Source organism: Saccharothrix sp., from assembly GCF_031180885.1.
Taxonomy (GTDB): domain Bacteria; phylum Actinomycetota; class Actinomycetes; order Mycobacteriales; family Pseudonocardiaceae; genus Actinosynnema.
On the sequence record NZ_JAPSLK010000043.1, the window covers coordinates 1 to 57,671 of the forward strand.

At 71.4% G+C, this 57,671-nt stretch carries 44 protein-coding genes and 1 pseudogene (1 of these 45 running past the window's edge); 26 read left to right on the plus strand and 19 right to left on the minus strand.

What is annotated here, in order from left to right; all coding sequences use genetic code 11:
- Nucleotides 1-502 precede the first annotated feature (502 nt).
- The 3 genes from RIN75_RS32590 to RIN75_RS32600 form a co-directional block, all read right to left on the minus strand.
- Nucleotides 503-1,405: a pseudouridine synthase gene (locus RIN75_RS32590; protein WP_309115905.1), complete on the minus strand. Its 903-nt coding sequence runs from the start codon at nucleotides 1,403-1,405 to the stop codon at nucleotides 503-505.
- A gap of 19 nt (nucleotides 1,406-1,424) precedes the next feature.
- Nucleotides 1,425-2,027, minus strand: a complete 603-nt coding sequence (locus RIN75_RS32595; RefSeq protein WP_309115906.1) for a DUF4230 domain-containing protein — start codon at nucleotides 2,025-2,027, stop codon at nucleotides 1,425-1,427.
- A gap of 190 nt (nucleotides 2,028-2,217) precedes the next feature.
- Entirely contained in the window at nucleotides 2,218-2,898 is a 681-nt protein-coding gene (locus RIN75_RS32600) for an SDR family oxidoreductase (protein WP_309115907.1), read from the minus strand.
- A 76-nt stretch (nucleotides 2,899-2,974) separates the two neighbouring features.
- Here RIN75_RS32600 and RIN75_RS32605 point away from each other — a divergent pair, with 76 nt between their 5' ends.
- Both RIN75_RS32605 and RIN75_RS32610 read left to right on the plus strand, forming a co-directional pair.
- Nucleotides 2,975-3,469, plus strand: coding sequence for an HAD domain-containing protein (locus tag RIN75_RS32605; protein WP_309115908.1), 495 nt, complete (start codon nucleotides 2,975-2,977; stop codon nucleotides 3,467-3,469).
- A 119-nt stretch (nucleotides 3,470-3,588) separates the two neighbouring features.
- Complete coding sequence (locus tag RIN75_RS32610; RefSeq protein WP_309115909.1) at nucleotides 3,589-4,797, plus strand: lipase family protein; 1,209 nt, start codon at nucleotides 3,589-3,591, stop codon at nucleotides 4,795-4,797.
- A gap of 71 nt (nucleotides 4,798-4,868) precedes the next feature.
- On the opposite strand, the gene RIN75_RS32615 is transcribed toward RIN75_RS32610, so the two are convergent.
- Entirely contained in the window at nucleotides 4,869-6,149 is a 1,281-nt protein-coding gene (locus tag RIN75_RS32615) for a helix-turn-helix domain-containing protein (protein ID WP_309115910.1), read from the minus strand.
- A gap of 232 nt (nucleotides 6,150-6,381) precedes the next feature.
- On the opposite strand from RIN75_RS32615, the gene RIN75_RS32620 reads away from it, so the two are divergent.
- Nucleotides 6,382-7,581, plus strand: a complete 1,200-nt coding sequence (locus RIN75_RS32620; protein ID WP_309115911.1) for a lipase family protein — start codon at nucleotides 6,382-6,384, stop codon at nucleotides 7,579-7,581.
- 135 nt (nucleotides 7,582-7,716) lie between these two features.
- On the opposite strand, the gene RIN75_RS32625 is transcribed toward RIN75_RS32620, so the two are convergent.
- Nucleotides 7,717-8,922 carry a DUF6801 domain-containing protein gene (locus RIN75_RS32625; protein WP_309115912.1) on the minus strand — a complete coding sequence of 402 codons (1,206 nt, stop codon included), beginning with the start codon at nucleotides 8,920-8,922 and terminating at the stop codon, nucleotides 7,717-7,719.
- Nucleotides 8,923-9,197: 275 nt separating this feature from the next.
- Between RIN75_RS32625 and RIN75_RS32630 the strand changes: the two genes are divergently transcribed.
- Genes RIN75_RS32630 through RIN75_RS32655 form a run of 6 tightly spaced genes read left to right on the plus strand, consistent with a single transcriptional unit; the run spans nucleotide 9,198 to nucleotide 20,853 of the window.
- Nucleotides 9,198-9,986, plus strand: coding sequence for an SDR family NAD(P)-dependent oxidoreductase (locus tag RIN75_RS32630; RefSeq protein WP_309115913.1), 789 nt, complete (start codon nucleotides 9,198-9,200; stop codon nucleotides 9,984-9,986).
- Nucleotides 9,987-10,014: 28 nt separating this feature from the next.
- Entirely contained in the window at nucleotides 10,015-16,362 is a 6,348-nt protein-coding gene (locus RIN75_RS32635) for an SDR family oxidoreductase (protein WP_309115914.1), read from the plus strand.
- On the plus strand, nucleotides 16,359-18,644 hold the full coding sequence (locus RIN75_RS32640) for an acyltransferase domain-containing protein (RefSeq protein ID WP_309115915.1): 2,286 nt from the start codon (nucleotides 16,359-16,361) through the stop codon (nucleotides 18,642-18,644). Before RIN75_RS32635 ends, RIN75_RS32640 begins: the two co-directional genes overlap by 4 nt.
- The gene (locus RIN75_RS32645) at nucleotides 18,641-18,916 is read left to right on the plus strand and encodes a phosphopantetheine-binding protein (protein ID WP_309115916.1); all 276 of its coding nucleotides are present in this window, start codon (nucleotides 18,641-18,643) and stop codon (nucleotides 18,914-18,916) included. The genes RIN75_RS32640 and RIN75_RS32645 overlap by 4 nt, the downstream gene beginning before the upstream one ends.
- Entirely contained in the window at nucleotides 18,917-19,720 is an 804-nt protein-coding gene (locus tag RIN75_RS32650; protein WP_309115917.1) for an alpha/beta hydrolase, read from the plus strand.
- The gene (locus RIN75_RS32655; protein WP_309115918.1) at nucleotides 19,717-20,853 is read left to right on the plus strand and encodes a nucleotide disphospho-sugar-binding domain-containing protein; all 1,137 of its coding nucleotides are present in this window, start codon (nucleotides 19,717-19,719) and stop codon (nucleotides 20,851-20,853) included. Before RIN75_RS32650 ends, RIN75_RS32655 begins: the two co-directional genes overlap by 4 nt.
- On the opposite strand, the gene RIN75_RS32660 is transcribed toward RIN75_RS32655, so the two are convergent.
- Entirely contained in the window at nucleotides 20,836-21,606 is a 771-nt protein-coding gene (locus RIN75_RS32660) for an ABC transporter permease (RefSeq protein ID WP_309115919.1), read from the minus strand. The genes RIN75_RS32655 and RIN75_RS32660 overlap by 18 nt on opposite strands.
- A gap of 218 nt (nucleotides 21,607-21,824) precedes the next feature.
- Here RIN75_RS32660 and RIN75_RS32665 point away from each other — a divergent pair, with 218 nt between their 5' ends.
- Together RIN75_RS32665 and RIN75_RS32670 are read left to right on the plus strand one after the other, a co-directional pair.
- A complete protein-coding gene (locus RIN75_RS32665) occupies nucleotides 21,825-22,220 on the plus strand; it encodes an SDR family NAD(P)-dependent oxidoreductase (RefSeq protein ID WP_309115920.1) in 396 nt (131 codons plus the stop codon).
- A 439-nt stretch (nucleotides 22,221-22,659) separates the two neighbouring features.
- Nucleotides 22,660-25,725 carry a S8 family serine peptidase gene (locus RIN75_RS32670; RefSeq protein WP_309115921.1) on the plus strand — a complete coding sequence of 1,022 codons (3,066 nt, stop codon included), beginning with the start codon at nucleotides 22,660-22,662 and terminating at the stop codon, nucleotides 25,723-25,725.
- A 19-nt stretch (nucleotides 25,726-25,744) separates the two neighbouring features.
- On the opposite strand, the gene RIN75_RS32675 is transcribed toward RIN75_RS32670, so the two are convergent.
- On the minus strand, nucleotides 25,745-26,350 hold the full coding sequence (locus RIN75_RS32675; RefSeq protein ID WP_309115922.1) for a hypothetical protein: 606 nt from the start codon (nucleotides 26,348-26,350) through the stop codon (nucleotides 25,745-25,747).
- A gap of 151 nt (nucleotides 26,351-26,501) precedes the next feature.
- On the opposite strand from RIN75_RS32675, the gene RIN75_RS32680 reads away from it, so the two are divergent.
- Together RIN75_RS32680 and RIN75_RS32685 are read left to right on the plus strand one after the other, a co-directional pair.
- Nucleotides 26,502-27,098, plus strand: coding sequence for a hypothetical protein (locus tag RIN75_RS32680; RefSeq protein WP_309115923.1), 597 nt, complete (start codon nucleotides 26,502-26,504; stop codon nucleotides 27,096-27,098).
- A complete protein-coding gene (locus tag RIN75_RS32685) occupies nucleotides 27,095-27,763 on the plus strand; it encodes a fibronectin type III domain-containing protein (protein ID WP_375296052.1) in 669 nt (222 codons plus the stop codon). The genes RIN75_RS32680 and RIN75_RS32685 overlap by 4 nt, the downstream gene beginning before the upstream one ends.
- Here RIN75_RS32685 and RIN75_RS32690 read toward each other — a convergent pair.
- A complete protein-coding gene (locus RIN75_RS32690) occupies nucleotides 27,760-28,440 on the minus strand; it encodes an aspartate/glutamate racemase family protein (protein ID WP_309115925.1) in 681 nt (226 codons plus the stop codon). The genes RIN75_RS32685 and RIN75_RS32690 overlap by 4 nt on opposite strands.
- Nucleotides 28,441-28,561: 121 nt before the next feature.
- Between RIN75_RS32690 and RIN75_RS32695 the strand changes: the two genes are divergently transcribed.
- The 8 genes from RIN75_RS32695 (at nucleotide 28,562) to RIN75_RS32730 (ending at nucleotide 37,830) form a co-directional block, all read left to right on the plus strand.
- Complete coding sequence (locus tag RIN75_RS32695; RefSeq protein WP_309115926.1) at nucleotides 28,562-29,833, plus strand: MFS transporter; 1,272 nt, start codon at nucleotides 28,562-28,564, stop codon at nucleotides 29,831-29,833.
- 194 nt (nucleotides 29,834-30,027) lie between these two features.
- On the plus strand, nucleotides 30,028-31,179 hold the full coding sequence (locus RIN75_RS32700) for a GAF domain-containing protein (RefSeq protein WP_309115927.1): 1,152 nt from the start codon (nucleotides 30,028-30,030) through the stop codon (nucleotides 31,177-31,179).
- Nucleotides 31,180-31,198: 19 nt separating this feature from the next.
- Nucleotides 31,199-32,821 carry an AMP-binding protein gene (locus RIN75_RS32705; RefSeq protein ID WP_309115928.1) on the plus strand — a complete coding sequence of 541 codons (1,623 nt, stop codon included), beginning with the start codon at nucleotides 31,199-31,201 and terminating at the stop codon, nucleotides 32,819-32,821.
- Nucleotides 32,818-33,435, plus strand: coding sequence for a response regulator transcription factor (locus tag RIN75_RS32710; RefSeq protein WP_309115929.1), 618 nt, complete (start codon nucleotides 32,818-32,820; stop codon nucleotides 33,433-33,435). The genes RIN75_RS32705 and RIN75_RS32710 overlap by 4 nt, the downstream gene beginning before the upstream one ends.
- A 21-nt stretch (nucleotides 33,436-33,456) precedes the next feature.
- Nucleotides 33,457-35,145, plus strand: a complete 1,689-nt coding sequence (locus RIN75_RS32715; protein ID WP_309115930.1) for a hypothetical protein — start codon at nucleotides 33,457-33,459, stop codon at nucleotides 35,143-35,145.
- Between the two features lie 9 nt (nucleotides 35,146-35,154).
- The gene (locus RIN75_RS32720; RefSeq protein ID WP_309115931.1) at nucleotides 35,155-36,159 is read left to right on the plus strand and encodes a transcriptional regulator TrmB; all 1,005 of its coding nucleotides are present in this window, start codon (nucleotides 35,155-35,157) and stop codon (nucleotides 36,157-36,159) included.
- 9 nt (nucleotides 36,160-36,168) lie between these two features.
- The gene (locus RIN75_RS32725; RefSeq protein ID WP_309115932.1) at nucleotides 36,169-37,257 is read left to right on the plus strand and encodes a M20 family metallopeptidase; all 1,089 of its coding nucleotides are present in this window, start codon (nucleotides 36,169-36,171) and stop codon (nucleotides 37,255-37,257) included.
- A gap of 45 nt (nucleotides 37,258-37,302) precedes the next feature.
- Nucleotides 37,303-37,830: an SRPBCC family protein gene (locus RIN75_RS32730; protein ID WP_309115933.1), complete on the plus strand. Its 528-nt coding sequence runs from the start codon at nucleotides 37,303-37,305 to the stop codon at nucleotides 37,828-37,830.
- Here RIN75_RS32730 and RIN75_RS32735 read toward each other — a convergent pair.
- From RIN75_RS32735 to RIN75_RS32745, 3 genes and pseudogenes are all read right to left on the minus strand, one after another.
- Nucleotides 37,800-39,674 (minus strand): ABC transporter ATP-binding protein, encoded by a 1,875-nt coding sequence (locus RIN75_RS32735; RefSeq protein WP_375296053.1) that lies wholly within the window; start codon nucleotides 39,672-39,674, stop codon nucleotides 37,800-37,802. The two genes, RIN75_RS32730 and RIN75_RS32735, sit on opposite strands and share 31 nt — an antisense overlap.
- A 34-nt stretch (nucleotides 39,675-39,708) precedes the next feature.
- Nucleotides 39,709-40,026 carry a hypothetical protein gene (locus RIN75_RS32740; RefSeq protein WP_375296054.1) on the minus strand — a complete coding sequence of 106 codons (318 nt, stop codon included), beginning with the start codon at nucleotides 40,024-40,026 and terminating at the stop codon, nucleotides 39,709-39,711.
- Nucleotides 40,027-40,274: 248 nt separating this feature from the next.
- A pseudogene (locus tag RIN75_RS32745) lies at nucleotides 40,275-40,430 on the minus strand (FAD-dependent oxidoreductase); the annotation flags it as partial.
- Between the two features lie 60 nt (nucleotides 40,431-40,490).
- Here RIN75_RS32745 and RIN75_RS32750 point away from each other — a divergent pair.
- Complete coding sequence (locus RIN75_RS32750; protein WP_309115934.1) at nucleotides 40,491-41,387, plus strand: TetR/AcrR family transcriptional regulator C-terminal domain-containing protein; 897 nt, start codon at nucleotides 40,491-40,493, stop codon at nucleotides 41,385-41,387.
- Nucleotides 41,388-41,418: 31 nt separating this feature from the next.
- Nucleotides 41,419-42,318, plus strand: a complete 900-nt coding sequence (locus tag RIN75_RS32755; RefSeq protein WP_309115935.1) for a PAC2 family protein — start codon at nucleotides 41,419-41,421, stop codon at nucleotides 42,316-42,318.
- Nucleotides 42,319-43,325: 1,007 nt separating this feature from the next.
- Here the strand turns inward: RIN75_RS32755 and RIN75_RS32760 are convergent.
- Entirely contained in the window at nucleotides 43,326-44,303 is a 978-nt protein-coding gene (locus RIN75_RS32760; RefSeq protein ID WP_309115936.1) for an LLM class flavin-dependent oxidoreductase, read from the minus strand.
- 123 nt (nucleotides 44,304-44,426) lie between these two features.
- A complete protein-coding gene (locus RIN75_RS32765) occupies nucleotides 44,427-45,662 on the minus strand; it encodes a family 16 glycosylhydrolase (protein ID WP_309115937.1) in 1,236 nt (411 codons plus the stop codon).
- Nucleotides 45,663-45,819: 157 nt separating this feature from the next.
- Between RIN75_RS32765 and paaZ the strand changes: the two genes are divergently transcribed.
- The gene (paaZ, locus tag RIN75_RS32770; RefSeq protein ID WP_309115938.1) at nucleotides 45,820-47,847 is read left to right on the plus strand and encodes a phenylacetic acid degradation bifunctional protein PaaZ; all 2,028 of its coding nucleotides are present in this window, start codon (nucleotides 45,820-45,822) and stop codon (nucleotides 47,845-47,847) included.
- 53 nt (nucleotides 47,848-47,900) lie between these two features.
- On the opposite strand, the gene RIN75_RS32775 is transcribed toward paaZ, so the two are convergent.
- The gene (locus tag RIN75_RS32775; RefSeq protein WP_309115939.1) at nucleotides 47,901-48,902 is read right to left on the minus strand and encodes a Ca2+-dependent phosphoinositide-specific phospholipase C; all 1,002 of its coding nucleotides are present in this window, start codon (nucleotides 48,900-48,902) and stop codon (nucleotides 47,901-47,903) included.
- Between the two features lie 191 nt (nucleotides 48,903-49,093).
- Here RIN75_RS32775 and RIN75_RS32780 point away from each other — a divergent pair, with 191 nt between their 5' ends.
- Complete coding sequence (locus RIN75_RS32780; RefSeq protein ID WP_309115940.1) at nucleotides 49,094-49,933, plus strand: aldo/keto reductase; 840 nt, start codon at nucleotides 49,094-49,096, stop codon at nucleotides 49,931-49,933.
- Between the two features lie 794 nt (nucleotides 49,934-50,727).
- On the opposite strand, the gene RIN75_RS32785 is transcribed toward RIN75_RS32780, so the two are convergent.
- Nucleotides 50,728-51,378 (minus strand): MOSC domain-containing protein, encoded by a 651-nt coding sequence (locus tag RIN75_RS32785; RefSeq protein ID WP_309115941.1) that lies wholly within the window; start codon nucleotides 51,376-51,378, stop codon nucleotides 50,728-50,730.
- Between the two features lie 121 nt (nucleotides 51,379-51,499).
- On the opposite strand from RIN75_RS32785, the gene RIN75_RS32790 reads away from it, so the two are divergent.
- Nucleotides 51,500-52,222, plus strand: a complete 723-nt coding sequence (locus tag RIN75_RS32790) for a hypothetical protein (RefSeq protein ID WP_309115942.1) — start codon at nucleotides 51,500-51,502, stop codon at nucleotides 52,220-52,222.
- Here RIN75_RS32790 and RIN75_RS32795 read toward each other — a convergent pair.
- The 4 genes from RIN75_RS32795 to RIN75_RS32810 form a co-directional block, all read right to left on the minus strand.
- Nucleotides 52,219-52,932 (minus strand): peptidylprolyl isomerase, encoded by a 714-nt coding sequence (locus RIN75_RS32795; RefSeq protein ID WP_375296055.1) that lies wholly within the window; start codon nucleotides 52,930-52,932, stop codon nucleotides 52,219-52,221. The two genes, RIN75_RS32790 and RIN75_RS32795, sit on opposite strands and share 4 nt — an antisense overlap.
- 34 nt (nucleotides 52,933-52,966) lie before the next feature.
- Nucleotides 52,967-55,879 (minus strand): AAA family ATPase, encoded by a 2,913-nt coding sequence (locus RIN75_RS32800; protein ID WP_309115943.1) that lies wholly within the window; start codon nucleotides 55,877-55,879, stop codon nucleotides 52,967-52,969.
- 92 nt (nucleotides 55,880-55,971) lie between these two features.
- On the minus strand, nucleotides 55,972-56,181 hold the full coding sequence (locus RIN75_RS32805; protein WP_309115944.1) for a hypothetical protein: 210 nt from the start codon (nucleotides 56,179-56,181) through the stop codon (nucleotides 55,972-55,974).
- On the minus strand, nucleotides 56,178-57,671 hold the 3' portion of the coding sequence (locus RIN75_RS32810; RefSeq protein ID WP_309115945.1) for a type 2 lanthipeptide synthetase LanM family protein. Its footprint extends 1,335 nt past the window's final position; the window shows 1,494 of its 2,829 coding nt (coding positions 1,336-2,829); its start codon lies off the right edge, out of view — the gene reads right to left on this strand; the stop codon is at nucleotides 56,178-56,180. Before RIN75_RS32810 ends, RIN75_RS32805 begins: the two co-directional genes overlap by 4 nt.

A 57,671-nucleotide genomic window follows, 5' to 3' on the forward strand; every position in this document is an offset into this window, starting at 1 on the left:
AGAGGCAACCACAGATTTCCGGGGTGTGCAATAAAACTTTTGCTCGTACCTCGCAAAACTTTTATTGCACACCCCGGAAATCTGTGGTTGGGCTGCGCCCAGGCCGTACGGGGGGAACACGAGGCCCGACCTTTGGCTGATAGCCCAAGGCCAGCGCCTTCGGCGCCACGCACTGCACCGCTGGTCCTCCGCGCGTAGCGCGGCTTGCGGTTTTGGCCTGGGCTGCCAAGCCAGAGGAAGGGCTTCGGTCTGCCCCCGTACGGCCTGGGCGCAGCCCAACCGCGCTTCGCCTTTCTTGGCAACCAGCTTTTCCGGTTGCCAAGAAAGGCGAAGCGTGGTTGCCTCCGGCAGGCCGTGCGGGGGCAGACCGATGCTCTTCCTCCCCCGGGGGCCTCCAGGCCCGCTTTTGATCTTGAGAGCGCGCCAGCGCGTCCTGCTTGAGAGCGCGCAGCGCGTCCGTCCTGAGAGCGCGCAGCGCGTAAGAAGGAGCGAACGCGACCCCTCAGTAAGAAAGAGAAAGCTGGCTCTCGAAACGGTGTCGAAGGCCGGAGACAGGGTCGGTGAAAGCCAAGACCTTGGCCAAGAGCTGCAAAGGGTTGGTGAAGTCGTCCAAAGGCTTCTCCCGCAACACCGGGTAGAAGTCGTCGTTCCGGATCGGCACCCCCAGCGACGCCATGTGCAGCCGCAGCTGGTGCGTGCGCCCGGTGGCCGGCAGCAGCCGGTACCGGCCCCACTCGCCGCGCACGTCGACCAGTTCCACCCGCGTCTCCGCGTTCACCGGCCCGGGAACCTCCTGCGCGGTGATCACACCCTTCACCTTCACGATCCGGCTGCGCACCGTCGTCGGCAGCTCAAGATCCGCCCGGTGCGGCGCGATCGCCTCGTATTCCTTGTGCACCAAGCGATCCTTGAACAGACCCTGGTACCGCCCCCTCATCGCCGGGTCCACCACGAACAGCACCAACCCCGCCGTCACCCGGTCCAACCGGTGCGCGGGCGACAGGTGCGGCAACCCGAGTTCGGTCCGCAGTCGCACCAGGGCCGTCTGCACGATGTGCTTCCCACGCGGGATCGTCGCGAGGAAGTGGGGCTTGTCCACCACCAAGATCGAGTCGTCCTGGTACACCACACGGATGTCGAAGGGGACCGGCACCTCCTCCGGCAGATCCCGGTGGAACCACACCGACGTCCCCGGCGCGAACGCCGCATCGGGCGCGACCGGGCCGTTCAGGTCGTAGATGCGCCCTTCCGCCAGCATGAGGTCGATGCGCTCCGGCGCGACCCGGGGCAGCCGCTCGACCAGGTGGTCGCGGAGGGTCGTCCACGGCCCGTCTACGGGCAGTCGCAGACGGGCGGGGTCGAGGCCGTGGCGTTGGGGCAACGGCGGCCGGGTTTTGCGTCTCATCGGACGCCCAGGATAGACACTAGTCGGCGGGCCGGAAGGTGACGGAGTAGCCCAACGCCTGGAGCATCCCGGTGAGCATCTTGCGGGTGTTGTCCTCGGCACGGTCGGTCAACCCGGACTCCCGGGCCGCGTCGGCGATCTTCTGCTCGGCCGCCACGTAGAAGGGCTGCTGGTCGCGGGTTTCCACGAGCGCCGCCAGCCGGTCGACCAAGCCGCGCTCCTGGGCGAACACGTAACACCGCTCCTGGTGCAGGTTCGGCTTGTCCAGCACGGGCGCGGGCAGTGTCAGTTCGACCGACTTGTTCTCCGGGGACACCTTCATCGCGTCCTCGGCCAACGACCCGAACTCGACGTACGCGTTGACCGTGCCCGCCGCCACGAACAACGTCCGCTGCCCGGCCAGCACCGCCGGCACGTACCGCACGTCCTGCTCGATGTCGAGGACCACCTGGTACTCGCCCGTCGCCGCGTGGAACTGGCTCAGGTCCCGCAACGCCTGCAACACCGCGGGGCCGCTCCGGTCGACGGTGTCCGTGCCGAACTTCGGCACCACGACGAACACCCCGACCAGCGCCACGACCGCCACCACCACCGCACCGATCACCGCGCCGCGCCACTTCATGCCGGGGGACTACCCCGCCACGACCACGCCAGAACCCCGAACCCGCGAACCCCGAACCCGCGAACCCCGAACCCGCGAACCCCGAACCCGCGAACCCCGAACCCGCGAACCCCGAACCCGCGAACCCAGAACCCGCGAACCCCAAACCGGGAGCCCCGAACCCGCAGCGGCGTCCACCCGGCGGAATCCGTTACCAGGGAACCCGTTTGCCGTCCCGGAAGAACCCGCCGGCAGGCCCGTCGTCCGGCAAAGTCGCCCCCCACACCACGCTCGCCGCCCCGTCCGCGACCGGCCGCCCACCCGGCCCACCCATGTCCGTGGCCACCCACCCCGGGCAGATCGCGTTCACCAGCACCCCGTCCCGCCGCAACTCCGCCGCCAACATCACCGTCAACGCGTTCAAAGCCGCCTTGGACGTCCCGTACGCCGGCGTCCCCCCACCCATGCTCGCGAACGACGCCGCCTCGCTCGACACGTTGACGATCCGCCCGCCCCCGCGCCGCAGCAACGGCAACAACGCCAGCACCGTCCGCCAAGGCCCGTAGAAGTTGGTCTCCATCGCCTCCCGCACCACGGAAAGATCCGCACCGGACGCCCGCTGCCACGAGTCGTAGTGCACCGCCGCGTTGTTGACCAGCACGTCCAGCCGCCCGTACCGCTCCTCCAGGAACACGGCCAACTCACGCACCGACTCGTCCGAAGTCACGTCCAACCGGCAGTGATCCACACCAAGGCGATCCGCGGCTTCAGCCGCCTTCGCACCGTCCCGCGCCGTCAGCACGACGTCGTACCCCAGGTCGTGCAACTGCCGGCACACCTCCCGCCCGATCCCGCGGTTCCCACCCGTCACCACCGCGACCGCACCGGCCATGGACAACCACCTCCGGTGACCCATCTTCCCCCGAACCACCCCCACCGCCCCCGACCCGCCTGGTACTACGTGAACCGTGCTCCTCCTGCTGGACGTCGACGGCCCGCTCAACCCGTGGGCCGCCCGCACCCCGCCACCCGGCTACGTCCGGCACGAGTGGCGTCTGTCCAGATGGCGGCGAACCACCCGGCACGCCTGGCTCAACCCGGCCCACGGCCCCGCCCTCCTCGCCCTGGCCGAACGCACACAAGCGGAACTCGTCTGGGCCACCTCGTGGGAAGACCTGGCCAACCGCACCATCGGACCCGCCCTCGGCCTGCCCCAGCTCCGCGTGATCGGCCTGCGCGCCTACGAAGGATCACCGGAGTGGAAGTACGGCGCGGTCGGGAGGTTCGCCGCCGGCCAACCGCTGGCCTGGCTCGACGACGACTTCAGCCTGTTCGCCTCCGCCCGCGACGCCTTCCTCCACCGCCGCCGCGAAATTACGGCCCTCATCCCGGTCGACCCGGCCGCCGGCCTCACCGACGCCCACCTCGCCACCGCCGAACAAGCGTTGATATCACCGGCGTAAAGGTCCCCATCAGCGAATTTGCGCGCTGGTGACAAGAAATCCGCAGCTCCTTGACCCCCGCTTCGCGCGCGCGGAAAGGTTCGACGCGTTGTCGATTTCCCGCTCGACGAGGAGCACCCATGCGATTCCTCGCGCGCCGCTGGACCACCGCGGCGACGGCCGCCCTGCTGGCCACGGGGCTCGTGGCACCCGGTCCCGCCCACGCCCAGGCGTCCTTCTACGACGTCCCCGCCGAACTGCCGGAGCGCAACGGCGACGTCATCCGCAGCGAACCCGCCGACTTCTTCCTCGACCCCCTCAAACTGCTGCGCGCACCCGCCACCGTGCGCCGGATCCTCTACCGCAGCACGAACACCCACGGCACGCCCATCGCCGTCTCGGGCACCGTCCTGACCCCGCACGCCCCTTGGACCGGCCCCGGCCAGCGGCCGATCGTGGCCCACGCGCCGGGCACCCAGGGCGTGGGCGACGAGTGCGCGCCCTCCCGGCAGATGGCGATGGGCAGCGAGTACGAAGGCCCGTTCCTGTCCGGGCTGCTCCTGCGCGGCTACGGCGTGGTCGTCACCGACTACGAAGGCCTCGGCACGCCCGGGATGCACACCTACGTCAACCGCGCGGCCGAGGCGCACGCCGTCCTCGACTCGATCCGCGCCGCCCAGCGGCTGCCCGCGGCGGACCTGCCCGACGACGGTCCGGTGGCGATCTCGGGCTACTCGCAAGGTGGCGGGGCCAGCGCGGCGGCCGTCGAGCTGTACAAGACCTACGCGCCGGAACTGGACCTCAAGGGCGCGTACGCGGGCGCTCCGCCGGCCGACCTGGGCGCGGTGGCCAAGAACCTCGACGGCCACTACGCCGCCGGGTTCCTCGGGTACGCCCTGCTCAGCCTCAACGCGGCCTACCCCGAGCTGAACATCCCGGCCGTCCTCAACGACCGGGGCAAGCAGCTCATGGCGCAGGTCGAGCACCAGTGCACGATCGAGGCGGTGGCCGCCCACGCGTTCCGCCAGTCCAAGGACCTGACCAAGGACGGCCGGCCGCTGGAGGCCTTCCTCGGTGAGGAGCCCTACGCCTCGCGCGTGGAGGAGCAGCGGATCGGGGTGCGCAAGCCCGGTGCTCCGGTGCTGGTCGTGCACAGCGTGCTGGACGACATCGTCCCGTACGGGCAGGCCGCGGAGATGGTGCGGAAGTGGTGTGCGCAGGGGGCGAACGTGAAGCTGAGCCCGAACTTGGCGCCGACGCACGTGGGTGGCGCGATCGCGGCCTACCCGGAAGCGTTCGCCTGGCTGGAGAAGAGGTTCGCGGGCGTCCCGGCCCACGGCAACTGCTAGGGCATCGAAATCCAGAGGACTCGCGAAGGGCGCGGCGGGGCGGAGGCGCCGCGCCCGGAGCGGGAACGCCGTCAGGCGGGGCGTTTCGCCGGGGTGTTCGCCCTTGCGAGGAGGCGGCGGGCCCGGAGGGCGATCTCCAGGGTCAGCCGCTCGTCCGGGTCGGTGAGCCGGTCGCCGAGCAGTTCTTCGAGCTGGTGCATCCGGTAGCGGACGGTCTGCGGGTGCACGTCGAGCCGGTTGGCGATCTCGCCGATGCCGCCGCGGGTCTCCAGCCACGCCAGCAACGTCGTCTCCAGGCGCTCCCGCTGCTTCACGGTCAGCCCGTCGAAGGCCACCAGCGCCCGGGAGGTCAGCTGGCCCACCAGGAACTCGTCGGACAGCAGCGCCAGCGTGGCCAGGTGGTCGTCGCACCACGTGATCGGCGCGGCGGGCAGCAGGCCCCGGCGCACGAACGCCAGCGCGCGGCGGGCGCACGCGAGGGACTGCCGGGCCTCGGCCAGCGGGACGGTCGGCCCGACGGCCGCGCGCCGCCCGCGCAGGTCCAGGTGCGGCCGGCCCTTGGGGTTGGCCACCACCAGGCACGGCGTGGAACTCTCCAGGTCCACCAGGACGTCCCGGCCCAGCTGGACCGACGGCAGCTGGTGCTGGTCCTCCCGGTACTCCAGGGCCACCACGGCGACCCGCTCGGGCAACGTCCAGTCCGTTGTGCCGGCGAGGTCCGCGACGGACCGCGCCGACGCGGGCTGCTCGGCCAGCACCAGCTTGAGCAACTGCCGACGACGGCGCTCCAGCGCCCCGTTGGCGTTGCTCTGCGCCTCGGTGTAGCCCTCGACCGCCGCGCGGCACAGCTCGTCGACCCACGCGAAGATCGCGTCGGCCACCACGAACAGGGTGTCGTTGGAGACCCCCATCTCCTTGCCGTGCTGGCTCAGGTGCCGCCACACGACGCGCGCGCCGACCCGCACGGCGGTCTGCAGCGAGTCCATCGTCCGGCCCTCGAGGAATTCCATCCGCCCGCTGTAGCGCAGCACGGCCTGCCAATCGGCCTGCGGCGCGTCCGGGTCGCAGATGTTCTCGAAGCACTTGACGATGGCCATCTCGACCGCGCCGACGAGGACTTCGCGGAACTTGCCCTCCAACGGCTGCGCGTACGCGGGCACCGCGCGCCGGATCTCCCGGACCACGTCGCGGACCAGGACGCCGGCCAGGGGCCGCACCTTCTCCGCGAGTTCCACCGGGATGGTTCCCCAGAGCTGTCTCGCGGCGCTGTACTCCGCAGTGGTCGGGGGAACTGTCGTGGGTCGTGGGATCGTTCGCTGCCGCACCAACCCGCCGTTCAGTGAGATCGTCATTGGCCGCCTCCGCAGGCGAAGCACCGCCCTGGGGCTTCGCCCGGTTGACGATAAATTCACACCCAAGGTGTGTCAAACAGTCTTTCTGCAGCCTTGGCGGTTCACTCATTCGGGTGACAAGAGGTTCTTGTCCGGATCTCACAACTTCGGTTTTCGGAACCCGTGCGCGGGTGACAAGTCATTACCCCGTCCTGGACTGCGCGCGCGCCGGTAATGCAGTGTGCATTGTCCGATGCCCATTTCGGGAGGTACCGGTTTGCGAAAGATCTTCTCATTATCGCTCGCGGCGGCCGTCCTGGCCACCGCGGTGGCGGCCCAGGCCCCCGCCGCCGCGGAGTCGGTCGACGACGCCTTCTTCACCCCGCCGAACCCGCTGCCCGCGGGCGCGCCGGGGGACGTCGTGCGGGTCCGCACCTCGGAGGCGGGCGCCATCACCTCCACGGTGCGCGCCTGGCAGGTGATGTACCACTCGACCAACGTTCTCGGGCAGCCGAACGTGGTCACCGGGATGATTCTCGTCCCCCGTTCGGTCGATCCCTCCACTGCGCCGATCGTCTCCTTCGCCTCCGGAACGTACGGGCCCGCGTTCCGCTGCGCGCCCTCGGAGATGGAGCGCATCGGCGCTTCCTACGAACAACCCGCCATCAACGACATGCTGCGCGCGGGCTACGCCGTCGTCATGACCGACTACGAGGGCTACCACCCCGACCCGAAGACCACCTACATCACGGGCCGGTCCGAGGGTCACGCGGTCATCGACATCGTCCGGGCCGCTCAACGGATGCCCGAGACCGGCCTGTCCAAGAACGCCAAAGTGGTGTTCCGGGGCTATTCGCAGGGCGGCGGCGCCTCGCTGTGGGCCGCGCAGCTCCAGCCCGAGTACGCGCCGGAGCTGAACCTGGTCGGCGCGGTGGGCGGCGGCGTGCCCGCGGACCTGGTGCAGGTGTCGTTGCAGCTCGACGGCAAGCTCGGCTTCGGGTTCCTGGCCTACTCGCTGATCGGCCTGGACAACGCCTACGCCGAGCTGGACCTGGGGAAGTACCTCAACGACGCGGGCCGCACCGAGTTCGCCCGCATGCAGCGCGAGGCGTGCACCCTCGAACTGCTGCTGGACTACCGCGGCAAGCGGCTGTCCGAGTACACCACCTCCAGCCCCGTGCTCACGCCCCCGTGGCTGGCCCGGGTGCAGGAGAACAAGCTGGGCGGCACGGCCATCCGCGTGCCGGTGCACGAGTACCACGGGACCCGTGACGACATAGTGGACTTCGCGCAGCACAAGGCACTGCGTGACACCTACTGCAAGGCCGGTGTGACCGTGGACTGGAAGACCTACGACACCGACCACATCACGGGCGTCTACCTGGGCAACGCGGGCGCGGCGGCGTTCATCGCCGACCGGTTCGCGGGCCGCCCGGCCACCTCCAACTGCTGACCCGCCTTGGACGAAGCACTCACTGCGCCCAAGGCAGTACGGCACGCTCCGCGTGCTTCCCTGCCCGACGTGGCGGAGACAAAAGGAGACCGCCGCGGTCGGACGCGGCGGTCTCCAGTGCTGTCGGAGCGGTTTTTACGCGGTCTTGGCGGTCAGGTTCATGTCGATGGTGTTGCCGGTGCCGGCGGTGAAGGCGCTGATGAAGTCGTTGAACGCGCCACAGCCCTTCAGCGCGGAGATCGCGTACTCACCGGTCAGCTTGCCGCCCTTGAGCGGGTCGAAGCCGGGCGCGGAGGCCAGGTTGATGTCCGACGGGGTGACCGTCTGGCAGGTGGCCTCGGCGCTGATCGGGATGCCGTAGACGGTGATCTGCGGCAGCTTGATGGTGACCTTGGAATTGGACTCGATGGCACCGGACACCAGCGTGCCGGTGGTCTTGCCCTCGCTCACGAACTCGATCTTCGACTCCACCGGCACCATCCCGAAGAGGGTGAACTTGCCCGAGGTCGGGTTGAGCGCCAGGTCCGCGGTGAACTTGCCGGAGGCCAGCTCCAGGTCGGCGTTCAGGTTGCCGCCCAGCGCCACCGTGCCGCCCAGGTTCTTGATCGTGGACGAGCCGGCCAGCGCGTACGAGTACTTGATCCCGCCGGGCGGCGGGGTCGTCGTGGTCGTGGTCGGCTTGGTGGTGGTGGTCGTCGTCGTCGTGGTCGTGCTGGTCGTCGTGGTGGTGGTCGGGCCGCCGCCGCCCACGTCGAACCGCACCAGCTCGGCGTTCTGGCCCGGGTCCAGGGTGCAGTTCGAGGTGAACGTGCCCAGGCCGGTCTCGCTGCCGTCGGCCTTGCGCGGGGTCAGCGTGGTGGAGTAGTTCCCCACGGTCACCGTGGTCGTGCCCGCCTTCGGGATCACCGCGGTGGGCACCGGGCCGCTCGCGACCACGTCGAACGAGCCCTCGGCCGGGACGTTCGTCTTCGGCACGGTCAGGCCGGGGATCTTGATGTCGAGCTTGCTGCCGGCGTTGTCCAGCGTCACGCCCGCCTCGGCGGAGCCCTCCACCGTCGCCGCGCCGACCAGGGACAGGCCCTGGGTGGCGGTCGGCGGCACGGTCACCGTGGCGGAGAAGTCCGTGGTCTTCAGCTCGCCGCCGACGGTGGTCGGGGTGTCGATCGTGGCGCGGATGCGGGTCGACAGGACCTGGTTGCCGATCAGGGGGAACGGACACGTGAACGTCAGCGTCTTGTCCACCTGGACCGGTGCGGCGGAGCCCGTGCCGACGGTCGTCAGCAGGCCGGCCACGACGAGCCCCGTGGTCACGCCCGCCCCCAGCATTGTCTTCAACTTCACGGGTGTTCCTTCCTCGAAATCTGCCGGAAATGTGCCGACCAGGCGGAAGTTAACGAGCGGCGCAGATCACGTGCAAGGGGCCTTCGAAAATACCGCGAAATCCGCTAAACAAGCCGATCGGGATTGTGGTCGGGGCCGGCGCGGTACTCACATCGTGACAAGAATCGAGGGCGTGACACTCGTGTTCAGGTGAATTTTCCGGCCGACCTTGACCCCCTCGCGCGGGCGGCCATAACTTCGGCCCGGTCCGGGCGGGGAAACACCTGTGAGGCGGCATGGAAATCCGGGGCAAGGCCGTGGTCGTCACGGGTGCGGGGCGCGGCATCGGCGCGGCGATGGCGCTGCGGTTCGCGGCGGAGGGGCCGCGCGGGCTGCTGGTGGCCGACCTCGACGGGACCGCCGCCGGGCGGGTGGCCGCGCAGGTGCGGGCGCTGGGGGTGGACGCGGTGGACGTGTGCGCGGACGTGGGCGACAAGGAGCAGTCCCGGGCGCTGGTGGCGGTGGCCGAGCGGGAGTTCGGGCCGCTGGACGTGGTGTGCTCCAACGCCGGTGTCGCGACCGGGGCGGGGGTGCACGCGGGCGACCAGGACTGGGCGCGGTCGTGGGCGGTGAACGTGATGGCGCACGTGTACCTGGCCCAGGCGGTGCTGCCCGGGATGGCGCGGCGGCACAGCGGGCACCTGCTGATCACCGCGTCCGCGGTGGGGCTGTTGGGGTTGCCGGGGGACGCGCCGTACTCGGTGACCAAGCACGCGGCGGTCGGGTTGGCGGAGTGGCTGGCGTTCACGTACGGGCACCTGGGCGTGCGGGTGTCCGCCCTGTGCCCGCTCGGGGTGCGCACTGATCTGTTGATGCCGGGGGTCGCGGCCGGTCATCCGGCGGCGCGGGCGGTCTTGGACTACGCGCCGCTGCTGACCGCGGAGGAGGTCGCGGAGGCGGCGCTGGAAGGGCTGTCGGACGAGCGGTTCCTGATCCTGCCGCACCCGGAGGTGGGGGAACTGCACGCCCGCAAGGCCGCCGACCCGGACGCCTGGGTGTGGCGGCGCGCGAAGCGGGAGGCGTGATGCCGGTGTTCTCTGGTTGGGAGGCGTGATGGGCACGCGGGATGAACTGGTCATCGGCGTCACCACCGGGCCGGACGCCGGGTTGTGCGCGGCTGTCAGCGGTGCGGGCGGGCTTGGTGTGCTCGACCTCGGGCCGGGGGACCACCGCACGCGTGACGCCCTCGCCCAACTCCCGACCGGGGTCTCGTTCGGCGTGCGGGTGCCTGCGGGCTGCGCGCTGACCGTGGACGAGGTGCTGGACCTGCTCGGCGAGCGCGCCGCGCGGCTGGACGTCGTGCTGTTGGGGCCGGGCACGCCGTGGCAGGTCGCCGACATCCCCAACCGCCACTTCGTCCTCGCCGAGGTGACCTCCCTGGCCCAGGCGCTGGAGACCTGCGCCGACGGGGTGGTGGCGTGCGACGGGTCGTTGAGCACGTTCGTGCTGCTCCAGCAGTTGCTCGGCGCGCCGGACCTGGCTGTGCCGGTGTGGGCGCGGGGTGGGATCGGGCCGCGCACCGCCGCCGCGTCGGTCGTGGGTGGCGCGGCCGGGGTCGTGCTGGACGCGGAGTTGACCGGGCTGCCCGAGTGCTCGGCTCCGGTGTCGGGGTTCCTCGGACCCCGGTTGGCCGCCCGGTACGGGAGTGTGCGGCGGTTGATCAGGGCGGTGCGGTCGGCGGTGGAGGAGGCGGTGCGGACCGACCTGCGGCCGGTGCTGGGGCGTGGTTCGCTGCTGGCGACGGCGTTGGGGGTCGACCTGCCAGTCGCGCAGGGGCCGATGACGCGGGTCAGCGACCAGCCGGCGTTCGCGGACGCGGTGGCGCGCGAGGGCGGTCTGCCGTTCCTGGCGCTGGCGTTGGCGTCCGGCGAGACGACCCGGGAGATGATGACCCGGACCCGCGAGGTGTTGGGCGACCGGCCGTGGGGGGTCGGGGTGCTCGGGTTCGCGGACGAGGACGTGCGGGCCGCCCAGTTGGCCGTGATCCGGGAGTTGCGCCCGCCCGCCGCGATCATCTCCGGTGGGTTGCCGGATCAGGCGGCGGCTTTGGAGGCGTTGGGCGTTGCGGCGTTCCTGCACGTGCCTTCGCCGGATTTGCTGAGCGGGTTCCTGGCGGCGGGGGCGCGGCGGTTCGTGTTCGAGGGCGCGGAGTGCGGCGGGCACGTGGGGCCGCACGGCAGTTTCCCGTTGTGGGAGGCGCAGGTCGGCGTGCTGGAGGAGTTCCTGGACTCCGGGTCGGACGGCGTGCAGGTGCTGTTCGCGGGCGGGGTGCACGACGCCCGGTCGGCGGCGATGGTGGCTGCGCTGGCCGAGCCGCTGGCGCGACGCGGGGTCGGCGTCGGCGTGCTGATGGGCACGTCCTACCTGTTCACGGCCGAGGCGGTGTCGTGCGGCGCGGTGCTGCCCGGGTTCCAGCGGCAGGTGGTGGAGGCGTCGACGACCGAGTTGCTGGAGACCGCGCCCGGTCACGTCACGCGGTGCGTGCCAAGCCCGTACACGGCGGAGTTCCGGGCGGTGGCGGCCAGTCTGTCCGGGGACCGCGAGTCTTGGGCGGAGCTGGAGCGGCTGAACGCCGGGCGGTTGCGAGTGGCGAGCAAGGGGTTGCGGCGCAACGGTTCTGTGCTTTCGGCGGTGTCGGCCGAGGAGCAGGTGGCGTCCGGGTTGTTCATGGCGGGGCAGGTCGCGGTGCTGCGGTCCTCGGTGACCACGGTGGCCGCGTTGCACGCTTCGGTGACCGAGGAGGCGGAGGAGTTCCGGTCCGCACGGGCCGGGCGGCTGCGGCACGAGCTGGGGCTGGCCGACCGCCCGCAGCGGCGGAGTGAGCCGGTCGACGTGGCGATCGTGGGCATGGCGTGCGTGTTCCCCGGCGCGCCGGACCTGGAGACGTTCTGGGCCAACGTGGTCGGCGGCGTCGACTCGGTCGGCGAGGTGCCGGAGCGGCGCTGGGACCCCGCGACGTACTTCGGCGAGGGCGCGGACCGGACGCCGTCGAAGTGGGGCGGGTTCCTGCCCGAGGTGCCGTTCGACCCGCTGAAGTACGGGATCCCGCCGGCGTCGCTGGCGGCGATCGAGCCGGTGCAGCTGCTGGCGCTGGAGATCGCGCAGCGGGCGTTGACCGACGCGGGGTACGGCAGCGGCGGGTTCGACCGGTCGCGGGCGAGCGTGGTGTTCGGGGCGGAGGCGGGCAGCGACCTGTCCAACGCGACGACGTTGCGGATGGTACTGCCGTCCTATATGGACTCGCTGCCGGACGGGTTGGCGTCTCAACTGCCCGAGTTGACCGAGGATTCCTTCCCGGGGCGGCTGGCGAACGTGATCGCCGGGCGGATCGCCAACCGGCTCGACCTGGGCGGTGCGAACTTCACCGTGGACGCGGCGTGCGCGTCGTCGCTGGCGGCGGTGGACGTGGCGTGCAAGGAGCTGGTCAGCGGGTCGAGCGACCTGGTCCTGGCCGGCGGCGCGGACCTGCACAACGCGATCGACGACTACCTGCTGTTCGCGTCGGTCGGTGCGTTGTCCCCGACCGGGCGGTGTCGGACGTTCGATTCGTCGGCGGACGGAATCGCATTGGGTGAGGGCGTTGCCTGCGTGGTTTTGAAGCGGCTTGCCGACGCCGAGCGGGACGGCGACCGGGTGTACGCGGTGATCCGGGGCGTGGGCAGTGCGTCCGACGGCCGTGCTCTGGGGTTGACCGCGCCGCGTGCGGACGGGCAGCGGCGTGCGTTGGAGCGGGCTTACGCGGCCGCCGGGATCTCGCCTGCTTCCGTGGGCTTGGTGGAGGCGCACGGGACCGGCACCGTGGTGGGGGACCGGACCGAGCTGGCGACGTTGACCGAGGTGTTCACGGAGGCGGGCGCGGCGCCGGGGTCGTGCGCTCTGGGGTCGGTGAAGTCGCAGATCGGGCACACCAAGTGCGCGGCCGGGCTGGCGGGGTTGATCAAGTCCGCGCTGTCGGTGTGGGCCGGGGTCCGGCCGCCGACGTTGTTCGTGGAGTCCCCGAACGCGGCCTGGCTACCGGACCGCTCGCCGTTCGTGTTCCACCGGGCGGCGACGCCGTGGCTGACGCGGGCGGGGGAGCGGGTGGCGGGGGTGAGCGCGTTCGGGTTCGGGGGGACGAACTTCCACGTGGTGCTGGGTGGTCATCCGTCGTCGGCGGCTATCCGGCACGGGCTGTCGCGGTGGCCGGCGGAGTTGTTCTTGTTCGCGTCGGAGCGTGAGGTGGCGCGGGTACTGGCGTTGGCGGAGACCGGGGCTTGGTCGTTGCGGGACTTGGCCCGCAGCGCCCTGTCGTCGGGGCCGGTTGCGGTTGCCGTGGTGGCGGCTTCGGTGCCGGAGTTGATCGGCTTGTTGCGGACGGCGCTGGACGGCGGTGCGGCGGACGGCGTGTACCGGGGCGGGGTCGGCGGCAAGCTGGCGGTGCTGTTCCCAGGGCAGGGGAGTCAGCGGCCGGGGATGCTGTCGGAGCTGTTCTGCGCTTTCCCCGAACTGCAACGCTTCGCGCGCATGTCGCCGGCGTGCGTGTTCCCGCCGGCCTTGTTCACGCCCAGCGAGGTGCGGGAGGCGGCGGCGCGGGTGCGGGACACGCGGGTCGCGCAGCCCGCGTTGGGTGCCGTGGGGTTGGCGGTGCACGAGCTGTTGCGGCGGCTCGGGGTCGAGGCCGACATGTTCGGCGGGCACAGCTACGGCGAGCTGGTCGCGCTGGCGGCGGCGGGTGCTCTTGACGCGGCCGCGTTGCTGTCGTTGAGCGAGGCGCGGGCGGCGGCCGTGGTGGCGGCGGCGGGGTCGGATCCCGGTGGGATGGCGGCGGTGACCTGGTCGGCGGAGGCGGTGGCGGAGGCGGTCGCCGGGCTGGACGTCGTGGTGGCCAACCACAACGCGCCCCGGCAGGTGGTCATCTCCGGGCGGGACATCGACGGTGCCTTGGCGGCTCTGCGGGCGGTGGGGATTGCGGCAAAGCGCATCCCGGTGGCGTGTGCCTTCCACAGCCCGGTCGTTGCTTCGGCCGCTTCGACCTTCGCCTCTGCCCTCTCCGAACACCGAATCGGTGTGCCCGACCGTCCAGTGTGGACGAACCGGGGGGCAGTGCCTTATGGGTCGGACGTGCGGGGAGAGCTGGCGGCTCAGATCGGTGCGCCGGTGCGGTTCGTGGAGCAGGTGCTGGCGATGTACGAGGCCGGCGCGCGGGTGTTCCTGGAGGCCGGCCCGGGGACGGTGTTGAGCGGTCTCGTCCGGGAGATCCTGGGCGACCGGCCGTGCACGGTGGTGGCGGTGGAGGAGCGACCGGGGTTGGTGGGGTTGCTGCACGCGGTGGCGCGGTTGGCGGTGGCCGGGGTGCCGGTGCGGCCGGAGTGGCTGTTCGTGGGCCGGGGTGCGCGGGACGTGTCGGCGCTGCCCGTGCCCCGGACGCCCGGCTGGCTGGTCGACGGCCAGACCGTGCGAACGGCGGCCGGCGCGGTGGTGCCCGGTGGCCTGTCCCCGGCCCGCCGGGTACCCCTGACGACGACGCCGCAGGTACCCGACCGCGAGGCCCTGGTCGAGGACTTCCTCCGCACCAGCCGCGAGTTCGTGGCCGTGCAACGGGACGTCATGCTCTCTTACCTCGGCTCCCCCGCTGCCGCATCCGTCAGCACCGCTGCTCCTGTGCCGGCGGATGTGCCGGTCGCGGCCGAACCCGAACCGCAATCGTTTGCCCCCGCCCCGACCAACCTCCTGACCACGGTCGTCGAGGTGATCGCGCGACGCACCGGCTACCCGACCGACCTCATCGACCCCGGCCTGGACCTCGAAGCCGACCTGAGCATCGACTCCATCAAGCGCACCGAGATCGCGACCGAACTGACCGGCCACCTCGACGCCCGCGACCGCCTCACCGCCGTGGTGAAGTCCCGCACGGCCGCCGCGATGGCCGAGGCCCTGTCCCCCCAGCCGACCGGTCAACCACCCGCGGACCTCGAGTTGACCGGTCATCTACTTCACGGGGCCGAGGGCGACGATGGGAGGTTGACCGGTCGTCCACCTGCGCCGAAGGCGGAGGTGGTGGTGGCGGCACCTCGGCGGTACGAGTTCGAGGAGGTGTCGCTGCCGGCGCCGCCGGTCGTGATGACGGCGTTGGTCGGGGTGCACTTCGTGGTCGCGGGCGGGTCGGCGGAGTTGGCGGAGGAGGTCGCCGGGCAGTTGTCCGCGCGGGGTGCGGTGGCGGTGGTCGTGAGCGGTCGGCGGCGGCTCGACGACGTCGACCGGGTGGACGGGGTCATCTCCCTGCACGCCTTCGAGGACGAGCCGGTGTTGCCCACGACCTTCGACCTGTTCCGCTCCGCCCTGCCCCGAGCCGGCCGGATCCTCGCCCTGACCCCGGGTCGGTCCCACGACGGCCTGCGCGGCTTCTTCCGCTCCCTCCACCGCGAACACCCGGACACCACCTGCCGCCTGGTCGAACTCCCACCGACCGCCGACCCCGACATCATCGCCCGGACCGCCGCCGACGAAGCCGCCACCCCGCGCGACGAACCAGTCGTCATCACGGGCGACAACCGCAGGTTCACCCTCCGCCTGACCCAACGCGACCACGACACCACCGATGGGCCGGACGCCCTTGACCGCCACACCACCGCCGGCCCGCTCGCCCTCGACCGCGACTCCGTGGTCCTCCTGATCGGCGGAGCGCGTGGCATCACGGCGGAGGTGGCCAAGGCGTTCAAGTGCCGTCTCGTGCTCGCGGGCCGCACCGCACCCGCAACCGGCACCGAACCCGAAGGCGACCTCCCCACCCTCCGCACCCACTTCGCCCGCCAAGGCCGCCCACCCCAGGACATCGACCGCGAAGCCCGCCGCGTCCTCGCCGCCCGGGAAGTCGCGACCACCCTCGCCCAACTCGGCGACCGCGCCACCTACCACCGCCTGGACGTCCGCGACACCGCCGCCCTCCGCCGCCTCGTCAAGGAGGTCCACGCCGAGCACGGCCGCCTCGACGGCGTCGTCTACGCGGCCGGTGTGATCGAGGACCGGTTGGCCGTCGACAAGGACCCTGAGTCGTTCGCCCGCGTCCACGCCACCAAGGTCGAAGGCGCGAAAGCACTCCTCGACGAACTCCGCGACCTCCCCACCCGCCCCCGCTTCACCGTGCTCTTCGGCAGCATCTCCGCCGCAACCGGCAACCCGGGCCAGACCGACTACGCCGCCGCCAACGACGCCCTCGAAGCCCTGAGCGAAGACCAAGCCCTGACTGTCCACTGGGGACCCTGGGCGCCAGGAACCGGCATGGTCACCGAAGAACTCGCCCAGCACTACGCCGAACGCGGCATCGCGGTCATCGACCCGGCCGCCGGCGTCCGAGCACTGCTCACCGAACTCGACCACGGCACGACCGGTGCGGTCGTCCTCACCGCCTCGGAGTGGTCATGACCGGCGTCGTCCTGCGCGAGTACGGGGCCACCGGGCGCCTCGGCGTCGTCAACCCCACCCCGGAACGCCTCCAACGCGCCGAGAAGGTGGCCCGGAAGGGGCGGGCCTGGCGAGGCCGTGACGACATCTGGTTCAGCCCGGAACCGTTGCACGGCAAGATCGTCTTCCTCTTCCCCGGTCTGGAGGCGGAGTTCAAGCCGCGCGTCGAGGACCTCGTCGACCACCCGCTGGACCTCGGCACGGACACCGTCGGCCGGCACGCGGCAGCGGTGCTGGCTACCAACCGAATCGTGGACGAAGCGTTGCGGCGCATCGGGATCCGGCCGGACGCGGTCGCCGGGCACAGCGTGGGCGAGTGGAGCGCGATGGTGTCCGGCGGCCTGTTCGACACCGCCGAGCTGCAAGAACTCCTCTGGCGCACCGACCTCGACGCGCTGCGCGTGCCCGGCGTCGAGTTCGCCGTCCTCGGGTGCCCGCTGGACGAGGTCGACCTGCACTGGCCGAACGTCGTCGTCTCGCACGAGAACTCCGCCAACCAGACCGTGGTCTGCGGACCCGCCGACGAGATAGCCGAACTCGCCGAGCACTACCGCCGCAAGGCCGTCATCTGCCAGGTCCTGCCCTTCCGCTCCGGCTTCCACACCCCGGTGCTGGAGCCGTACCTGGAGCAGTTCCACATCCCCAAGCTCCCCCTGCACCCGGCGCACACCCCGGTCTGGTCGGCCACCACCGCGAGCCCGTTCCCCACCACCGAACCCGCCATCCGCGACCTGTGCCGCCGCCACCTGCTCGAACCGGTCCGCTTCGCCACCCTGCTGCGCGCCCTGCACGACGTCGGGTTCCGCGCGTTCGTCCAGGTCGGGTCGGGCACGCTGACCTCGCTCGTGTCCGACACCCTGCGCGACCGCGACCATCTGGCCGTCGCCGGGAACTCCCCGCACCGGTCCGGGATCGAGCAACTCCGCCGGGTTGCCACCGCCCTGTGGGTCGAGGGGCACAACCCGGACTTCAGCGCCCTCGACCCGGCCCCCGAACCACGTGGCGCGCTGGCGGAGTTCCAGGCCGTGCTGCGGGAAGCGGAGGCGGCCGTCGCGGCGGTGTTGGACGCCCAGCAGAAGATCGAGGTGTCCACCGCCGCCATGCCGCACCTGCTCGACCACTGCTTCGCCCACCAGCGCCCCGGCTGGCCGGACGAGTCTGACCTGCGGCCCGTCATGCCCGCGACGACCATGATCGCGCACTTGGTCGACGCGGCCGGACGCGCCGCGCACGGCCGAGTCGTCACCGACCTGCGGGACGTCCGCTTCCACCGCTGGCTGGTCGCCGCACCCGGCCACCGAGTAGCACTGTCCACAAAGGATGGCAGAGCGAAACTGGGCGACTACGCGGACGCCGCATTCACAACAGCCCAGCGCCACCAGCCCGCCCCACGCCCCTGGGGCATCCCGCACGACGAGCACGAACCCGTGCTGCCCGCGCACCGCCTCTACGACGAGCGCTGGCTGTTCCACGGACCCGGGTACCGCGGCCTGACCCGCACCGTGGCCATCGGCGAACGCTCCATCCGCGGCCGCATCACCGTACCCGGCGCACCGGGCGCGCTGCTGGACAACGTCGGCCAGCTCCTCGGCCACTGGCTGGTCGAACGCCACCCGGCGCGCTGGATCGCGTTCCCCAAGAGCATCGACCACATCCGATGGTACGCCGATGAACCGCCCATCGGATCCACTGTGGACTGCGCGATCCGGATCACGGAGCTGACCGAGGACACCGTGCGCGCCGACGCCCAGGTGATCCGGGACGGCGAAGTCGTCATCGCCGTCACCGGCTGGACCGACCACCGGTTCGACGGCGGCGCGGAAGGCGGCGCGGTGCACCGGTTCCCGGAGACCAGCACGCTGTCCCGGCCCGCCGCCGACGGCTGGTGGCAGGTGGTGGACCGGTGGAGCCTGGCCTCCCGCGAGTTCTACCTGCACAAGTACTGCGGCGCGGCGGAACGCGCGGAGCACGGGCAGTGCCCGCCCACCCACCGCCGCGACTGGCTGGCCGCCCGGATCGCGGTGAAGGACGCCGTGCGCGGCGCGCTGTGGCGGGACGGCGCGCCGCCGCTGTTCCCCGCCGAGATCCGGGTCCGGCAGCACGGCGACCGGTTCACCGCGCACGGCCTGCACGGGTTGGTGCTGCCGCCCGTGGAGGTCACCGTCCTGCGCTCGGCCGCCGGCGCGGTCGCGTGGAGCGCCTGCGCGAAGCTCGTTCAACAGCAGGGGAAGGACATCGCATGACCACGACCACCGTCCTGGACGAGCTGCGTTCGATGCTGGTCCGGGTGCTCGACCAGTACGGGCTCGACGACCTGGAGATCACCCGCGGCACCAGCTTCCACGACGACCTCGGTCTGGAGAGCATCGACCTGGTGACGCTGGGCTCGCTGCTGGTCGAGCACTACGGCGAGCACGTCAACCTGGCCGCCTACCTGGCCGAACTCGACCTCGACAGCGTGATCGCGCTGACCGTGGGCGACCTGGCCGACTTCGTGATCGCGCGGGTGGGCTAGGTGGCCGTCCTCGACGTCAACGGGCTGCGCACGCACTACCAGCGCATGGCCGCCAGGGACCCGGTCGGCGAGCCGCCGATCGCGGTGTTCGTGCACGGCCTGGGTTACGACAGCCTGGCGAGCTTCTACCTCACGCTCGCCGCGCCGGTGTCCGAGGCGGGCATCGACGTGCTCACCTACGACCTGCGCGCGCACGGCCGCACCGAGCGCCCCGCCACGGGCTACACGCTCAAGGACTTCGTCGGCGACCTGGGCGCGCTGCTCGACGGCCTGGGCGTGGACCGGCCGGTGCACCTGGTGGGCAACAGCTTCGGCGGCACGATCGCGTTCAGCTTCGCCGCCGCCCACCCGCACCGGGTGCGCAGCATCGTGTCCATCGAGGCGGAGCCAGCGACCGTGCCGTGGGCGGACAAGATGGGCCGCACGCTGGTCAACGTGGTCGACGAGATGGGCAAGGAGGAGAACCTGCGCTGGCTGGCCGAAACCTTCGGCAACCACCACGCCAAGCTCGCCCGCGCCGCGCACGGCATCATCCGGTCCACCAGCATCGTGGAGGAAGTGCCCACCGGGCCGTTGCTGTCTCCCGAAGAACTCATGGAGATCCGGTGTCCGGTGCTGTCCATTGTGGGCAGTGAGGGGTTCCAGCAGGACGACCTGACCGCGGTGCAGGACGCGCTGCCGAACTGCCGGACGGTCGTCATCGAGGGCCAGAACCACTCGGTGCTGGTGGAACGGCACCGCACGGTCCGGGAACTGGTGCTGGACTGGGTCGCCCAGCACGACGGGGAGCGCAGGGCGGCGTGAGCGGGTTCCTGTTCGTCGTGCCGCCGTTCGCCGGGCACGTGAACCCGGTGATCGGCGTGGCGGAGGAACTGCGCCGGCGCGGTCACCCGGTGGCGTGGACCGGCGACGAGGGGCTGCTGGCGCGGCTGCTGCCGTCCGACGCGGCGATCCACCCGTGCGAGCCCGCGCCGCTGCCGCCGCGGCCGGACTCGTTGCGCGGGTTCGCGGCGATGCGGTTCCTGTGGGAGCAGGTGCTGGTGCCGCTGGCGGTGTCGATGGCGCCGGGGGTGGCGCGGGCGGTGCGCAGCGCGCACCCGGACGTGCTGGTGGTGGACCAGCAGGCGTTCGCGGGGGCGTTCGTAGCCGAGCGGGAGGGGTTGCCGTGGGCGACTGCGGCGACCACGTCCGCGGAGTTCACCGACCCGTTGGCCGGGTTGCCCGCGGTGCGCGGGTGGCTGGCCGAGCAGGTGGCGCGGGTGCGCGGCGCGCTCGGGGTGCCCGGGGTGACCGACCCGCGGTTCTCGCCGCACCTGGTCATCGGGTTCACCAGCGGGTTGCTCGCCGGGGACGTGGGGGAGCCGGTGCACCTGGTGGGGCCGGTGCCGGGCGCGCGGTCGGGGCTGGTGCCGTTCCCGTGGGACTGGCTGGACCCGTTGTGCCCGTTGGTGTTCGTCAGTCTCGGCACGGTCAGCACGGGCGCGCGGTTCCTGCGCGGGTGCGTCGAGGCGATGCGGTCGCGGCCGTGGTTGCAGGCGGTCGTGGTGGACCGGGGTGGCGAGCTGCGCGGGGACGTGCCGGCGAACGTGTTGGTGCGCGAGGACGTTCCGCAATTGGCGTTGCTGGAGCGGGCGAGTCTGGTGGTGTGCCACGCCGGGCACAACACGGTGTGCGAGTCGTTGGCGCAGGGCGTTCCTCTTGTGGTCGCGCCGATCCGGGACGACCAGCCGATCGTGGCGGACCAGGTGGTGGCGGCCGGTGCGGGGATTCGGTTGCGGTTCAACAGGGCTACCGCCGCGCACATCGGGGATGCGGTGGACGCGGTGTTGCGGGAGCCTTCCTACTGGGCCGGTGCGGAGCGGGTGCGGGAGTCGTTCCAGCGAGCGGGCGGGGCGCGGGAAGCCGCTGATCGCTTGGAGTCACTGCTGTCCGCGTGACCTGCGGACGTTGCGCGCCGCCGCGTACCCGCCGAGTGCGGCCATCAGGGCGGCGGCGCCGAGTGCGGCGGCCACGGGTCCTGCGGCGGGTTGGCCGAGCGCGAGGGCGCGGGCCGCGTCGACCGCGTAGGTGACCGGGTTGATCGAGGAGAACACGCGCAGCCACGTGGGCATCGCCTCGACTGGCAGGTATGCGCTGGAGCCGAACATCAGCGGGAACATCACCAGGAACGACACCGCTTGCATGGTTTCCGGCTTGCCTTGCCAGGTGGCGAGGGCCAGGAACAGCCAGGATGCGGCCCAGCCCAGTGCCACCGTGACGGCGAGCGCTGTTATCAGGCCGGTCATGCCGATGGGGCGGAAACCCAGCAACGGCACCGCTGCTGCCGTTGCGACCAGTAGTTGGGTGGTCAGGCGGGCGGCGTCGGCGATCGTGCGGGCGACCAAGGGTGAGAGCGGGTGTACCGGCAGGGCGCGCAGGCGTGCGGCGAAGCCTGAGTAGATCTCGCCGAGTGCGCCGACTCCGGTGCCCACAGCGGTGGTGAGGGCGATGTTCACCAGGGTCGCGGGGAGCAGGAAGTTGATGTATCCGTTGTATTGGTGCAGGGCCGGCAGCGTGCTTACCGCGTCGAAGACCTGGCTGAACAGCAGGAGCATGACGACGGGTTGCAGGAGGCCGAAGAACACCAGTTTCGGGTCGGCGAAGGCGGTGCGCAGGGCGCGGCCGGTGAGCACCCGGATCTGGGTGCTCACGCTGGTCCCTCGCCGGCACAACCGGTGTCGGCCCATTCGTCGACTGTACTGAGTGGACGGCGGTGGGTTCTTCGTTGTTGTTGTCGATCTGGCGAAGGGTTTTCGTTCGGGGTGCACAAGAAAGCCGTCGTCAACGCGGGTGTCGGCAAGGGGCGGCCGGTGGGACCGGTGGGTTCTCCGCCAACCGGCGGACGGCGGAGACGAACTTCGTCGCGGCGTTGGCGCAGGCTGAGTCGGCGATGGAGATCTTCTACCGGCAGGGGCACGGGCACCTGGTGTTGGTGTCGTCGGTGAGTGCGCTGCCGGGGTTGCCTCGGTCGGCGACGGCGTATGCGGCGACCAAGGCGGGGGTGCCGGCGCTGGAGGAGGGTATTCGGGCGGACACGGTGGGGACGCCGATCAGGGTGAGTGTGATCTTGCCCGGTTACATCCGCACCGAGATGAATGCGCAGCTGCGTGCGCCGCTGATGGTGGACACGGTGGTGGGGGTGCGGGCGATGGTGCGGGCGATCGAGCGGGAGGTGCCGAGGGCGCTGGTGCCCTGGTGGCCGTGGCGGGTGTTGGCTCCGGTGATCCGGCATGCGCCGTTGCGGGTGCTTCGGCGGGTGCTCTGAGCTGCGGAAAGCAACAAAACGGGGGTGCGCGGGCTTCTAGTGGCGATCGGTGGTGGCCGGTTGGGTGCCGCCACGCTACTGGGGAGTGTGCATGAACCGCAGATCGAGGCGGTGGGCGGCGGTCCTGGCGGCCGGCGCCGTAGTGGTGGCCGGCGCGCCGGGCGCGTGGGCGGGGCCGGGTGCGATGGCCGGGCCGGGTGGGTTGGCCGGGCCGGGCGCGTTGGCTGCGGCGGGCATGTGGGCTGGGCCGGGCGCGTGGGCCGGGGCGGGGCGATCGGCTCCGCCGGGTGGGTTGGCTGGGCCGGGCGCGGGGGCTGAACCAGGGGCGTTGACTGGGCCGGATGCGGTGGTGGCGCCTGGGGTGTGGCCTCCGGCCCCCGGTTCCATTCTCTCACGGGGTACCGACAAAACCGGGCGGCCGGATGGCGAGGTCACGTTGGTGACCGGTGATCGGGTCAGCCTGCGGGAAGGGCGGGTGTCCGTGGTGCCGGGGCCCGGCCGGGCCGGGGTCGGGTTCGGGGTGCGGACCGATGTCGACGGCAGTGTGCACGTGACGCCGAACGACGTCGTGGCCGACATCGGCGCGGACCGGCTCGACGCCGGCCTCTTCAACGTCTCCGCGCTGATCCGGTACGGCTACGACGACGCCCGGACCGACAAGACACCGCTGATCATGACCTCCGCCGACACCGCCCGGATCGCCGGCGGCAAGGCGCTGGCCAGCGTGGACGGGGTGGCGTTCGAGGCGGACAAGAAGGTGCCGTTCTGGGGCAACCGGGCGGCCGGCGTGGGCAAGGTGTGGCTGGACGTGCCCGTCCACGCCGCGCTCGACCGCAGCGTCCCGCAGGTCGGCGCGCCGGAGGCGTGGCAGGCCGGCCACACCGGGGCCGGGGCGAAGGTCGCCGTGCTGGACACCGGCATCGACGTCACGCACCCCGACCTCGCGGACGCGGTCGTGGACGCCGCGGTCTTCGCGGACAGCGACAGCACCGACGACCGCAAGGGTCACGGCACGCACGTCGCCGCCACCATCACCGGTTCCGGCCCGTACCGGGGCGTCGCGCCGGACGCGAAGCTGCTCAACGCCAAGGTGCTCGACGACAACGGCCGCGGCAAGTCGTCCGACGCCATCGCGGGCATGGAGTGGGCCGTCGCGGCGGGCGCGGACGTGGTCAACATGAGCTTCGGGTCGTCGCAGGCGAGCGACGGCACGGACCCGTTGTCCCAGGCGGTCAACCGGCTCACCGCGGCGAGCGGCGCGCTGTTCGTCGTGTCGGCGGGCAACAGCGGTCCGGGGGAGCAGACCCTCAGCACGCCGGCGGTGGCGGACGCGGCGCTGACCGTCGGCGCGGTGAACCGTGACGACGCGCTGGCCGAGTTCTCCTCGCGAGGCCCGCGCGTGGGCGACAGCGCGATCAAGCCCGACATCACCGCGCCCGGCGTCGACATCGTCGCGGCCAAGGCCCGCAACGGCCACATCGGCACTCCGGTCGGCGAGAACCACGTCGCGCTCTCCGGCACCTCGATGGCCGCGCCGCACGTGGCCGGCGCGGCGGCGATCCTGGCCGCGCAGCACCCGGACTGGTCCGCCGACCGGATCAAGGCCGCGCTGACCGCGACCGCCACGCCCAACCCGGCGGTCGCCACGCACCACCAGGGCACCGGCCGGCTGGACGTGGCCCGCGCCAGCCGCCAGACCACCACGGTGAGCGCCGCGAACCTCAACTTCGGTGTCGCCCAGTGGCCGCACCACGACGACGCGCCGCTCACCCGGACCGTCACCTACGCCAACGACGGCGCCACCCCGGTGACCCTGCGCTTCACCGCCGACGTGGGCGGCCCGGACGGCGCTCCCGCCCCGGCGGGCCTGGTCACCACGTCCCCGGCGGAGGTCACGATCCCGGCCGGCGGCCGGAGCGACGTCGTCATCACGGCCACCACGTCCCTGAACGCGCCGGACGGCGGTTACAGCGGGATCGTGCTGGCCACCGGCGACGGCGTCGAGCTGCGCACCGCGCTGTCGTTCGTCAAGGAAGTCGAGAGCTACACCGTCAAGCTCACCACGACCGACCACAGTGGACAGCCGTCGCCCTACTTCTACCACCGCTTCGTCGACCTGGACCAGCCACGCCGGTTCAGCGACTTCGACGCGGACGAGGCCGCCGTGCGCCTGCCCCGGGGCCGCTACTTCTTCGACTCCTCGATCATCACCAACCTGGACGGCGTCTGGTGGAGCACGAGGTTCGCCGAGCCGGCCCTGATCGTCGACAAGGACCACCACCTGGACCTGGACGCGGCCCTGGGCCGCGAGAACTCCATCACCGTGGAACGCCCGAACGCCCACCCCGGCCGCACCGACATGCTGATGGAGATCAAGACCTCCTACGGCTACACCAACAGCGGTGACTTCGGCCAGGACTTCGAACGCCACCTGTGGGTACCTTCACGCACTTCCCTGCCCGGCTCCGCGCGGTACGCGGTCACGGCGACGCTAGCCCAGCCCGACGGCAAGGGCGGCTTCGAGGGAAGTCCGTACCAGTACAACGTCTTCTGGACCCATGACGGCCGCGTGCCGGAGGACCTGCACCGCGCGTTCGCCGACCGCGACCTGGCCCGCGTGGACACCGTGTCCGCCGCCCAGGCCCCGGACAAGAAGGGCTACCGCGAGTACCTGGCCGGCGGACCGCTGCCACTGCGGGTGGCCGAGTACTTCTCGCCGGAAGTCCCGTGGTTCAACCACTTCTCGCAGATGCGCATGGAGGAGGGCTACCGCGAGACCAGCCTGCTCGAAACCCGGAACCGCCGGTACACGGCCGGCACGACCAAGACGGAGCGCTGGAACGCGGCCGTGTTCGGGCCCGCCCTGCCCGCCACCGAGCGCCCCGACACGTGGGCCGGTCGCCAGGCCGACGTGATGGCGTTCGGCATCCCCATGTACACCGACCAGAGCGACACCCGCTACGGCCACTCCGAGGTGACCAAGGCCCGCACGGAGCTGTACAAGGACGGCGTGCGCATCGGCGGCATCGACACCGACGGCGCCGGCCTGGCCCGCGTGCCCGCCGACAAGGGGACGTACACGCTGACCGTCGACACGGCCCGGTCCGGGGTGTCGGACCTGTCCACGCAGATCAACGCCAAGTGGACGTTCATCTCCGAGCACGTCCCCGGCGACCCGGTCGCCCTACCCCTCCACGTGGTCCGCTTCGCCCCCCACCTCGACGACCAGAACCGGGCCCGGGCCGGCACGCCGTTCGCCATCCCGATCTACGCCCAACGCAACGGCGGCGCACCCACCGACGGCGTGGAGACCACGGAGGTCCACGTCTCCTACGACGACGGCAAGTCCTGGCAGCCCGCCCGCGTGGCCAAGATCGGCAAGCGCTGGCTGGCCTTCGTCAACCACCCGGCCGACGCCCGGTACGTGTCCCTCAAGGCGAAGTCGCACGACAACGCGGGCAACGCCTTCGAACAAACCGTCATCCGCGCCTACGGCCTGAAGTAGTGGTGGCTCGGGGCGAGGCTCACCCGATCTCGGGAACCTCGCCCCGATCCTCCTTGTCCTCACCCCGCCGCCGCAGGAACGTGAAGCCCGGGATGCCCAGGATCGCCTGCCGCACGTCGTTGGTCACCTCCAACAGTTGGTGGATGTCCGGCCCAACCCGATCCAAAGTGGACAGTATCGGCAGGATGTCGTTCATCAGGTGCTTGGTCAGCACGGGCAACTGGTCGACCAGCTCGATCGCCGCGTCCACCTCGTGCGGCGACAACTCGTCGACGAACCGCGACGCCAACGGGTGCGCGCGCTGCGCCAGGGGCGCGTAGTTGTCCATCAACTCACGAGACGTCCGGGCCGTCTGCCCCGCATCCTCCGTGACCCGCTCAGCCGCAGCAGTCACCGCCTCGGCCCGCACCATGAGCGCCTCGGTCCCCTGAACCGCCGCCCCGGCCCGATCCACCAGCGCCTCGGTCTCGTCCAGCACCCGCTCGGTCCGCGACACCAGCTCATCGGCCCGCCGCACCACCTGCTCGGCCGCCTCCAACAAACCCAACACCCGCCCCGGCACCGACACCGCCGTCTCCACGGCAGAACGCGCCAACCCGAACACCCCGCGCGGCGAAAGCTCCATACCCCCACTCTGCCGCACCGCCGAACCGGAGGCTCCCTGAAACGCCGCTCGAGTGCTTGAAGCAAATAGTCTGCTTCCTATACAGTCAGGCCCGCCACCGCCTTGGATCTCCCCTCCCTGCACCCAGGGGAGACGACCAGGAGGTAGACGCATGCCCAGGAAAACCCTGACAGTCCTCGCCGCCGTCGCCGCCCTCCTTGCCCTGGCACCCCCTGCTCAAGCCCAGGTCGAATCCGGCCCGTGGACGTCCTACTCCCCAACGTTCTCCGTCCAGGAACGCGGCTGCGGCGACGTGTCCGACCTGACCTTCCGCCTCACCTGCTCCACCGCCTCCGGCGACCAGCGCGCCGAACGCCGCTACGCCACCCACACCGGCGGGACCAGGCAGTTCGAGGGTTCCTTCCGCATCACCAGCATGGGCGGCACGCGGATCAGCCTCAAGCAGACCTTCCGCGACGGGTCCGACGCCGGCCCGTACTTCATGCTCGCCGTCGAACGAGGCGGACGGCTCTACGCGGTGCACGGCGGCACAACGATCGCCAGTGGCGCGATCGTCGGCACCACCGTGCGCGTGAACACCGTCCACGCGATCGGCAACGCCCACCGCACGTACATCAACGGATCGTTGCGGCACACGGTGTCCAGCACGAGCGGCAGCTACTACGACAAGTTCGGCGCCTACCGCACCGCGAGCGGCCAAGGCCCGGTCACCGTGGTCTGGAGCGGCATCCGGTTCTGGCGCAAGTGACGCAGTTGAAACGACTTTTGATCCCGCTGGTGCTCCTGACCTCATGCGCGACCCAGGAGCCCAGCGGCCTCACCGCCACCCTCACCTCGTCCACCGACGTCACCCTGTCCTGGCGTCCAACCCCCGACGCCGCAGGTCAAGCCGTCGAATACGCCCACGACCCCAACGGCGACTATACCGTCCTCCAGTTCGCCTCACCCGACACGAACACCTACACCCACCCCGACCTGATCCCGCAAACCCCGTTCTACTACCGCATCCGTCCCTACTACGGCCCAGCATCCGCCGAAGAGGACGTCACCCTCCCACCCGGCGACGAAGTGTCCACAGAGGATGGACACGAGTGGGCCGCACCCCAAAAAGGAAACACCGGCACCCACCCTGCCCGCTCACCCGCCGCCAAGCCCACCAACTTCACCGCGACCGTCAAACACGCCAACGGAATCCTGTTCACCTGGACCGACAACGCCCAAGGCGAACACGGCTACCTCCTGGAAGTCCGCCCCCACAACACCCACACCTTCCAAGTCGCCGCCGCACTGGACCCCGACACCCACTCGTTCGGCCTGATCACCCTCCCCACCGAGAAAACCGCCACCTACCGCGTCCGTCCCTACACCTACGGGGAACCCACCAACACCGCCCACCAACGAACCGGCGGCTAAGCCAACGCCAAATCCACCCCGGCCTCGACGTGACTCCGGGTCGAGTCGACCAACGGCACCGCGCAGTCGGACTGGTCCACCAGCAACGTGATCTCCGTGCACCCCAGGATCACCGCCTCCGCCCCGCGCTCCACCAGCCGCGCCATGACCTCGCGGTACCGCTCGCGCGACGCGGGCTCGATCCGGTTCCGGGTCAACTCCTGGTAGATCACGTCGTGGACCAGCGTCCGGTCCGGCTCGTCGGGCACGATCACCTCGATGCCGTGCTCGGCCATGCGGTCCCGGTAGAAGTCCTGCTCCATTGTGAACCGCGTGCCGAGCAATCCAACTCGCCGACTGCCCAGCCGCTGCGCCGTCGCGTCCACGATGTGCACGAACGGCACGCTCACCGCATCCGCGACAGCCCCCGCGACCTTGTGCATCGTGTTGGTGCACAACAGGATCAACTCCGCGCCGGCCTTCTCCAGCGTCCGCGCGGCGTCGGCGAGCAGCACACCGGCCCGCTCCCACTGCCCGGTCCGCTGCAACTGCTCGATCTCCGCGAAGTCCACGGTCAGCAGCAGGCTGGGCGCGCAGTGGTGCCCGCCCAGCCGGCGCCGGGTCTCCTCGTTGAGCAGCCGGTAGTACTCCGCCGACGACTCCCAGCTCATGCCGCCGATCAGCCCGATGGTCCGCATGCGGCCCACTCTGACCGGCCGGTCCACCCCGGGCAACCGGATTTGACCCTCTCCATCGGGAGGTACCGGACGGCTGAGACCCGCGTCACGGTCGTGCATCCGACCGACCCCGGGAGCGCCCATGAAACTGGCCAAGATCATCGCGGTGAGCAGTTCCGGCTCCGCCATCGAGTGGTACGACTTCTTCATCTACGGCACGGCGGCGGCGCTGATCTTCAACAAGCTGTTCTTCCCGACCGCCGACCCGCTCGCCGGCACGCTGCTGGCGTTCAGCACGTTCGCGGTCGGCTTCGCGGCCCGGCCGCTGGGCGGGGTGCTGTTCGGCCACCTCGGCGACAAGGTCGGCCGCAAGGCCGCGCTGGTCACGGCCCTGTTCCTGATGGGCGGCTCGACGACGGTCATCGGGCTGCTGCCGACCTACGAGAGCATCGGCGTGTCGGCCCCGATCGCACTGGTCGTGCTGCGGCTGGCACAGGGCGTGGCGGTCGGCGGGCAGTGGGGCGGGGCGGTGCTCATCGCGACCGAGAACGCCCCGCCGCACCGGCGCGGGCTGTACGGGAGCTTCGCGCAACTCGGGGTGCCGGTCGGGCTGGTGCTGTCGACGCTGGTGTTCCTGGGGACGTCGTCGTGGCTGACCGAGGCGCAGTTCGCGGCGTGGGGCTGGCGGCTGCCGTTCCTGTTCTCCATCGCGTTGATCCTGGTCGCCCTCTACGCGCAGTTCCGCCTGGAGGAGACGGTGGCGATGCGCGAGGTCAAAAAGGAAGGCACGGCGTCCTCGCCGGTGCTGGAGGTCCTGCGCAAGCACCCCGGCAACATCGCCCTCGCGGCCGGTGCGGTGATCGTCGTCGGGGCCGGGTTCTACCTGTTCGCGACCTACCTGCTCTCGTACGGGACGACCGTGCTGGGGATGCCCCGCTCGACCATGCTCAACGCCGTGATGTGGGGTGCGGTGGCGCAGGTGCCGGCGCTGCTGGTGTTCGCGCACCTGTCGGACCGGATCGGGCGGCGGCCGGTGTACCTGTTCGGGGCGGTGACCACGGGGCTGTGGGTGTTTCCGGCGTTCTTGCTGGTCAACACCCGTTCGCCGGGGTTGGTGGTGATCGCGGTGGTGGTCGCCCTGGTGCTGTTCGCGGCCATGTACGGGCCGCAGGCGGCGTTCTTCTCGGAGCTGTTCACGGCGAGGCTGCGGTACTCGGGGGCGTCGCTGGGCTACCAGGTGGGCGTGATGCTCGGCGGGGCGTTCACGCCGATCATCGCCACCTGGCTGTACTCGCAGTACCGCTCGTTCGTGCCGGTGGCGTTGTTTCTGCTGGTCACAGCCCTGGTGTCGTGCGCGTGCGTGGTCAAGCTGACCGCCGAGAAGGCCCGCGAACTCGTCCCGCAGCCCGCCTGAGCCCCACCGTTGACCGGTCGCGAGGCCGCCGTCGGCTTGTCGCGTCGCCTTTCCGACGGTCACGCTTTTCGATCGGCGGGAAAGGCGACGTGACGAGCCGACCCTCCGGGCGGCCTCGCCTCGACGCGGAGGCGGCGCAATTCAACACAGTTGACCGGTCAAGAACACTAGCGTGGCGCAGACCGGAGGCCGATGTGGACGACGACGACGTTTTCGAACTGCTCGCGGAGCTGGACGCGCTGGAGCGGGCCCGTGACGAGCGGGTGAGCCTGCTCGACACGCGGGCCGTCCTGCGTGGGCTCGCCGACCGGATCCGCGCGCAGTTCGGGTTCGACGTCAGCCTCATCGGCCTGGTGGAGGGCCGGGACCTGGTGCTGCGGCTGTGGTCGGGCACCCGCGACTCCCGCCTGCACGACCTGCCGGTGCCCATCGGGCTCGGGGTCGGCGGGCGGGTCGCGGCGGCCGGCAGCCCGATCGTGGTGCCGAACTACTACCGCTCGAACCGGATCACGCACGACTTCGACGCGCACGTCCGGGCCGAGGGGCTGGGCAGCATGGCCGCCGTGCCGGTGCGGACCGGGGAGGTCCGGGGCGTGCTGTACGGGGCCGTGCGGGGGGAGGCCGAGGTGGGGGACGACGCGGTCGACGGGTTGCGCAGGCTCGCGCGGCTCGCCGGGCTCGCGGTGGACGTGGCGGACGGCGCGGTGACGCTGGCCGACACGGCCGTGGTGGAGGAGCGGCGGCGGCTGGCCGCGTCGCTGCACGACAGCGTGGGGGCGATGCTGTTCGGCGTCGGCTCGTCGGTGCGGCGGCTGCGGGAGCAGGCCGTGCCGGGCGTGGACGACCAGTTGGAGCGCATCGAGCAGCAGCTGGCGGCTGCGGGCATGGCGTTGCGGGAGTCCATCTCGCGGCTGCGCGTGGGCTCCGACCGGGACCCGGTGCGGCTGACCGCCGACATCGCCGAGTCCGTGCACGCGTTCAGCCAGCGCTCCGGCGTGGCCGCGAGCTTCGTGCCGGTGGGCGGGAGCCCCCGGCTCGACCCCGCGCGGGCCGCGCTGGTCAAGCGGGTGGTGGACGAGGGCCTGCTCAACGTGGAGAAGCACGCCCGCGCCCGGTCGGTCGTGGTCACGCTGGCGGTGTCCGACCGGCTCACCGTCGCGGTCCTGGACGACGGCGTCGGCATCCAAGAGCAGGCCGCCGGCACGGGCGCGGGACTGCCCGCCCTGCGCCGCCAGGTCGAGCGCACGGGCGGCACGCTGAGCCTGCTCAACACCGACGAGGGCGGCGCGGTGCTGCGCTGCGAGCTGCCGGCACCCTCTCCATCCGGAGAGGTCGCGCTCGTGTGACCTGGGGTACGTTCCGGTGATGGCGCACCTGAGCTACTCGTCGGGCACCTCGGACGTGCCGCTGCTGGGCGACACCATCGCCGTCAACTTCGACCGCGCGGTGGCCGCGCACGGCGACCGGGAGGCGCTGGTCGACCGGACCACCGGCCGGCGGTGGACGTACCGGCAGCTGCGCGACGAGGTCGACGCCGTCGCCGCGGGCCTGCACCACAGCGGTGTCCGGGTCGGCGACCGGGTCGGCATCTGGTCGCCCAACCGCGCCGAGTGGGTGGTGGTCCAGTACGCGACGGCCCGCATCGGCGCGATCCTGGTCAACATCAACCCCGCCTACCGGGTGCACGAGCTGGAGTACGTGCTCAACCAGTCCGGCATCCGCACGCTCGTCGCCGCCCGGTCGTTCAAGACCTCCGACTACGCCGGGATGATCGAGCAGGTCCGCCCGAAGTGCCCGAACCTGGAGCAGGTCGTCCTGCTGGACACTCCACAGTGGACCGACCTGCACTCGGGCGACCACCCGGCGTGGCCGGAGCTGTCCGCCGACGACCCGATCAACATCCAGTACACGTCCGGCACGACCGGGTTCCCCAAGGGCGCCACCCTGTCCCACCACAACATCCTCAACAACGGCTTCTTCGTCGGGGAACTGTTGGGGTACACCGAAAACGACCGCATTTGCGTCCCCGTCCCGTTCTACCACTGCTTCGGGATGGTCATGGGCAACCTGGCCGCCACCTCGCACGGCGCCACGGTCGTCATTCCGGCACCCGCGTTCGACCCGGCCGCGACCCTGCGGGCGGTGGCCGAGGAGCGGTGCACGTCCCTCTACGGCGTGCCGACGATGTTCATCGCCGAACTGGCCGACCCGGACTTCGACTCCTACGACCTCTCCTCCCTGCGCACCGGCATCATGGCGGGCTCGCCGTGCCCGGTGGAGGTGATGAAGCAGGTGGTGGAGCGGATGGGGATGCGGGAGGTGTCCATCGCCTACGGCATGACCGAGACTTCACCGGTCTCCACCCAGACCCGCCACGACGACTCGCTGGACCGCCGGGTCTCGACCGTCGGCCGGGTCATGCCGCACCTGGAGGTCAAGGTCGTCGACCCGGAGACCGGCCGCACGGTGCCCCGCGGCACCCCGGGCGAACTGCGCACCCGCGGCTACTCGGTGATGCTGGGCTACTGGAACGAGCCCGACAAGACCGCCGAGGCCATCGACAGGGCCCGCTGGATGCACACCGGCGACCTGGCGGTCATGGACGACGAGGGCTACCTCAACATCACCGGCCGCATCAAGGACATGGTCATCCGCGGCGGCGAGAACCTGTACCCGCGCGAGATCGAGGAATTCCTGTACACGCACCCGGACATCCTTGACGCACAGGTGATCGGCGTGCCGGACGTCAAGTACGGCGAGGAACTCATGGCCTGGGTCCGCCTGCGCCCGGACGCCGAGCCGCTGACCGCCGAGGCGCTCAAGGAGTTCTGCGCGGGGAAGCTGGCCCACCACAAGGTCCCGCGGTACGTGCACGTGGTGGAGGAGTTCCCGATGACGGTCACCGGGAAGGTGCGCAAGGTGGAGATGCGCAAGCGGGCGGTGGAAATCCTCGGCCTGGCCGACGCGGACGCCGTGGAGCACGCTTGAGGATCCTGGTCGTGGACGACCACCCCGTCGTGTGCGACGGGGTGCGGTCGCTGGTGGCGTCGACACCGGACATCGAGGTGGTCGGCTCGGCGCGGTCCGCCCGCGACGCCATCACCCGAACCCGTGCGCTGCGACCGGATCTGGTCCTGCTGGACCTGCGCCTGCCCGACATGCTCGGCAGCGAGGCCCTGCCGCGCATCACCGCCGCCGCGCCCGCCGCGAAGGTCGTCATCTTCACCGCCTACGACGACCACGCCGCCCTGTCGGCCGCCCTGCACGCCGGCGCGCACGGGTGCCTGCTCAAGGACGTGACGGACACGGACCTGGTGGCGCAGCTGCGCCGGATCGGGGCCGGGGTGCGGGTGATCGACCCGCGGCTCCGGGAGTCGAGCGGGACGTTGTTGCAGGCCAGGCTGTTCCGGCTGTCGTTGAGCCGACGGGAGTACGAGGTCGTGCGGCTGGCGGCCACCGGGCGGACGAACCCGGAGATCGCCGAAGAACTCGGTCTGACCCGCAACACGGTCAAGACCTACCTCCAGACAGCGATGCAGAAGTTGGGCGCGCGCAACCGCGTCGAGGCCGTGCGGCGGGCGCAGGAGGAGCAGCTTCTCTGACGCGGTGGCCGGGTGGTGACGGTGGCACTGAATGGCCACCAGCGGGGATCTGCTCTGGTAGACCCGGACTCCCTGTTCTCCACCCTGCGCGAAAGGGATCTCATGATCCGCCAAGTGCTCCGCGGAGTCCTGCCGCCCACAGCCCTGCTCGCCGCCGTCCTCTCCGCCACCACCGCCGAAGCCGCTGCGCCCTGCACCCCGTTCGACGGCCCGGGGGAGTGGCGGAGCTGCCTCGACGTCTCCGTCCACCTGGCCGAAGCACCCGCGCTGGGCCGTGAAGCCCGGCTGGACATCGACCTCCGCACCACCCTGAACCAGTCAGACGTCCAGCTCGACGTCTCCCTCCCCGCCGGCCTCGAATGGGTGCAAACCCCCGCCGGTCTGACCTCCCACACCGTCGCCTCCGCCGCGCCAACTGACCGGGGCCGAGCGCACCACGCGACGGGCACCTCCCACGTCGTCGAAGACACTCCTCTGCGACTGACCGGCAGAGTCCGTGCGGTGGCTGAGGGTGCCGCCCAGATCCAAGTCGTGGCACGGGCGGGGGTCGAGTCGGACCGGGGGAGTGCGTTCCTCACCGTTGGCGCACAACGGTCCCAGCACGGCATCGCCGTGTCCGAAGGCACCACCCGCGCCGCAGCGACCCCCACCTCCGCCCACCCCCACCTGCGCCACAAGCCCGCCGGTGACGTGGCCGCCACGCTCGGAACCGCCTGCGCGACCGGCACCTGGGGCTACGTCGACCACGACGGGATCGCCCGGATCTCCCCGAACGCCAAGGTGTGGGCCTACGACGACGACACGAGCGGCCCGGACGACCTGCTCGCCACCGGGCTCACCGACGCCAACGGCCAGTTCCGCCTGTGCTACGAGAACACCGACGAGGACGGCAGCGGCCAGGACGTCTACGTCCGCGTCGCCACCGAGAACGCGCACTGGATCATCCGCAACGGCCGCAGCCGCAAGCCCTACTCGTTCTACACCGACGTCGTCCCCAACGCGGGCGCGGCGGTGGAGTTCGGGACGGTCCGGCCGGCCGACCCGGCGATGATGCGGGGCGTGGAAGCGTTCGACACGATGAACGCGGCCTGGAACTGGACGCCCGGCGCGTGCTGGGACGCCCGGGACACGACCTGCCGCCAAGGCAAGATCAACTGGGCGCCGGACTCGACGGACGGCACCTACTACTCGTTGCAGGAGAACGCCGTCCACCTCGCCGCCGAGGACCCGGACTCGAACATCCTGGTGCTGCACGAGTTCGGCCACGCCATCATGGACGACGTCTACGAGGACGACTTCCCGCCCGCGCCGAACTGCTCGCCGCACTACATCACCAAGACCAGCTCCACCGGCTGCGCGTGGACCGAGGGCTTCGCGACCTGGTACGGCGTCGCGGTGCTGGGCGACCCGACGTTCCGCTGGCCCGGCGGGCGCACGCTGGACCTGGAAGGCCCGACCTGGGGCACGCCGAACTGGGACAACGGGGACGCGGTCGAGGGCCGCGTGCTCGGCGCGATGATCGACCTCTACGACACCGCCAACGAACCGGGTGACACCTGCGCGGAGAACCCGGCCGGCCCGCTGTGGACGACCTTCCTGGGCCACGTCTCCGACACGTTCCGCCAGTTCTGGGCGCACCGCGCGGCCGACGGCTACGACGTGGGGCCGAACGCGTTGAGCTGCCTGTACCACAACACGATCGACTACTAGGACCAACGGGTGGACGGGCACATCGCGCGGGCGGTGTGCCCGCTGTTAGCTTCGCACGTCATGGCGAACGCGAAGGTCGGCGAGGCCTTGCGGCGGCTCGGGGTGAGCGCCGGCGCGGTCGCCGTGTACCTGGAACTGCTGGACAACGGCCCCCTGCCGCTGCACCGCCTGGACCGCGCGGCCTACGCCGAACTGGTCGACGCCGGACTGGCGTGCGCGGCCACCGACGCCGACGACACCGCCGCGCCGCTGCCGCCCGCGACCGGGCTGGAGATCCTGAGCCGGCACCGGGCCGCCGAGCTGGACGAGGCGCGGGTCGCGGTGGCCGGGGCGTTCGAGGCGTTCCGGCGGCTGCGGTTGGCGCAGTACAACGACGACCTGGTCGAGGTGGTGACCGGCGAGGCGATCGGGCCGCGGCTGCGGCAGGTGTGGGTCAGCGCGCGGGCGGAGATCCGGCAGTTCGACTCGCCGCCGTACTTCCCGATCGCCACCGCCACCGAGGACTCCCTGTCCACGCTCAAGCGCGGTGTCACGCAACGGGTCGTGTACTCGCGGGAGTCGTTGCGCCACCCCGGGTACCTCGCCGAGTGCATCGAACCGTGCGTGCGGGCGGGGGAGCAGGCCCGGGTGCTGCCGTCGGTGCCGGTGAAGCTGGTGGTGGTCGACGACGCGTGCGCGCTGGTGTCGTTGTCCATCAAGGAAGCCGACGTGCACAACACCATGCTCGTGGTGCGGCCGTGCGGGCTGTTCTCGGCGTTGGTGGCGTTGTTCGAGCAGGCGTGGCGGGAGGCGCTGCCGATCCTGTCCACCGACCCGCCGCCGCCGCGCCTGCTGCCCGCCGACCGCCGGCTGCTGGCCCTGCTCGCGGCCGGCGTGCCGGACGGGGACGTGGCGCGGGAACTCGGGATCAGCCGCCGCACCCTGTTCCGCCGCATCGAGGTGCTGATGACCCGGCTCGGCGCGGCCACCCGGTTCCAGCTCGCCCTGCACGCCCAGCGGCGCGGGTGGCTGTGACCCGGCACGATGGGGTCCGTGGACCTCGACGAGTTCCTTGCCCTGGCCGACGACCTCCTGCGCATCCCCTCGACCGCCGACCGGCCCGCGGACCTGCTGCGCGCCCTGGACTTCGTGCTCGACCTGCTCGGGGACCTGACGGTGGAGCGGTTCGAGTCGAACGGCAAACCCAGCGCGCTGGTGTACCGGGGGAGTGCGCGGCCCGACTTCCGGGTGCTGTTCAACGCCCACCTCGACGTCGTCCCGGCCGCGCCCGAGCAGTTCGCGCCGGTGCGCGTCGGGAACCGGCTGCACGCGCGGGGCGCGCAGGACATGAAGCTGTCCGCGCTGGTGCTGGCCCTGGTGTTCCGGGACGTGCCGACACCGTTCCCGGTCGGGCTCCAGCTGGTCACGGACGAGGAGGTCGGCGGTCGGGACGGCACGCTGCACCAGCTGGAGCAGGGTGTCACCGGACGGTTCGTGGTGATCGGCGAGCACAGCGCGTTGCGGCTGGTCACCGAGTCGAAAGGGCTGGTCGACGCGCGCGTGTCGGTCAAGGGCCGGGCCGCCCACAGCGCGTACCCGTGGCTGGGGGACAACGCCCTGGTCAAGCTCATGCGGTCGCTGGACGCCCTGCTGGCCGCCTACCCGCCCGCCACCGAGGAGGCCTGGCGGACGACGGTCAACATCGCCCGCGTCGAGACCACCAACACCGCGCTCAACCAGATCCCGGCCGACGCGTCCGCGTGGCTGGACATCCGGTTCCCGCCCGAGGACACCGACTTCCGCGACCCGGCCCAGGTCGCCGCCCACCTGGCCGCGCTGACCGGCGCGGAGGTCGAGGTGCCCCACGTCGAGCCGCCGCACCGGGCCGATCCGGACAGCCTCGACGTGCGGACCCTCCGGCGGGCCGCCCGTGACCAGGGGTTCAGCGGGGACCTGCTGCGCAAGCACGGCGCGGCGGACTCCCGGTTCTACCACCAGCGCGGCATCGACGCGGTGATCTTCGGCATCGGCGGTGACGGTCAGCACGGTCCGGACGAGTACGCCGACTTGACCACCGTCGTGCCCTACCACGCCGCGCTGACCGCATATCTGAAAGCTCTGCCGAACGGGTGACGCCCATGACTACGCTGGGATGTCAGGACGAGAGATGAGGACGGCATGACCCCGTTACCGAGCGCCACCCTGGTCCCCACGCCCACCGGCGCGGACCTGGTGCTGACCCGCACGTTCCGCGCGCACGTGGAGGACGTGTGGGCGAGCGTGACCGACCCCGAGCGCACCGCGGCCTGGTTCGGCCCCTGGGAGGGCGACGCCGCGCCGGGCCGCCGGATCAAGGTGCAGATGGCCTTCGAGGAGGGCCGGCCCTGGATGGAGACCCGGATCGACGCCTGCGCCGCGCCGCTGCGCCTGGCCGTGTCGACCATCGACTCCTACGGCGTGTGGAAGCTCGAACTCCTGCTGTCCGAAGTGGACGGTGAGACCCGGCTGAAGCTGGTGCACCACCTGAAGTCCACCGAGGGCATCGGCGAGATCGGCCCAGGCTGGGAGTACTACCTGGACCGCCTCGCCGCCGCCCGCGCCGGGCGACCGGCCCCCGACTTCGACGACTACTACCCCTCCCAGAAGGCCTACTTCGAGTCCTTGGCGCCACTGGCTCAGGACACGGAAGCCTCCTCGGCGAACTGAGTCCGGTACAGCTCCTCGTACCGGCCTCCCGCCGCCAGCAGGTCGGCGTGCGTGCCGCGCTCCACGATCCGGCCGCCCTCCACCACCAGGATCTGGTCGGCGGCGCGGATCGTGGACAGCCGGTGCGCGATGACCACGGCGGTGCGGCCGTCCAGCGCCTCGGCCAGTGCCGCCTGCACCGCCGCCTCGGACGTCGAGTCCAGGTGCGCGGTGGCCTCGTCCAGGATGACCACGCGCGGTCGGGCCAGCAGCAGTCGCGCGATGGTCAGCCGCTGCCGCTCACCACCCGACAGCCGGTAGCCGCGCTCGCCGACGACCGTGTCCAGGCCGTCGGGCAGCGACTCGACCAGGTCGGCCAGCCGCGCCCGGCGCAGCACGTCCCACACCTCCTCGTCGGTCGCCTCCGGCCGCGCCAGCAGCAGGTTCTCCCGGATCGACTCGTGGAACAGGTGCCCGTCCTGGGTGACCATGCCCAGGGTGTCGCGGATCGCCGACAGCGACAGGTCGCGAACGTCCACACCGGACAATCGAACCGCACCCTTGTCCACGTCATAAAGGCGCGGCAACAGGGAGGCGATGGTCGACTTGCCCGCGCCCGACGACCCGACCAGCGCCACCAGCTGCCCCGGTTCGGCGCGGAAGGACACGTCGTGCAGCACGTCCACCCCGCCCCGGGTGTCCAGCACGGCGACCTCCTCCAGCGACGCCAGCGACACCTTGTCCGCCGACGGGTAGGCGAACCCGACCCCGTCGAACTCCACCGACACCGGCCCGTCCGGCACGGTCCGCGCGTCCGGCTTCTCCTCGATCAGCGGCTTGAGGTCGAGCACCTCGAACACCCGCTCGAAGCTCACCAGCGCGCTCATCACCTCGACCCGCGCGCTGGCCAGGGCGGTCAGCGGCGCGTACAGGCGGGTCAGCAGCAGCGCCAGCGCCACCACCGAACCCGGGTCCAGCTCGCCGCGCAGGGCGTAGAAGCCGCCCAGGCCGTAGACCAGCGCCAACGCCAGCGCCGAGACCAGCGTCAACGCGGTGAGGAACACGGTCTGCACCATCGCCGAGCGCACGCCGATGTCCCGCACCCGCCGCGCCCGCACCGCGAACTCCGCCGACTCCCGGCTGGGCCGGCCGAACAGCTTCACCAGCGTCGCGCCCGGCGCGGAGAACCGCTCGGTCATCTGGGTGCTCATGGTGGCGTTGTGGTTCGCGGCCTCCCGCTCCAGCCGGGCCAGGCGCGTGCCCATCCGGCGGGCCGGCAGGACGAACACCGGGAGCAGGACCAGGGCCAGCAGCGTGATCTGCCACGACAGGCCCACCATCACGGCGAACGTCAGCGCCAGCGTGACCAGGTTGCCCACGACGCTGGACAGCGTGTCGCTGAACGCCCGCTGCGCGCCGATGACGTCGTTGTTGAGCCGGGACACCAGCGCGCCGGTCCGCGTCCGCGTGAAGAACGCGATCGGCATGCGTTGGACGTGGTCGAAGACGGTGGTGCGCAGGTCGAAGATGAGGTCTTCCCCGATGCTCGCCGACAGCCACCGGGCGAGCAGCCCCAGCGCCGCCTCCGCGACCGCGATGCCCGCGATGATCCCGGCCAGGCCCAGCACCACCTCGTAGGACGAGCCGTGCACGATGGCGTCCACGATCCGTCCGGCCAGCACGGGCGTCACGACCGCGAGCACCGCCACGACGACGCTGACCACCAGGTACTGCGTGAGCCGGGTCTTGTGGGGCCGGGCGAACGACCAGATGCGCTTCAAGGTCGCCTTGGAGAAGGGCTTCTTGTCGTTCTGCGCGTTGGTCATGTGGTACAGCGACATCCACGCGGTGACTTCCATGTCCATGGCCGAGAACGTAAGACCTGGAGTTGGGTGGAGGTCAAGGCGAATTGCGCACGGGGCGGTAGTCCGGGAAGGTCACGGTGTTGGCGATCTTCTGGAGGTCGCCGAAGATCTTGGTGCCGCCGGGGACGTGCGGGACGATCCGCAGCGTCAGGTCCCGCATCCTGATGAACATGCGGCTCTTGGGCGGCAGCCCGTCCATGCCGCCGAACGCGAACTTCTGGCACTTGTCGACGTACTCCCGCATCCGCTCCTCGTAGCGGCGGAACTCGATGACGTGGTCGGGTGCGGTGGCCAGTTCGCCGGCCAGCAGGTACGCGCCGGCCAGGGCCATGCTGGTGCCGTTGCCCGCCATGGGGGAGGCGCAGAACGCGGCGTCGCCGAGCAGGGCGATCCGGCCACGTGACCAGGAGCCCAGGCGGACCTGGCACAGGCGGTCGAAGTAAGAAGTCGTCGGCGGTGCGCAGGTCTTGGAGCAGTCGTGGCACCTCCCAGCCCTCGCCGACGCAAGTCCGCGCCATCAGGTCGCGCTGGAAGGCGTCGTCGCGGCGCCGCGCGGATCTCGTCCAGCACGCCCATGCGGTCCATGACCTCGCGGGCGGTGCCCTGGATGTCCACGGCCTGGCCGCCGGGGCGGGGCGCGGGGGCGCGTTCGACGACGGTGGTGGTGAGGCCGTGGTGGCGCAGCCAGTGGGCGAGGGCGTGGCCGGCGATGCTCGCGCCGGAGATCAGTACGGTGCTCATGTGTACGCCGTACATAGGTGTACTGGCTGGTCAATTGCTGCTTGGTGCACTAGTGCACTAGTGCGGGAGGTGGTCATGGTCTACGAACGGATCGCGGGCGAGATCCGGCAGCGCATCGCTCGGGGCGAGCTGCGCCCCGGTGACCGGGTGCCGTCCACGCGGGAGATCACCGCGCGGTGGGGGGTGGCGATGGCGACGGCCACCAAGGTGCTGGCCGCGCTGCGCGAGGAGGGCCTGGTGCACGCGGTGGCCGGTGTGGGCACCGTCGTGTCGCAGCCCGGTTTTACGACACCGCCCGTGGTGAAGGACGATCTGACCGCCGACGCGGTGGTGCGAACCGCTTTGGCCATCGCCGACTCCGAGGGCTTGGCCGCGCTGTCCATGCGCCGCATCGCCACGCGGTTGGGCGTGGCCGCGATGTCGCTGTACCGGCACGTCCCCGGCAAGGACGAACTGGTGGTGCGCATGATCGACACCGCGTTCGGCGCGGTGCCGCTGCCCCCGGCGTCGGGCGGGTGGCGTGACCGGCTGGAGGCGGTGGCACGGCTGGAGTGGGGCCTGTTCAGCCGGCACCCGTGGCTGGCCGGCGCGATCTCGATGACCCGCCCGACGCTGCTGCCGAACGCCGTCGCGCACACCGAGTGGATCATGCAGGCTCTCGACGGACAGGGCCTGACCGCCGAGGAGGCGTTGCACGCGGCGGTGACCCTGTTCGGTTTCGTGCGCGGTGTCGCGGTGAACCTGGAGCACGAGGCGGAGCAGCGGCAGCACACCGGCATCACCGAGGACGAGTGGAGGGCGCGGCAGGCCGGTGCCATGCGGTCGCTGGTGGCGTCCGGCCGGTTCCCGATGTTCTCCCGGGTGGTGGGTTCGGAGGTGGACATGGACCTGGGGACGCTGTTCGAGTTCGGCCTCGCGCGAATGCTCGACGGGTTCGGGGAATGGATCAGCGGGCGCGCGACGTTGGGTTGAGGAGTAGGACCCTGAGTGAGGGAGGCACGAGGTGGCGCAGGACCCGGAGGAGCTGTTCGAGGTCGACTCCGACGTCCCGGACCTGACCGGAGCGGTGCTGCTGCACCACTTCGAGGGCTTCATGGACGCCGGCGGCGCGGGCGCGGCCCTGGTCGACCACCTGCTGTCGGTGCACGAACACCGCGTGGTGGCCCGCTTCGACGTGGACGACCTCATCGACTACCGCGCCCGTCGTCCCCCGATGACCTTCGACACCGACCACTGGGAGACCTACGCCACGCCGGAGTTGGTCGTCTACCTGCTGCACGATGCGGTCGGGACCCCGTTCCTGCTGCTCACCGGTCCGGAGCCGGACCGCCGGTGGGAGGCTGTCGTCGCGGCGGTGCGCGCGTTGATCGACCGGTGGGGCGTGCGGTTGGCGGTGAGCTTCCACGGGATCCCGATGGGTGTGCCGCACACGCGGAAGCTGACGGTCATCGCTCATGGCACGCGGCCGGAGCTGGTGGTGGACAAGAGCCCGTTCAGCCGGGTGCAGGTGCCGGGGAACTTGGCGGCGTTGCTGGAGCTGCGGTTGGGCGAGTCCGGCCATGACGCCATGGGCTTTGCGGCCTATGTGCCGCACTACTTGGCGCAGGGGACGTACCCGACTGCGGCTTTGAACCTGCTGGAGGCCCTGACCAAGTCGACGGGCTTGGTGATCCAGGCGGCGCAGCTGCACGAGTCGGCCAGGCGGACGGATGCGGAGATCGCCCGGCAGGTGGCGGAGTCGGAGGAGGTCGCCCAGGTGGTGGCGGCTTTGGAGCGGCAGTACGACGCCTTCACGGAGGCTTCGGAGAACTTGCTGGTGGGGTCGGACGAGCCGCTGCCGAGTGCGGATGAGTTGGGGGCGGAGTTCGAGCGGTTCTTGGCGGAGCAGCAGCGGGATCACTGATATATGTGCTGGTAGGGTGGGGTGTGGCGGGGTTCGGGTGTGATCACCCGATCGTGTGACATGCGAGATCCGCGACTTTCGCCGCCTCGCGCGTCCCGTAGTAGGGAAGAGGTCGCGGCGGCACAACGGCCACCCCAGACCGACCCCACCGCCAGCCCCACCACCGAGCCACCGGGCCGGCCCACACCACTGGCCCACACCACCGGCCCGCACCACCGCACCGCGGGCCTGGGCCGCACCACCGGTCCCACCGCGGGCCGCGCCGCAGCCCGCAGCACCGCCAGCCTGGACCACCGGGCCGCGCCGCTTGGCCCGGAGGATCGGGCCGCACTGGCGCATCGCTGGCCCAGATCACCGCGCCCGCACCGCCGCACCGCCGCACCGCCGCACCGCCGCACCGCCGCGCTGCCGCGCCGCCGGGCCGCCGGGCCGCCGGGCCGCCGCACCGCCGGGCCGCCGCATCGGCGGGTCGGGCCGCCGCGCCGGCCGCCAGCATCACCGGGCCTCACCGCCGGGTCGCTGGGCGTCGTCGCCGGGCCATATCGCTGGCCCGGCACCGCTGGCCGCCTATCGCCAGCCCGGTGGCCTGCCAGCCCGGCCGGTGAAGAGGCACCCGCCGAAGTGCACGGCCGAGGGCTGCGAAACCGCGATCAGTCGCTAGCGAGCGCCGGTTGCCACGGGTCGCGGCCGGCACCGTGGCTGGCTGCCGCGGGTTGCGGCCGGCACCGTGGCTGGCTGCCGCGGGTTGCGGCCGGCACCGTGGCTGGCTGCCGCGGGTTGCGGCCGGCACCGTGGCTGGCTGCCGCGGGTTGCGGCCGGCACCGTGGCTGGCTGCCGCGGGTTGCGGCCGGCGGGTGGCTGGTTGCTGCGGGTTGCGGCTGGCGAAGGGCGGGGCGGTGCGGTGTGTGCGACTGGGGCGGCTGGTTGGCTGGCGTCAGGGGTCAGGGGTCAGGGGTCAGGGGGCGGGGGTGTGGGGCGTCAGGGGGCGCGGGTGTGGGTGTGGGGCGTCAAGGGGTGGGTGTGGGGGATTGGAGGGTGGCTAGGTGTTGGTATGACCTGAGTTGGGCGGTTCGGTCGTAGGTGCTGGTGGTCAGGAGGAATTCGTCGGCGGTGGTTCGGGCTGCCAGCTCGTCCAAGGACTTCGCGGCTTCCGTCAGGGTCCCGTAGATGTGACCCCGCAGGGACTCCTCGAAGTACTGGCGTTCCCGTGGCCTCATCGTCAAATCCAAGATCTCCTCCGGAGCGCGCAAAGGCGGGAACTCGCCGTGCGTCCGGGAGTACGCCATCGACCACGCCTCCGGAACCAGCAAGCGCCAAGCGTCTTCCGTCGTCTCGGCCACCGCCACCGTCGTCGACACCATGACGTACGGCTCCTCAGCCCACGGCGACGGCCGGAACGTCGACCGGTACCCGCTGATCGCCTCCAGCATCGCCTCCTCACCGCGAAACCCGCCGATCACCAACGGCAATCCGTACCGCGCCGCCACCGCCGCCCCAGCACCCGTGGCCAGCACGAACGCGGGCACCCGCCGGCCGGGCGCCGGATACGCGCGCACCGGGCCGGTGTCGGTGAAGTACCCCAGCAATTCAGTCAACTGGGCGTCGAAATCGCCGGACTCCACCTGCCCCAGCGCCCGCCGCACCGGCTCCGTGAAGCCCAGCGAACGCCCCAACCCCATGTCGATCCGCCCCGGGAACAACGAATCCAGCACCCCGAACTGCTCCGCCACCACCAAAGGCCGGTGGTTGGGCAGCATCACCCCGCCGGTCCCCACTCGAATCCGCGACGTCGCCCCGGCCGCCGCCGCCGCCAGCACGGTCGGCGCCGAACCGGCCACCCCGGGCACCCCGTGGTGCTCCGACACCCAGAACCGGTGGTACCCCAACGCCTCCACCGCCTGCGCGAACGCGACGGTGTCCCGCAACGCCTCGGCGTGACCCACACCCGTCCGGGTCCGTGACCTGTCCAGAACCGAAAGCTTCACACCAAGAACAACACCCGTGCCCCGCGAGGGATTTCACCACCGGGCCGTGTCCACCGCCACCCCGGCGACACTGCCGTGCGAAGCGGGCGTGTGCGCCCACCTCGCACGGCGCGGATCAGCCGGTCACGCCGTGACGGTCCACTTCTGGTTGGCGCCACCCGTGCACGTCCACAGCTGCAACCTGGTCCCGCTGGCCGACGAAGCGCCCTGCGCGTCCAAGCACTTGTTCGCCGGGATGTTCACGATGTCGTTCGCCCCGCTCACCGCCCACTGCTGCGCCCCGGTTCCATTGCAATCCCACAACTGCACCAACGTGCCGTCCGCCGTGCCACCCGAAGCCGCGTCCAAGCACTTGCCCAGTGCCCGGATCGTGCCGTCACCCGGACGCGTCCACTGCTGCGCCGCCGTCCCGTTGCAGTCCCACAACTGAACCGCGGTCCCGTTGGCCGTCCCCGCCCCCGCGACGTCCACGCACTTCCCGCCCACACCGGTGATCCGCCCGCCCGAAGAGTCCGGAGTGGACACTCGAACGTAGTCGATCACGAACTGCTGCGGGAACACCGTGGACGCGTCGGGGTACCCGGGCCACTCGCCGCCGACCGCCAGGTTGAGGATGATGAAGAACGGCTTGTTGAACACCCACTGCCGCCCACCGAGATCCGCGGGAGTGCGCCGCTGGTAGACGTGCCCGTCCACGGACCACGCGATGCCCTGCGGCGTCCAGTCGACGGCGAAGGTGTGGAAGCCGTCGGCGAAGTTCGGCCCGTTGTAGGCCATGCCGATGCCGCCCGCGCCGGAATACCCGGGACCGTGGATCGTCCCGTACACGGTGTTCTGCTGGTGCCCCAGGAACTCCATGATGTCGATCTCGCCGCTGTTCGGCCAGCCGACGCTCCCGATGTCCTGGCCGAGCATCCAGAACGCCGGCCAGATCCCCTTGCCGCGCGGCATCTTCATGCGCGCCTCGACGCGGCCGTAGGTGGTGGTGAACTTGCCGGAGGTGTTGATCCGGGCGGAGGTGTACTGGCAGCGGCCGTACCAGCAGTTGTAGTTCGCCGGGTTCTCCTTGCGGGCGGTGATCACCAGGTTGCCGGCGCCGTCGAGGGCCGCGTTGGACGCCGAGGTCGTGTAGTACTGGTGCTCCCGGTTGTTCCCGTTGTTGTCGCCGACCTCGGTGTTCCACTTGCCGCTGTCGACGCGCGTGCCCGCCGGGCCGTTGAACTCGTCCGCGAACGTGACGGCGGGCGGCGCGACCTCGGCCGGCGGCGCGACCTCGGGCGCGGGCGCGGCCTGCGCCAGGGGTACCGCCAGCCCGCCCACGGCCAGCGCGACCGCGCTGACCAGCACTCGTGTCCTCATCGACACCGATCCTTCCCGTGAACAAGGCGGCCTTTCGGTGCGGCGGCGTGGCCCGAAGTTACTGCATCACCTTTAATCAAGTCACGATGAAAGTACGGGCGCTTTACTGTCGCTAGGCCGGGACACCCACCGGCACCGACGAGGAGGTCGACACCCGATGGCCATGCTGCGCAGCTACGTGTCCGGTCGCTGGCACACGCCGTCCGCCGAGGGGGCGCCGCTGCTCGACGCCGTGACCGGCGAGGAGATCACCCGCATATCGTCGGCGGGCGTCGACATGGCGGCGGCCCTCGACCACGGCCGCCGGGTCGGCGGGCCGGCGCTGCGCGAACTGACCTTCCACCAGCGCGCCGCCCTGCTCAAGGCCCTCGCCTCGCACCTGCGCGAGCACCGCGACGAGCTGTACGCGCTGTCCGCCCGGTCCGGCGCGACCAAGACCGACTCGCTGATCGACGTCGACGGCGGCATCGGCGTGCTGTTCGGCTACGCCAGCAAGGCCAAGCGCGAGCTGCCCAACGACAAGGTCTTCGTGGACGGCAACGTCGAGCCGCTCAGCCGGGGCGGCACGTTCATGGGCCAGCACATCGCCACCCCGCTGCGGGGCGTGGCCGTGCAGATCAACGCCTTCAACTTCCCCATGTGGGGTCCGCTGGAGAAGTTCGCGCCCGCGTTCATCGCCGGCGTCCCGTCGCTGATCAAACCCGCCTCGCAGACCGCGTACATCACCGAGAAGCTGGTGTTGCTGATGCTGGACTCGGGTCTCCTCCCCGAGGGCGCGGTGCAACTGGTCTGCGGCAGCGCGGGCGACCTGCTCGACCACCTCACCGAGCAGGACCTGGTGGGCTTCACCGGCTCCGCGTCCACCGCCCAGCACCTGCGCACGCACCCGGCCGTGATCCGGTCGTCCGTGCGGTTCAACGCCGAGGCCGACTCGCTGAACTGCTCGATCCTCGGGCCGGACGCGGTGCCCGGGACGCCCGAGTTCGACCTGTTCGTCAAGCAGCTGGTCAGCGAGATGACGGTGAAGGCAGGCCAGAAGTGCACCGCGATCCGGCGCGCGATCGTGCCCGCCGGCCTGGTGGACGCGGTGGCCGAGGCCGCGCGCGAGCGGCTGGGGAAGGTCGTGATCGGCAACCCGGCCAACGAGTCGGTGCGGATGGGCGCGCTGGCGGGCCTGGAGCAGCGGGAAGAGGTGCGGCGGTCGCTCAAGGCGCTGCTGGAGGCCGGCGAGGTCGTGTACGGGTCGCTGGACCAGGTCGACGTGGTCGACGCCGACGCCGAGCGCGGCGCGTTCCTGTCCCCGGTGCTGCTCAAGGCCGACCCGGACCGCGCCCAGCCGCACGAGGTGGAGGCGTTCGGCCCGGTGTCGACGTTGCTGCCCTACGACGGGGTGGAGCACGCCGTGGAGCTGGCGGCGCGCGGTGCGGGCAGCCTGGTCGGGTCGGTGGTGACCTACGACGCCGACTTCGCGCGCGAGGTCGTGGTGGGCGTCGCGCCGTGGCACGGCCGGCTGCTGGTGCTCGACCGGGACGACGCCAAGGAGTCCACGGGCCACGGCTCGCCGCTGCCGGCTCTGGTGCACGGTGGTCCTGGACGAGCCGGTGGTGGTGAGGAGATGGGCGGCATCCGGGGCGTGCTGCACCACATGCAGCGGACGGCCGTGCAGGGCAGCCCGCGCGTGCTGACCGCCGTCACCGGCCGGTGGGTGGCCGGCGCGGAGCGGAACACGGAAGGCGAGCACCCGTTCCGCAAGTCGTTGGCGGAGCTGCGGATCGGTGACACGGTGGTCGCCGGGCCGCGCACGGTGACGCTGGAGGACATCGAGCACTTCGCGTCCTTCACCGGGGACACCTTCTACGCCCACATGGACGAGGAAGCGGCGGCGGCGAACCCGTTCTTCGGCGGGCGGGTCGCGCACGGGTACCTGGTCGTGTCGTTCGCGGCGGGGCTGTTCGTGTCGCCCGAGCCCGGGCCGGTGCTGGCCAACTACGGCCTGGAGAACCTGCGCTTCCTGACGCCGACGTTCCCGGGTGACGAGCTGACCGTCACCCTGACCGCGAAGCAGATCACGCCCCGCGAGGACCAGGACTACGGCGAGGTCCGGTGGGACGCCGACCTGGTCAACCAGAAGGGCGAGTCGGTCGCCAAGTACGACGTCCTGACCCTCGTCGCCAAGACCCGCTGACCCGGACTGTCGGATTGCCGGGTCGTTGAACGATCCGGCAATCCGACGACTGCTCAGACCGCGTAGCCCACGATCGCCGGGTCGAGCCAGTCGCTGGACACGATCGTCGCGCCCTTGCCCGCGAGCAGCCGCACGCGGGCCTGGGCGTCGGCCACGGACGGGTTCCGGGCGTCGATGGCCGGCGCAACCGAGTGGGCGTCGGTCATGACCACGAGGTAGTGGCCGCCCAGGTACGAGTCGCCGGGGTAGCTCGCGTAGGCGCTCGCGCTGCCGTCGAACGCCACGAACCACGGCGCTCGCGCACCACCCCGGTCGCCGACGCGTGGGTCCGCCTGCGACGCCCCGTTGATCGCCGGGAACGCCAACGCCGACGACAGCACACCGGCGTTGCGCGCCGCGATCAGCCGGTCCGCGTACTCCAGGTCGGTGTCGTAGTTGTCAAAGGGGTTCTGGGCCTCGAACGTCCCCACCTCGACCAGGATCACGAACTTGCCGGTCAACGCGGCCCGGCTCGGCCACGCCCCGGCCCGAGCCGCCGCGTCCAGGGTCGGGTGCGCGCCGATCAACCGCGCCGGGCCGAAGACGTTGCCGGCGCCCAGGTTGTCCGCGACCACCCGGTCGAACTCGTCGGGCCCGAACCCGCCCCGGTCGTCGAAGCCGTTCTTGAACTCGACCTTGAGCACGACCGGCGGGTGGTCGGGGTTGCGGTCGTGCCACAGGCGGACGTTGCGCAGGCAGCCCGCCAGGTTCTGGTTGCGGGCTCCGGTGCGCAGTTCGGCGTAGGTGGTCGCGCGGGCGCAGTTGTTGGCGTTGCCCGGGTCGTGGCCGACCTGGAAGTCACGGCTGAAGAAGAAGTTGGTCCAGACGTCGATCTCGACCATCCCCGGCCGCTTGTCGAGCACGTCGACCAGGTACGGGGCAGCCTGCTGGGTGTAGGCGTTGTGGACGCCGACGGCGGTCCCGCCGGTCGCGGTCCCGGCGTGCGCGGTTCCGGACAGCGCCGGCGCGGAGAGCACCGGCAGGAGCAGGGTCACTGCGGCAATCAGGCGCTTCATGGTCGTGCGCTCCTCGGTCACCTGTGATCGTTCCGACCGACGAGCCTAGGAACGTGAAGCATATTCGCGATGTCCGCCGGATGGGCGAAGCGTGATTTGTTCCGGCCATCTCTCTCGGCGGAATGGGGAACACGTCCGGACTCCGTCGGGTTGGCGAGGAGGAACGTCATCCGACAAGAGGAGTACCTGAGGTGTCCGAGACTTTCCCGCTCGGTGGGGACCTGACCGTCAACCGCCTGGGCTACGGGGCCATGCGGCTGACCGGTGAGGGCATCTGGGGTTACCCGGCCGACCGCGACAACGCGATCGCGGTGCTGCGCCGGGCCGTCGACCTGGGCATCGACTTCATCGACACGGCCGACTCCTACGGCCCGCACGTGAACGAGGAGTTGATCAAGGAGGCGCTGCACCCGTACGCCGACGGCCTGGTCGTCGCGACGAAGGCGGGTCTGCTGCGCACCGGTCCCGGCGAGTGGCCGGTCCTGGGCAAGCCCGCGTACCTGCGCGCGGCCGCCGAGGCGAGCCTGCGCCGGCTGGGTGTCGAGCGCATCGACCTGTTCCAGCTGCACCGGGTCGACCCCGACTACCCGATCGAGGACCAGGTCGGCGAGCTGCGCAAGCTCCTGGAGGAGGGCAAGATCCGGCACATCGGACTGTCCGAAGTGGACGTCGAGCAGGTGAAGGCGGCGCAGGCCGTCGCGCCGATCGCCAGCGTGCAGAACCTGTACAACCTGGCCAACCGGCAGCACGAGGCGGTGCTGGACTACACCACGGAGCAGGGCATCGCGTTCATCCCGTGGTTCCCGGTGGCCAGCGGCGAGATCGCGCGACCCGGCGGGGTCCTCGACACGGCCGCGCGCGAGCACGGCGCGACGCCCGCGCAGCTCGCGCTGGCCTGGCTGCTGCGGCGGGCGCCCAACGTGCTGCCGATCCCGGGCACGTCCTCGATCGAGCACCTGGAGGAGAACACCGCCGCCCGGTCGATCGAGCTGACCGACGAGGAGTTCGAGAAGCTCTCCGCGCTCGCATAGCTCGCACCAGCTCGCCTTTCGTCGCGCAGCGGCTGCTTTTAGGCCGCGCTCCGCGCGGCGGGCTGGCTATCAGCCACAGCGGGGCTTCGGTTCCCCGCCGTATGGCCTGCCCGAAGGGCTACCACGCTGCGGGTCGGTGGAGTCAAAAAGTTTTGCGAGGTACGAGCAAAAGTCTTTGCGGAACCCGGCCCGCAGCGTGGTTGGCTTTGCCAGGCCATGCGGTGGGGGAACCGACGCCCTTCCCTCCCCCATTGGCGGCCTGCCCGCCGCGAGGCGCTTGTGATCTTGAGAGCGCGCAGCGCGTTCGAGCTTGAGAGCGCGCAGCGCTGTTCAAGAGCGCGCAGCGCGTTCCTCCTCCAGTAGCGCGGAGCGCGTTGCGTCTACACGCGCGAAGCGTGGATTTGAGCGGGGAAGCGCGAGTCTAAAGATTGAAAGAGCCTCGCCGGCGGGCGAGCCGCCAAGGATGACACAACTGCAACTGCGGGGCTTCTTGCTTGTGTCATCCCCGCATGACCCGGCAAAGCCGACCACATTTTTGGCCGGGTGCCGCTAAAAATTTTGCTCGTTCCTCGCAAAATTTTCGGCTGCACCCGACCAAAAATGTGGTAGCCCTTCGGGCGGGCCATACGGGGATGACACAAGCAAGAAGCCCAAGTTGAGGTGTGTCCCTACCGGCGGACTGCCCGCATGGCACGGCGGCCTGTCGTGCCGGCAAGGCGCGGCCCGTCGTGCCGGCAAGGCGGCCTGTTCGCGCGGCTGGGGAGGCCGGTGGCTTGCGGAACAGGGAGGTGTCGTCAGGCCGGCTTGGAAGCGAGCCGGCGCTCGACCTTGCCGCGCAGGTTCTCCGGGAAGTGCTCGCCCGCGTCGAGCAGGCGCGGCAGGAGGTCGGGTTCCAGCGTGACCGCGCGGAACGCGAGACCGATCGTGACGTCGTGGTCGGGGCGGTCCACCAGGACCGCCTCGTCCCCGGCGGCGATCGCACCCGGCTCCAGGACGCGGAAGTACGCGCCGGGCGTGGCCTTCGCGGTGAACGCCTTGATCCAGCCCTGCTGCTCCATCACCCGGGCGAACGTCGAGCACGGGATGCGCGGCGTCGTGACCTGCAGCAACGCCGTGCCGATGCGCCAGCGCTCGCCGAGGACGGCGTTGGTCAGGTCCATGCCCCCGGTGGTCAGGTTCTCGCCGAACAGGCCCGGCGCGAGGTCGCGGCCCAGTTCGGCGGACCACTCGTCCAGGTCCTCGCGGGCGTAGGCGTAGACGGCCTTGAGGTCGCCGCCGTGGTTCTTGGTGTCGGCGACGAAGTCGCCCTCGACGCCGCTGCCCGATTGCGGGGCGTGGACGTGCACGGGTCCGGTGACGGGGCGCTTGGCGATGCCCGTGTGGTCGAGCGTCGCGGCGTCGAAGTCCATGCGGGTGCCGATGTTGACCGAGAGCACGTGGGGCATGAGCGGAACGGTAGCTCAAGTGCTTCGGCAGCCCGCAGTTCGGTGGAGTTTGCCGGTTCCCGCACGCCGCCGATCCCGGGTGCGCAAGGATGGAGGCGTTCGCCGTTCGCGTGGGGGAGTCATGCGCAGGTCCCTGGTCCCGTTGCTGTTGTGCCTGGGTCTGTTGACGGGCTGCACGACCAGGACGGCGCTGCCGGCACCGACCCTGGGCCCGGCCGCGACCGACGCGACGACGCTGGTGCGGTCGCTGGCCGACCGGTCGGCGGAGCAGTACTCCGTCCGGTTCGAGGCCGAGCAGACCATGTCCAGCCGCCGCATCCACCAGCAGGGCGACCTCGTCCGGTCCCAGGACACGCGGCTGCTGTCGCTGCGCGAGGACTCCGTGGACGTCGTGGTCGTGCCGGAAGCGGGCTATTCGCGGTCGTCAGGCGGCACGTGGACGCGCCTCGGCCGCGTCGACCGGACCCCGGTCAAGTCCGGCGCGTCGGTGGAGGCCCTGGCCGACGAGGTCGACCCGCGGTCGGTGGCCCAGTCGCTGCGCGGTTCCCTCCTGGTCGAGACCCGCGACGAGGACCTCGACGGCACGCCGACCCACCGCTACACCCTGCTCGTCGACCTGCGGGTGCAGGCCGAGCAAACCGCCGACCCGGCCCGCCGAAACCAACTGATGGCCGCTTACGAATCCGGCTTCACCGCGACGGCCACCGTGTGGGTCGGCCCGGGTGACCTGCCGGTGCGCGTGGAGCAGACCCTGAAGACGCTGGAAGACAAGATCTTCCAGCAGACCGTCCACACCTACACCGACTGGAACGCCAACCTGAAGATCACCGCCCCGACCGGCTAGCAGGTGCGCTTGGCGCGGCTGATGTCGACCGGGTCCGCGGGGCGGCCGTCCACCGGGGCGGGGTTCTCCGGGGTGGGCGCGATGCCTCGGGCCGCGATCTTGTCGAGGGTGGCCAGGCCGGCCTCGTCGACGTGGCCGAAGATCGTGTAATTGGGGCGCAGCACTGAATCCGTGGTGACCAGGAAGAACTGGCTGCCGTTGGTGTTCGGGCCGGCGTTGGCCATGGCCAACGTCCCGCGCGGGTAGATGCGGCGTTGGCCGGTCGGGTCGCCGGGGGCGGGCTGGAGGTTGGTCGGGAGTTCGTCCTTGTACTTGTAACCGGGGCCGCGCTCGCCCGTGCCCGAGGGATCGCCGCACTGCAGGACCTTCAGGGTCGGGTACGCGGTCAGGCGGTGGCACGTGGTGTCGTCGTAGAACTTGTTCCGCACCAGGTGCAGGAAGCTCTGGACGGTGCACGGGGCGGCGGCCCGGGTCAGGGTCAAGCCGATGGGACCCTGGGACGTGGACAGGACCACCGAAGCCGTGCCGTGGGACGGGGTGCGGCGCGGGTCCGGCGGGAGCTTCACGGGGCGGGCCGCCGGGTCGTCGGGGGTCGCCGTGTACGCGCACGGGCCGCGAGTGACGTCGTCGTCGGACGTGGGGGACGCCGAGGCGGTGCCCGGAGCCAGGAGGGTCGCGGTCAGCGCGGCCAGAGCCAGGAAAGTCCTCACGAACCCCAGGTCTAGCGAACCCCCGACCACCGCACTAGGGCCGGTCGGCGGGTGGCAGGTCGGCCGCCAGGGTGCTCAGCGACTCGCGGTCCGGCTGGCTGGTCTTGGTGATCAGGCTGGCCACGTGCTTCTCCACCGTCCGCGGCGAGATGTGCAGCCTGGTCGCGATCGCCTTGTTGCCCAACCGCCCCGCGAGCAGCCGGAACACCTCGAACTCCCGCACGGTCACCCCCAGCGCCCGCAACTCCCGCGGCACCTGCTCGGACCCCGTCCGCCGCTGCGGCACGGACGCCCCCACCTGCCGCAGCAAACCCCGGCACGCACTGGCCACCGCCATCGCGCCACTGCTGTGGAAGTACTCCTCCGCACTCCGCAGCCACGAGACCGGCTCGCCCCACCCGTCCCTCACGGCAGCCTCGGCCACCAGCCGCATCCCGAGGAACCGCGCCAACGGGTAGATCGCCGCCGCTTCCCGCGCCTCCCGCACGGCCACGGCGGCTTCTTCCTCCCGCCCTTCACGCCCGAGCAGCACCGCCAGCGCGAACCGCCCGAACACCCGGTTCCACCGCATCCCCGCCGCCGCCGACCGCGTGATCTCCTCAAACGCGGCCAAATCCAGCGAACCGGACAAAGCCCCGAGCAGCAGCCGCAGCCCGTGCGTCCCGGACAGGTGGAACGTCGTCGGCGTCTCCGCCTCGTACGCCATCGCCCGCGCCACGTCCTGCTCCGCCAGCTCCCGGTCCTCCTCCAGCAGCGCGCAGAACGCCCGCGCCAGGCCGAAGCACAACGGCCGTTCCTGCGACCCGATCCCGCCCAGCTCGTGGAACCGCGCCACCGCACTGTCCACTTCGGACCGCTTGCCCTGGTGCGCGGCGGCGGTCGCCTGGGCCATCAGCACGTACAGGCTCATCGGCTTCATCTGCAACCGCCGCGTGCCCTCGCCGCACGCGGCCAGCTTCTCCTCGGCCACCGCGTACTCGCCGCGCAGCACCGCGTCCAGCCCAAGGATCGCGTCCACGTTGTACGCCACGGTGATCGCGCCGACCCGCAACGCCTCCTCGCGCGCCTCCACCAGCTCCGCCACCGACCCGTCGGCCAGCCAGTCCAGACCCGCCAACCGCACGGTCGCGTACGTCCGGTGGATCGGCAGCCGGTTCTCCTCGGCCAACTGCCGCGCCCGCAGGAAGTGCCCGGTCGCCTCACCCAGGTCCCGGTCCCGAGCCAGGATTCCCAGCAACTGCAACGCTTCGCACGCCACCTCGGGCAACGACGCCCGCGACGCGGCCTCGGCCGCCCGTCGGGCCAGCGCCTCGGCGGAGGAGATCCGGTCCGGTCGCTGGGCCTCCAGGGTCAGGAACGCGGCCACCGCGTCCACCCGCGCCAGGTGCGCGTCGTCGGCGTCCGGACCGAGCAGGGCGCGGGCCGCGTCGACCTGCGCGCTGCCCTCCGCCGAACGCCCGGACAGCCACGCCACACGCGCCAGGATCGTGTGCAACTCGGCCCGCCGCACCGACGGCAGGCCTGCCGCGCTCAGCTCCGCCACGGTGTCGGCCAGCGCGAACGCCCGCTCGAACTGCCCCGCCTCGCCCAGCGCGGGCAGCAGCGAGCGCAGCACGTCCGCCCGGATCTCCACGTCCACCTCGCTGGCCAGCAGCCGGTGCGCGTGGTCGAGCAGCCGCACCGCCGACCCCGCCGCGCCGTCGGCCAACGCCCGCCGCCCCGCCTCCGCCAGCAACTGGCCGGCCTCCGCGGTCTGCCCCGCGTCCAGCCGCAGCGACGCCACCAGCGGGCACCACTCGCCGGGCAGTTCGGGGTGCAGCCGCAGCACGGCGTCCGCGGTGCGCCGCGACAGGTCCGCCCGGTGCGTCGGGGTGAGCTGCGCGAGCAGCGCCTCGGCGGTCAGCGGGTGCCGGAACGCGTACCAGTCCGGCACCGGCTCGTCCGGTGTCACCAGTTGCGCCGCGACCCCGGCGTGCAGGTGCGACAGCAGCGCCCGGTCGTCCATGCCGGTGACCTCGCGCAGCACCGACAGCGGGAACCGGTGCCCCAGCACGGCCGCCACGGACAGCAGTTCCCGGCCCTGCGGCCCCAACCGGTCGGTGCGGTGCGCGATCGCCCGCACCAGCGCGGTCGGCACGTCGATGCGCAGTTCGCCCAGCACCCGCCACCCACCCGGACCGCGCACCAGCAGCCCGCCGCTGACCAGTCCGTGCAGCATCTCCTCGACCACGAACGGGATGCCCGCGCTGTCCGCCCACAACCGGTCGGCGACCGCGTCGGGCACCTCCTCGGCGGTGACCTCCAGGCAGGACGCCACCATCCGGCGCACCATCGGCTCGGCCAACCGGCGCAGCTCCAGCAGGACGCCCGCATCCCGTTGCGCGGCAAGGCGGACCACGTCCAGCGCGGGACCGGCGTCGGCGCGCGTGGTCACCAGCAGCACCACCGGGACCTGGTCCAGGTTGTCCACGAGGTAGTCGATGACGGCCAGCGTCTCGGCGTCCGCGTCGTGCAGGTCCTCCAGCACCAGCAGGCACGGGCCTACCAGCGCCAGCAGCCGCAGCACCGCCTCGGCCAGCACGACCACGGACTGGTGCTCGCGCGGCTCGGCGCCCCACTCGGGCACCAGCCGGGCCAGCGCGGACCGGTAGGGGCCCAGTTGCCGCAGGTCCGGCGCGTCACCGCCGCGCACCAGCGACATCAGCGCCTCGGCCAGCGGCCGGAACGGCACCAGCGGGCCGATCGTGGCGCCCCGGCCGCGCAGCACCCGCATCCCGCGGTCGAACGCCGCCCCGGCGGTCACCCGGGCCAGCCGGGTCTTGCCGATGCCGGGTTCGCCGACGAGGAACACCGCCCGCCCGCGGCGCGCGGCGGCGTCGGCGAGGGCCTGGTCCAACACCCGGAGTTCGTCGTCGCGGCCGACCACGACCGGCGCGCGGGTCTGCATGTCCCGACCTTAGTCGGGCGCACGCCGAACTGCCCGCACCCCCAGTGTTCGCGCGGGCAGTCCGGCGCCTTCGTGCTAACCGGTGACCGGGGTCACCGGATGACGGGCGCGCTCACCGACGTGCTGTCGGCCAGGTTCGCGGCGACCACCGCGTACGCGCCCACGGCCAGGGTGAGGCCGGCCAGCGCGCGGGCCCGCGCGCCGGTCTTGTTCTTGCGGGACAGCGCCATCTCCCCGGCGGGGTGGTCGCCGTCCTGGTCGTCGCGCCAGGTGGTGACCTCGTCGTGGTTGGCGTCGCTCATCGATGATTCTCCTTGCGAGGGTAGGAACTTGCGGGTTCGAGCGTCAGCACGGACGGCGTCCGCTCGGGGAAACCCAGGCGCAGCAGGCCGAACCCGATCCCGGACAGCCCGGTCAGCAGGCCCGCCGACGGCACCCCGCCCGGGGTGCCGCACCGCGCCCCGTACTGGTCCAGCGCACCGAGGACCAGTCCGGCGCGCCGGGTGAGCATCGCCGCCGCGAGGTCGTGCCCGCGTTCGGCGAGGACGGCAAGGGGTTCCAGGACGCCCAGCTCACCATGGCACAAGCTCAGGTCGCGCAGGGGTTCGTGCACCGCCAGCGCGTTCAGGCAGCGGTCGAGGTGCAGGGTGTGGGCGTCGACCGGCTGATCGGGGTGCGCCGAATGCGCCAGCACCGCGCCCGCCAGGCCGGAGCACCAGCTGTGGTCCGCTTCGCCCACGTCCACGAGCCGTTGGCGCAGCGCGTGGTCCGCGCGCAGGTGGGCGCGGCCCGCGACGGCGTAGCGCTGGTCGCCGACGAGCCGGGAGAACCGCAACAGCGCCCAGCCGACACCGGCCCGGCCGCGGGCGAACCCGTCGCCGGTCGGGGTAGCGGCCAGCAGCCGGTCGGCGTAGGCGCGTGCGAGCCGTTCGGCCGCCGGGAGAGCACTTTCCGCGTGCACCGCGACCATCGCGGCCAGTCCGCCGGCGCAGCCCTCCACCATGTTCTCGGTGTCTTCACCGAGTGCTTCGACGGCCGCCGCGATGTCGACGGCTTCGGTCAACCAGCCGGAAATCTCCACGTCGTCGAGCAGGTTCGCCAGTCGTGCCAACGCGTAGCAGATGCCGCCCAACCCGTGGAACGCGCCACTGCCCACCGCCACCGCGAGTTCGGCGTCCGCCGCGAACGACCGCAGCAGCGCGGGGACGGGCGCGAGCGCGTCCCGGGCGTACTGGGTGTAGCGGGCGGCGCCGGTGAGCGCGCCGAGCTGCGCCAGGAACAGCGCCACGCCGGTGTAGCCGTTGGACAGCCCCGCACCCATCGCCGAGACCGCCCAGTGCCGGTCGTCGACGAGTTCCAGGCCGACCCAGTTGACCCGGCGGCCGTCCGCGGTGGCGTGCGCGAGGACCTCGTCGGCGATGCCGCACGCGGCGACCAGGAGTCGTTGCGGGTCCGGGACACCGGCGTCCGGGCGGGCCGGGACCGCCGCGCCGGAGCGGTGCTCGACCGCACGCGGCCGGCTGGCCAGCGCCGCGGTGATCAGCCACTGCTGGTCGTGCCGGTCCACCTCGTCCAGACCGGCGATCTTGCGCTCCACCGACTCGATCCCGGTGGTGGGCAACAGGTCCGCGATCCGCTCGCCGCACGCCGTCCACACGTCCCGGCTGCCCGGCCGGGTGGTGAACAGCGGCACGTCACCGGCCCACAGGTCGGTCAGCTCGTGCGGCACCAGGGTTTTCAGGACGTCCTCGGTGGAGTCGTCCCACAGCAGGTCCATCGCGGCTTCCCGGTC

Bases quoted from the DNA above. Each gene is read 5' to 3' on its own strand.
- RIN75_RS32775 (WP_309115939.1), bottom strand. From the start codon at position 48,902: ATGAAGCGCCTGATTGCCGCAGTGACCCTGCTCCTGCCGGTGCTCTCC.
- RIN75_RS32630 (WP_309115913.1), top strand. From the start codon at position 9,198: ATGGAAATCCGGGGCAAGGCCGTGGTCGTCACGGGTGCGGGGCGCGGC.
- RIN75_RS32600 (WP_309115907.1), bottom strand. From the start codon at position 2,898: ATGGCCGGTGCGGTCGCGGTGGTGACGGGTGGGAACCGCGGGATCGGG.
- RIN75_RS32595 (WP_309115906.1), bottom strand. From the start codon at position 2,027: ATGAAGTGGCGCGGCGCGGTGATCGGTGCGGTGGTGGTGGCGGTCGTG.
- RIN75_RS32695 (WP_309115926.1), top strand. From the start codon at position 28,562: ATGAAACTGGCCAAGATCATCGCGGTGAGCAGTTCCGGCTCCGCCATC.
- RIN75_RS32705 (WP_309115928.1), top strand. From the start codon at position 31,199: ATGGCGCACCTGAGCTACTCGTCGGGCACCTCGGACGTGCCGCTGCTG.
- RIN75_RS32675 (WP_309115922.1), bottom strand. From the start codon at position 26,350: ATGGAGCTTTCGCCGCGCGGGGTGTTCGGGTTGGCGCGTTCTGCCGTG.
- RIN75_RS32805 (WP_309115944.1), bottom strand. From the start codon at position 56,181: ATGAGCGACGCCAACCACGACGAGGTCACCACCTGGCGCGACGACCAG.
- RIN75_RS32615 (WP_309115910.1), bottom strand. From the start codon at position 6,149: ATGACGATCTCACTGAACGGCGGGTTGGTGCGGCAGCGAACGATCCCA.
- RIN75_RS32800 (WP_309115943.1), bottom strand. From the start codon at position 55,879: ATGCAGACCCGCGCGCCGGTCGTGGTCGGCCGCGACGACGAACTCCGG.
- RIN75_RS32735 (WP_375296053.1), bottom strand. From the start codon at position 39,674: ATGGACATGGAAGTCACCGCGTGGATGTCGCTGTACCACATGACCAAC.
- RIN75_RS32765 (WP_309115937.1), bottom strand. From the start codon at position 45,662: ATGAGGACACGAGTGCTGGTCAGCGCGGTCGCGCTGGCCGTGGGCGGG.
- RIN75_RS32640 (WP_309115915.1), top strand. From the start codon at position 16,359: ATGACCGGCGTCGTCCTGCGCGAGTACGGGGCCACCGGGCGCCTCGGC.
- RIN75_RS32635 (WP_309115914.1), top strand. From the start codon at position 10,015: ATGGGCACGCGGGATGAACTGGTCATCGGCGTCACCACCGGGCCGGAC.
- RIN75_RS32645 (WP_309115916.1), top strand. From the start codon at position 18,641: ATGACCACGACCACCGTCCTGGACGAGCTGCGTTCGATGCTGGTCCGG.
- RIN75_RS32620 (WP_309115911.1), top strand. From the start codon at position 6,382: ATGCCCATTTCGGGAGGTACCGGTTTGCGAAAGATCTTCTCATTATCG.
- RIN75_RS32750 (WP_309115934.1), top strand. From the start codon at position 40,491: ATGGTCTACGAACGGATCGCGGGCGAGATCCGGCAGCGCATCGCTCGG.
- RIN75_RS32680 (WP_309115923.1), top strand. From the start codon at position 26,502: ATGCCCAGGAAAACCCTGACAGTCCTCGCCGCCGTCGCCGCCCTCCTT.
- paaZ (WP_309115938.1), top strand. From the start codon at position 45,820: ATGGCCATGCTGCGCAGCTACGTGTCCGGTCGCTGGCACACGCCGTCC.
- RIN75_RS32610 (WP_309115909.1), top strand. From the start codon at position 3,589: ATGCGATTCCTCGCGCGCCGCTGGACCACCGCGGCGACGGCCGCCCTG.
- RIN75_RS32725 (WP_309115932.1), top strand. From the start codon at position 36,169: ATGGGGTCCGTGGACCTCGACGAGTTCCTTGCCCTGGCCGACGACCTC.
- RIN75_RS32690 (WP_309115925.1), bottom strand. From the start codon at position 28,440: ATGCGGACCATCGGGCTGATCGGCGGCATGAGCTGGGAGTCGTCGGCG.
- RIN75_RS32790 (WP_309115942.1), top strand. From the start codon at position 51,500: ATGCGCAGGTCCCTGGTCCCGTTGCTGTTGTGCCTGGGTCTGTTGACG.
- RIN75_RS32740 (WP_375296054.1), bottom strand. From the start codon at position 40,026: ATGGCGGGCAACGGCACCAGCATGGCCCTGGCCGGCGCGTACCTGCTG.
- RIN75_RS32785 (WP_309115941.1), bottom strand. From the start codon at position 51,378: ATGCCCCACGTGCTCTCGGTCAACATCGGCACCCGCATGGACTTCGAC.
- RIN75_RS32730 (WP_309115933.1), top strand. From the start codon at position 37,303: ATGACCCCGTTACCGAGCGCCACCCTGGTCCCCACGCCCACCGGCGCG.
- RIN75_RS32590 (WP_309115905.1), bottom strand. From the start codon at position 1,405: ATGAGACGCAAAACCCGGCCGCCGTTGCCCCAACGCCACGGCCTCGAC.